The organism is Pleomorphovibrio marinus, assembly GCF_003347495.1.
Classification (GTDB): domain Bacteria; phylum Bacteroidota; class Bacteroidia; order Cytophagales; family Cyclobacteriaceae; genus Pleomorphovibrio; species Pleomorphovibrio marinus.
On sequence record NZ_QCXY01000007.1, the window covers coordinates 288,358 to 346,028 of the forward strand.

Annotated in this window: 45 protein-coding genes and 1 pseudogene (1 of these 46 running past the window's edge); 29 read left to right on the plus strand and 17 right to left on the minus strand. The window is 43.1% G+C overall.

Annotated elements, in window-relative coordinates:
• The first annotated feature begins 223 nt into the window (after nt 1-223).
• The 21 genes from DB520_RS17755 to DB520_RS17855 all read left to right on the plus strand — a co-directional run bounded on the left by DB520_RS17755 (nt 224) and on the right by DB520_RS17855 (nt 40,332).
• The gene (locus DB520_RS17755; RefSeq protein WP_157972154.1) at nt 224-1,258 is read left to right on the plus strand and encodes a hypothetical protein; all 1,035 of its coding nucleotides are present in this window, start codon (nt 224-226) and stop codon (nt 1,256-1,258) included.
• 32 nt (nt 1,259-1,290) lie between these two features.
• Nucleotides 1,291-3,177: an FAD-dependent oxidoreductase gene (locus DB520_RS17760; RefSeq protein ID WP_114751109.1), complete on the plus strand. Its 1,887-nt coding sequence runs from the start codon at nt 1,291-1,293 to the stop codon at nt 3,175-3,177.
• Between the two features lie 49 nt (nt 3,178-3,226).
• The gene (locus DB520_RS17765; RefSeq protein WP_317047769.1) at nt 3,227-4,366 is read left to right on the plus strand and encodes a glycoside hydrolase family 26 protein; all 1,140 of its coding nucleotides are present in this window, start codon (nt 3,227-3,229) and stop codon (nt 4,364-4,366) included.
• Nucleotides 4,367-4,942: 576 nt separating this feature from the next.
• Nucleotides 4,943-8,119, plus strand: a complete 3,177-nt coding sequence (locus tag DB520_RS17770; RefSeq protein WP_232835042.1) for a DUF1553 domain-containing protein — start codon at nt 4,943-4,945, stop codon at nt 8,117-8,119.
• A 5-nt stretch (nt 8,120-8,124) separates the two neighbouring features.
• Nucleotides 8,125-9,573 carry a DUF1501 domain-containing protein gene (locus DB520_RS17775; protein ID WP_114751111.1) on the plus strand — a complete coding sequence of 483 codons (1,449 nt, stop codon included), beginning with the start codon at nt 8,125-8,127 and terminating at the stop codon, nt 9,571-9,573.
• Between the two features lie 71 nt (nt 9,574-9,644).
• Complete coding sequence (locus tag DB520_RS17780) at nt 9,645-11,921, plus strand: TIM-barrel domain-containing protein (RefSeq protein ID WP_114751112.1); 2,277 nt, start codon at nt 9,645-9,647, stop codon at nt 11,919-11,921.
• A gap of 431 nt (nt 11,922-12,352) precedes the next feature.
• Entirely contained in the window at nt 12,353-15,136 is a 2,784-nt protein-coding gene (locus tag DB520_RS17785) for a hypothetical protein (protein ID WP_232835043.1), read from the plus strand.
• A gap of 543 nt (nt 15,137-15,679) precedes the next feature.
• Entirely contained in the window at nt 15,680-18,724 is a 3,045-nt protein-coding gene (locus DB520_RS17790) for a SusC/RagA family TonB-linked outer membrane protein (protein WP_114751114.1), read from the plus strand.
• A gap of 11 nt (nt 18,725-18,735) precedes the next feature.
• Nucleotides 18,736-20,457 carry a RagB/SusD family nutrient uptake outer membrane protein gene (locus tag DB520_RS17795; RefSeq protein WP_114751115.1) on the plus strand — a complete coding sequence of 574 codons (1,722 nt, stop codon included), beginning with the start codon at nt 18,736-18,738 and terminating at the stop codon, nt 20,455-20,457.
• Between the two features lie 26 nt (nt 20,458-20,483).
• Complete coding sequence (locus DB520_RS17800) at nt 20,484-23,360, plus strand: hypothetical protein (RefSeq protein ID WP_114751116.1); 2,877 nt, start codon at nt 20,484-20,486, stop codon at nt 23,358-23,360.
• Nucleotides 23,361-23,376: 16 nt separating this feature from the next.
• Nucleotides 23,377-24,186 carry a phytanoyl-CoA dioxygenase family protein gene (locus tag DB520_RS17805; protein ID WP_114751165.1) on the plus strand — a complete coding sequence of 270 codons (810 nt, stop codon included), beginning with the start codon at nt 23,377-23,379 and terminating at the stop codon, nt 24,184-24,186.
• A complete protein-coding gene (locus DB520_RS17810; RefSeq protein WP_114751117.1) occupies nt 24,183-27,008 on the plus strand; it encodes a glycoside hydrolase family 2 TIM barrel-domain containing protein in 2,826 nt (941 codons plus the stop codon). The genes DB520_RS17805 and DB520_RS17810 overlap by 4 nt, the downstream gene beginning before the upstream one ends.
• Complete coding sequence (locus tag DB520_RS17815; RefSeq protein ID WP_198675383.1) at nt 27,005-28,069, plus strand: hypothetical protein; 1,065 nt, start codon at nt 27,005-27,007, stop codon at nt 28,067-28,069. The genes DB520_RS17810 and DB520_RS17815 overlap by 4 nt, the downstream gene beginning before the upstream one ends.
• A 31-nt stretch (nt 28,070-28,100) precedes the next feature.
• Nucleotides 28,101-29,930: an FAD-dependent oxidoreductase gene (locus tag DB520_RS17820; protein ID WP_232835044.1), complete on the plus strand. Its 1,830-nt coding sequence runs from the start codon at nt 28,101-28,103 to the stop codon at nt 29,928-29,930.
• A 79-nt stretch (nt 29,931-30,009) separates the two neighbouring features.
• Nucleotides 30,010-31,464, plus strand: a complete 1,455-nt coding sequence (locus DB520_RS17825; RefSeq protein WP_114751119.1) for a sulfatase family protein — start codon at nt 30,010-30,012, stop codon at nt 31,462-31,464.
• Between the two features lie 90 nt (nt 31,465-31,554).
• Nucleotides 31,555-33,120 carry a sodium:solute symporter family protein gene (locus DB520_RS17830; RefSeq protein ID WP_232835045.1) on the plus strand — a complete coding sequence of 522 codons (1,566 nt, stop codon included), beginning with the start codon at nt 31,555-31,557 and terminating at the stop codon, nt 33,118-33,120.
• A gap of 22 nt (nt 33,121-33,142) precedes the next feature.
• Nucleotides 33,143-35,443 carry an FAD-dependent oxidoreductase gene (locus DB520_RS17835; protein WP_114751121.1) on the plus strand — a complete coding sequence of 767 codons (2,301 nt, stop codon included), beginning with the start codon at nt 33,143-33,145 and terminating at the stop codon, nt 35,441-35,443.
• Entirely contained in the window at nt 35,440-37,740 is a 2,301-nt protein-coding gene (locus tag DB520_RS17840) for a discoidin domain-containing protein (protein ID WP_114751122.1), read from the plus strand. The genes DB520_RS17835 and DB520_RS17840 overlap by 4 nt, the downstream gene beginning before the upstream one ends.
• 76 nt (nt 37,741-37,816) lie before the next feature.
• Complete coding sequence (locus DB520_RS17845; protein ID WP_114751123.1) at nt 37,817-38,824, plus strand: phosphotransferase family protein; 1,008 nt, start codon at nt 37,817-37,819, stop codon at nt 38,822-38,824.
• Nucleotides 38,790-40,094, plus strand: a complete 1,305-nt coding sequence (gene eno / locus DB520_RS17850) for a phosphopyruvate hydratase (protein ID WP_198675384.1) — start codon at nt 38,790-38,792, stop codon at nt 40,092-40,094. Before DB520_RS17845 ends, eno begins: the two co-directional genes overlap by 35 nt.
• The gene (locus DB520_RS17855) at nt 40,060-40,332 is read left to right on the plus strand and encodes a hypothetical protein (protein WP_114751124.1); all 273 of its coding nucleotides are present in this window, start codon (nt 40,060-40,062) and stop codon (nt 40,330-40,332) included. Before eno ends, DB520_RS17855 begins: the two co-directional genes overlap by 35 nt.
• A 16-nt stretch (nt 40,333-40,348) precedes the next feature.
• On the opposite strand, the gene DB520_RS17860 is transcribed toward DB520_RS17855, so the two are convergent.
• The gene (locus tag DB520_RS17860; RefSeq protein ID WP_114751125.1) at nt 40,349-40,600 is read right to left on the minus strand and encodes a P-loop NTPase family protein; all 252 of its coding nucleotides are present in this window, start codon (nt 40,598-40,600) and stop codon (nt 40,349-40,351) included.
• Between the two features lie 565 nt (nt 40,601-41,165).
• Nucleotides 41,166-41,324: pseudogene (locus DB520_RS27285) on the minus strand (ATP-binding cassette domain-containing protein); the annotation flags it as partial.
• A gap of 239 nt (nt 41,325-41,563) precedes the next feature.
• Between DB520_RS27285 and DB520_RS17870 the strand changes: the two are divergent.
• The 4 genes from DB520_RS17870 (at nt 41,564) to DB520_RS17885 (ending at nt 44,326) form a co-directional block, all read left to right on the plus strand.
• Nucleotides 41,564-42,223, plus strand: a complete 660-nt coding sequence (locus DB520_RS17870; protein ID WP_114751126.1) for a hypothetical protein — start codon at nt 41,564-41,566, stop codon at nt 42,221-42,223.
• A 215-nt stretch (nt 42,224-42,438) separates the two neighbouring features.
• A complete protein-coding gene (locus tag DB520_RS17875) occupies nt 42,439-42,666 on the plus strand; it encodes a hypothetical protein (RefSeq protein ID WP_114751168.1) in 228 nt (75 codons plus the stop codon).
• Nucleotides 42,663-42,968, plus strand: a complete 306-nt coding sequence (locus DB520_RS17880) for a type II toxin-antitoxin system RelE/ParE family toxin (protein WP_114751127.1) — start codon at nt 42,663-42,665, stop codon at nt 42,966-42,968. The genes DB520_RS17875 and DB520_RS17880 overlap by 4 nt, the downstream gene beginning before the upstream one ends.
• 116 nt (nt 42,969-43,084) lie before the next feature.
• On the plus strand, nt 43,085-44,326 hold the full coding sequence (locus DB520_RS17885) for an alginate lyase family protein (RefSeq protein ID WP_157972157.1): 1,242 nt from the start codon (nt 43,085-43,087) through the stop codon (nt 44,324-44,326).
• A gap of 192 nt (nt 44,327-44,518) precedes the next feature.
• On the opposite strand, the gene DB520_RS17890 is transcribed toward DB520_RS17885, so the two are convergent.
• The 15 genes from DB520_RS17890 to DB520_RS17955 form a co-directional block, all read right to left on the minus strand.
• Nucleotides 44,519-44,884 (minus strand): hypothetical protein, encoded by a 366-nt coding sequence (locus tag DB520_RS17890; RefSeq protein ID WP_114751129.1) that lies wholly within the window; start codon nt 44,882-44,884, stop codon nt 44,519-44,521.
• The gene (locus DB520_RS17895) at nt 44,881-45,180 is read right to left on the minus strand and encodes a type II toxin-antitoxin system RelE/ParE family toxin (RefSeq protein ID WP_114751130.1); all 300 of its coding nucleotides are present in this window, start codon (nt 45,178-45,180) and stop codon (nt 44,881-44,883) included. The genes DB520_RS17890 and DB520_RS17895 overlap by 4 nt, the downstream gene beginning before the upstream one ends.
• On the minus strand, nt 45,180-45,401 hold the full coding sequence (locus DB520_RS17900) for an addiction module protein (RefSeq protein WP_114751131.1): 222 nt from the start codon (nt 45,399-45,401) through the stop codon (nt 45,180-45,182). The genes DB520_RS17895 and DB520_RS17900 overlap by 1 nt, the downstream gene beginning before the upstream one ends.
• A gap of 76 nt (nt 45,402-45,477) precedes the next feature.
• Entirely contained in the window at nt 45,478-45,633 is a 156-nt protein-coding gene (locus DB520_RS26780) for a hypothetical protein (protein ID WP_157972158.1), read from the minus strand.
• Between the two features lie 183 nt (nt 45,634-45,816).
• A complete protein-coding gene (locus tag DB520_RS17905; protein ID WP_114751132.1) occupies nt 45,817-47,217 on the minus strand; it encodes a glycosyltransferase in 1,401 nt (466 codons plus the stop codon).
• Nucleotides 47,218-47,468: 251 nt separating this feature from the next.
• Nucleotides 47,469-48,170 carry an ABC transporter ATP-binding protein gene (locus tag DB520_RS17910; RefSeq protein WP_114751133.1) on the minus strand — a complete coding sequence of 234 codons (702 nt, stop codon included), beginning with the start codon at nt 48,168-48,170 and terminating at the stop codon, nt 47,469-47,471.
• Nucleotides 48,157-48,750, minus strand: a complete 594-nt coding sequence (locus DB520_RS17915) for a hypothetical protein (protein WP_157972159.1) — start codon at nt 48,748-48,750, stop codon at nt 48,157-48,159. The genes DB520_RS17910 and DB520_RS17915 overlap by 14 nt, the downstream gene beginning before the upstream one ends.
• A gap of 30 nt (nt 48,751-48,780) precedes the next feature.
• Nucleotides 48,781-49,518 (minus strand): hypothetical protein, encoded by a 738-nt coding sequence (locus DB520_RS17920; RefSeq protein WP_114751135.1) that lies wholly within the window; start codon nt 49,516-49,518, stop codon nt 48,781-48,783.
• Between the two features lie 366 nt (nt 49,519-49,884).
• The gene (locus DB520_RS17925; protein ID WP_114751136.1) at nt 49,885-50,088 is read right to left on the minus strand and encodes a hypothetical protein; all 204 of its coding nucleotides are present in this window, start codon (nt 50,086-50,088) and stop codon (nt 49,885-49,887) included.
• A gap of 10 nt (nt 50,089-50,098) precedes the next feature.
• Nucleotides 50,099-50,374: a hypothetical protein gene (locus tag DB520_RS17930; protein WP_157972160.1), complete on the minus strand. Its 276-nt coding sequence runs from the start codon at nt 50,372-50,374 to the stop codon at nt 50,099-50,101.
• A gap of 68 nt (nt 50,375-50,442) precedes the next feature.
• A complete protein-coding gene (locus DB520_RS17935; RefSeq protein ID WP_114751138.1) occupies nt 50,443-50,667 on the minus strand; it encodes a hypothetical protein in 225 nt (74 codons plus the stop codon).
• Between the two features lies 1 nt (nt 50,668).
• A complete protein-coding gene (locus DB520_RS17940; RefSeq protein ID WP_114751139.1) occupies nt 50,669-50,902 on the minus strand; it encodes an ABC transporter ATP-binding protein in 234 nt (77 codons plus the stop codon).
• Between the two features lie 30 nt (nt 50,903-50,932).
• The gene (locus DB520_RS17945; RefSeq protein ID WP_114751140.1) at nt 50,933-52,861 is read right to left on the minus strand and encodes a peptidase domain-containing ABC transporter; all 1,929 of its coding nucleotides are present in this window, start codon (nt 52,859-52,861) and stop codon (nt 50,933-50,935) included.
• The gene (locus tag DB520_RS17950) at nt 52,858-53,397 is read right to left on the minus strand and encodes a peroxiredoxin family protein (protein WP_114751141.1); all 540 of its coding nucleotides are present in this window, start codon (nt 53,395-53,397) and stop codon (nt 52,858-52,860) included. Before DB520_RS17950 ends, DB520_RS17945 begins: the two co-directional genes overlap by 4 nt.
• A 3-nt stretch (nt 53,398-53,400) precedes the next feature.
• On the minus strand, nt 53,401-54,030 hold the full coding sequence (locus DB520_RS17955; protein ID WP_114751142.1) for a hypothetical protein: 630 nt from the start codon (nt 54,028-54,030) through the stop codon (nt 53,401-53,403).
• A gap of 553 nt (nt 54,031-54,583) precedes the next feature.
• Here DB520_RS17955 and DB520_RS17960 point away from each other — a divergent pair.
• The 4 genes from DB520_RS17960 to DB520_RS27300 all read left to right on the plus strand — a co-directional run.
• Nucleotides 54,584-56,458, plus strand: a complete 1,875-nt coding sequence (locus DB520_RS17960) for an RHS repeat domain-containing protein (protein ID WP_114751143.1) — start codon at nt 54,584-54,586, stop codon at nt 56,456-56,458.
• Nucleotides 56,459-56,569: 111 nt separating this feature from the next.
• Nucleotides 56,570-56,839, plus strand: coding sequence for a hypothetical protein (locus tag DB520_RS27290; protein WP_232835047.1), 270 nt, complete (start codon nt 56,570-56,572; stop codon nt 56,837-56,839).
• Nucleotides 56,823-57,110, plus strand: coding sequence for a hypothetical protein (locus tag DB520_RS27295; protein ID WP_232835048.1), 288 nt, complete (start codon nt 56,823-56,825; stop codon nt 57,108-57,110). Before DB520_RS27290 ends, DB520_RS27295 begins: the two co-directional genes overlap by 17 nt.
• A 39-nt stretch (nt 57,111-57,149) precedes the next feature.
• Nucleotides 57,150-57,671 carry the beginning of an RHS repeat-associated core domain-containing protein gene (locus tag DB520_RS27300; RefSeq protein WP_232835049.1) on the plus strand. It continues 525 nt past the right edge of the window, so only the first 522 of its 1,047 coding nucleotides appear in the window; its start codon is at nt 57,150-57,152; the stop codon falls past the right edge of the window.

Sequence of the window (57,671 nt, forward strand, 5' to 3'; positions counted from 1 at the left end):
CATATTCAGTTTCGTTTCCCCAATTTCAAGGAAATAAAGTTATTGTCAATTTCTTATAAGAGTAGGATTGTTTTTGAGGATTTATTAAATGTAAACGTTTCCGTAAACGGTTGCGGTATAAAATTTCAATAAACATCCTTTGAAGGAGTTTATATTCCTTTTCTTATGGTAATTTTGGTTGTAAATACTAAGACTCTCCTAGAGTCCCATAAAGTAAGGCAGTATGAAAGTATTTATAAAGTCCATTTTACCGCTGTTGCTTTTTTTTAATATATCCTTTGCTCAAGAAAAAGGTAATGTTAAGTCAGAAATAGCCTTTGAGGCCAAGATAAACGACTCTACTGAGGTTGAAATCAAGGTACGCAGAAACCAAAGTGGTGAAATTCAAGACTATTTTTCACCTATCACGACCCCGGTATGCAAAGAAGGCCTATGCTATCAGATGATAATTGAGGTGTATTGGGATTTATTGGGGAATTTTTCGGACTATAAAGTTCCAGACCGGTTTCCACTAACCAAATTCGACCACGAGCCATTTTCCGAGGAGGACCATATTAAGCTTCGAAAGATACTTTCCAACAAGGATTCCTATCTCAAGTTTTACACCTTGGAAAATCTGGTAGATCCTTCAGCGCCCATAGAAAGCGAGGAGGTGGATGGAATTTCAGCCGCCACGCATCCTTCCATACAGCAGGAAGTTGTAAGCGGTGCAGTGTATAGTACCTTTGTCCTATGGCATATTGTAAATGGCTCCATTTCGGAAAAGTCAAAAACCTACACACTGAACCAAATTGAACGGGAGAATCTCTTAATGCGTTTTTTGTTGTCGGATAATCACCACTACCAATATTTTGCTTTGGAGCAGGTAGTGGAAGAAGAAAGGAATATGTACATCCCTCAGATTATCCGGTTGCTAGTGGAAGGAAGGGAATATGTCCCGTTTTTTGCCATTGAAAAGCTTTCACCTTCGGATTGGCAGAAAGAGGAAGTTCAAACCCAGGTGCTGCAGGAATTTGACCTCATGGGCTTTGAAATGAGGAATGAAATCCTAAATCGACTTAAAGGCATACGGATTCAGGACGACGCATTGGAACTACTGGCTAGCCACCTGGACAGATTATCTGAAAATCAGTTGATCAAAGTTTTGGAAATTTTATCCCAAAACGAAGGGCGGCTGGATAAATCAAGCATTGAACCTTTTCTTACCCATTCCCACCCTCAGGTGGCCGATATGGCAAGAAAGATCATCAACCCCTAACACTTTGAGTATAAACCCGAAATATCCTATCCATGCAGAGTAACAGAAGAAATTTTATAAAATCGGTGGGCCTAAGTTCAGGGGCCTTATTGTTTAATGTACCAAACTCCATGGCTAGTCAGGAGCCGGGAGATATTGAAGTATTCAAAAAGGTTTCCTATGAAACCGATGTGCTTATAGCCGGAGGGGGTATGTCTGGCCTGTGTGCAGCCATCGCAGCCGCAAGGAACGGTGCCAAGGTCATTCTGCTACAAAACCGGTCCAGGTTGGGGGGGAATGCCAGTAGTGAGATCCGCATGCATATTTCCGGTTCAAGCCAGTTAAAACAAGTATGGAGGGAAACAGGCATCCTTGAAGAGCTGGTGCTAACCGAGGCTGCTGAAAATCCACAGCGGTCCTACGAGATCTGGGATTTCATCCTTTACGACAAGGTGGTTTCTGAAGAAAACATCACACTGCTCTTGGATACAGCCCTCATAGATGCAAATGTTGAAAATGGTGAAATTTCCAGTATTACTGCTTTATGTTCCCCTACTGAAGAAATCTACGAGATCAAGGCTAAACTTTTTGCGGATTGTACTGGGGACGCCACCCTGGCAGCCAAGGCTGGGGCGACCTACATGTGGGGCAGGGAAGCAAAGGCAAAATGGAATGAATCACTTGCGGTGGACGAAGAGGATAACAAGACTATGGGTAACAGTTTGCTGTTCATGTCCCAAAAGCACGAAAAAGAAATGCCCTATACGCCACCTTCCTGGGCAAGGAAATACACGACGAAAGATTTTGTGCACAGAAAAATCACGCAGTGGGAATATGGGTATTGGTGGCTGGAGCTTGGGGGGATGGAGGACACCATAAAGGATGGACAGCAGAACCGCCACGATCTTTTGAGTGTGCTTTTTGGAGTCTGGGATTATATTAAAAATTCCGGTAACCACCCGGAGGCCAAAAATTGGGCGCTGTCCTGGGTAGGGATGATTCCTGGAAAAAGGGAAAGCAGAAGGGTACTTGGGGATTATATCATGAAACAGGAGGATATTCAAGCCCCAAAAATGTTTTCCGATCGGGTAGCTTATGGAGGCTGGCCTCTAGATGACCATCCCCCGGGTGGAATGAATACCACAGGGGTGGTCCCTTACATCTCTATTCCCCTAAAAGGCCCTTATTCCATTCCATTTAGGTCCTTGTACAGTAAGGATATTTCAAATTTACTGTTGGCAGGTAGAAACATCAGTGTTTCCCATGTGGCATTATCTTCCACCAGGGTGATGGCCACCTGTGCCACGATGGGGCAAGCCATCGGCACAGCTATGGCTTATGGCCTCCATCACCGGATCGGCATGCGGGAAATTGCACAGCAGGATAAACATATGTCCAGGTTGCAACAGCTTCTGCTCAGGCAGGACCAATCCCTATTGGGAGTGGTCAATACAGATGAAAATGACCTGGCCCGTAAGGCAAGCATCAAAGCTTCCCATGAAACGCAGGAGGGATCAGCAGCGGCGGTGATTGATGGGGTGAACAGAAATATAGGAGACGGAAAAACCCATCAGTGGCAGGCAGAATATTCAAATGGGGAACCATCCCTGACCTTAAGTTGGGACCAGCCCATCCGCCTGAACCTGATTCAGCTTACCTTCGACACGGGTTTACACAGGTTTCTCAGGATATCCCCGGAGGATTCGGTGTATCAAAACCAGGAAAGAGGCCCTCAACCCGAGACTGTTTCGGATTTTTCCTTAGAGGCACGGGTAGGAGGGGATTGGCAAAACCTTGCTGCTGTAAATGGGAATTTCTTACGCCTGGTAACAGCAACTTTCGATACCATCCGCACCAATGAGATACGCATTAAGATTAGTAAATCCCATAATGACACTTTGGCAAGGTTATTTGAAATTCGTTGTTACGAGGAAAAATAGTATATTAAGACTTCAGTTTGATTGTTAATTAATGATATAGGCATACGGAATGATGAAGCAATTAAACCTCCTATTGGCTATTTTCCTGATTCTGTTTTCCACCATGCTGCTAAGTTGTGCAAGTATAAAATATGGAAAGCCAATTGACCCAAACGCCACAGAGGAAACGGTCAATCTCTATCAGAACCTTGCCAGACTTTCTAAAAAGCATACCCTTTTCGGCCATCAACATGCCACAGAGTATGGACACGGCTGGACTGGCGATGAGGACAGGTCGGATGTCAAATCGGTAACCGGCTCCCATCCGGCAGTGATTGGAGTTGATTTCAGTGGTTTTTCAGGAAGGCCCCAGGACATCATCCAAAAAAATAAGGACAATCTCAGAAAAATTGTTTCAGATACCTATGACAGGGGAGGAGTAGTTACCGTGGCCTGGCATTTTTCAAATCCTGTATCCGGAGATGGGTTTTATTGGAAGGACTCGACTTCCAAGCCTGCAGTAAGGTATATCATTCCTGGTGGAGAGGCCCATGAGAACTATAAGGAGATTCTGGATGGTATTGCAGAATGGGCAAAATCGGTGCGTGGCTCAGATGGCAAATTGGTTCCGATGATTTTTAGGCCCTTCCATGAATTTGATGGGGATTGGTTTTGGTGGGGAAAATCCCATACAACTAGGGAAGAGTTTATCGACCTTTGGGAGTTCACTGTTTCTTACCTCAAGGATTCTTCTGATGTCCACAACTTTATATATGCTTTTTCACCCGATAACCGGTATTTGACTGAAGAGGAGTACCTGGAAAGGTATCCGGGTGATGAATGGGTAGATATGGTGGGTATGGACAATTACGGGGATTTGGGAAGAAACAATACCTCCATTGATACCGCTGCACTGAAATTGAAGATAATCTCGGATTATGCCAGGAAAAACAAAAAATTGGCTGCATTTACAGAGACGGGACTGGAATCCATTCCTGACACCACTTGGTGGACAGAAACTTTACTCAAAACCATGAATAGGGATAAAATGAGGCTGGCCTATGTATTGGTTTGGCGAAATGATGCCAAAAGCCCCACGCATTTTTATGCCCCTTTCCCGGGTCAGGTCAGTGTACCGGATTTTTTGAAATTTTATCGGGATCCTTATACACTCTTTGAGAATGATTTGGTGAACATTTATAGGAAATGAAATCGAGCCTGCCTGGCAGGCATGACGACATCAACACCCCTGGGGTGAATAAGGGGTGCTTGCTATTAGCATGGAAATTTAGTTTTCACATGTAATGCAGAACCACCCGGTGTCATTAGAAATCCTATGGGAATAGTAAAAATAGTTTTTAGGAGATACCCTTCCTATCAACTTGCAATCGTTGATCTTTAGCTGATTTGCGATTATTAAGATCTCAAAGATTTACCTGAATTGTTTAAGAATTTATAATTGCAAACGTTTCCGTTAACGGTTGCGATATAAAAAGGTAAAATAAATTTACAATAGGGTTTTTCGTTTTGTGAAATAAAAGTAAATTAGAATAAAATTTTAAACTCATATTAAAAACATATAATAAATCAGGAAAATGCATTGGCTGGTTTTTTTACTATTACCAACTTCTGGAATGTTGGCCTAAGTTGAGATGTTGAAATTTGTAATAAGATGGGTGCCAAATTACTTAAAGAGCGAGTAGGTATTTATAAAAATGAAGTAGGTCTATTTATGTTTTGCAAGGAATCTCTGTTAGTACTTACTTCAATTTTTACTGGGATAATAATGTCATGCGGTGTAGAAAAGCCTGCCGAAATATTGGAGGCGGAGACTTCCATACCTTCGGAAATTGATTACAATATTCATGTAAAGCCTATTTTGTCAGACCGTTGTTTTTCATGCCATGGTCCTGACCCCAACACCAGAGAGGCAGGTTTGCGCCTGGATATGGCAGAAGGGGCTTATGGGCCTTTAGCCGATAATAAAAACAAAGTGGCTGTATCGCCGGGAAATCTTCATCGAAGTGATGTCTACGAAAGGTTGGTTTCCGATGATCCGGAGAAAATGATGCCTCCTCCTCAATCCAACCTCACCCTTTCTTCCAGAGAAAAGGCTATCATTGTTCGTTGGATAGAGCAAGGCGCCACCTACAAGCCTCATTGGGCATACATCAAACCGGAAAAAAATATTTTACCAAAGGTTTCAGACCCGACCTGGCCCAACAATGAAATTGATTATTTTGTGATGAGCAAATTGGATCAAATCAATTTAAAGCCCAGTCCACCTGCGGAAAAGGAGAGGTTAATTAGAAGGGTTAGTTTGGATTTAACAGGTTTGCCTCCAGATTTGGATTTAGTAGACCGATTTTTAAATGATACATCTCCCAACGCCTATGAAAAGGTGGTAGATAATTTGTTGTCGACGGTCGCCTATGCAGAGAGAATGGCCTTGGATTGGTTAGATGTCGCAAGGTTTGCCGATTCTAATGGCTTGCATGCAGATGGTTATAGGATGATGTGGCCTTGGAGAGATTGGGTTATTGAGGCCTTTAACGAGAACATGCCCTATGATCGATTTATTGAATGGCAGGTGGCTGGTGATTTGATACCCAATCCGTCCAAAAAGCAAATTTTGGCAACTGCTTTTAACCGTAACAACCAGACCAATTCCGAGGCAGGCATTATCGATGAGGAATACCGTTTGGAATATGTACTTGATCGGTCAGAAACCATAGGGAAGGCTTTTTTGGGGTTGACGCTAGATTGTGCCAGGTGCCATGACCATAAATTCGACCCGCTTTCTCAAAAGGACTATTTTAGTATGGCAGCTTTTTTCAACAATATGGATGAGTTGGGTATGACGGGAAATGATGGGAATTCGGGGCCCTTGTTGTTGTATCTGGAAGATGATGAGGAAAGGGACCTGAATAGGTTAAAAGCCAAAATTCGTTCATTGGAAGAAGAAAAGGTCAAGGCACAACAAAAATTCTTGTCAGAAGTGAAAGAGGGCAGCTTAGCTCCACAATGGTTACCTGAAAAGACATTAAAATTGGGTTTGATGGCCCATTTTGATTTAGGGGAATATAGAAATGGCAGTATACTTGACCCATCCGGTAAGGTTATGGCAAAGGTTAAAGGCAGTCCGGAAATCATCCCTTCTCCCGGCGGCAAGGGTATGCGTTTTAAAAATGAATTGGACTTTCTGGAAATTCCCGAACAGGGCCTATTTGAAATGACTTCTGCCTTTTCATTTTCATTCTGGGCTAAACCGGAAAGCAGGGAACCTTATCGGTCTCTTTTAGCTAATTCCGGAAATAAAAACAATTTCTTCAGGGGATATGAAGTTTTTTTGGACAGCACCAATAGGGTACAGGTACGGATTATCAATGCTTTGCCCCATAATTGCATCCATATAATCACCAAGGATCCAATTAAAATGGAAGACTGGAGCCACATTGCGCTTACCTATGATGGTTCTGCGGTTGCTGATGGGACGGTAGTATACATCGATGGGAAACCAGCACCTTTGGAGACTCTGAGGGATAACCTATACAAAAGTATTTTGCCTGTCAATGATAGTAGGGGGATGCCTGTAAACAGGCCCTTAAGGCTCGCCAGAAGCTATAGGGCCTTCGGTGGGGATAATGGGATTTATACGGGAGGCTTGGATGACCTGTATATTTATGATAGGGTATTGACAGAACTTGAGGTAGCTGAACTGCATCATTACGGTACTACTTCCCAACTCAAAGAATATGAACTTTCTGAAATTGGTAGACACCTGGATTATCATACAAATAAGGAGGCCCGGAACAAGGATGAATCCTTGAAAATATTAAGACAGGAGCAGCTAAAAATGCTCGAAGGCAAGAAAGAAGTAATGGTCATGAAGGAAAGAGATCATCTTCGGAAAACCTACATTTTGGATAGGGGAGAATACGAGTTGCCTACCAAAGAAGTGCAGGCGGATGTTCCTTCTGTTTTACCCTCTTTAGAGAAAGAATGGCCCAGAAACAGACTGGGATTGGCAAAATGGCTTACCCATTCTGATCATCCACTGGTAAGTAGGGTATCGGTAAACAGGTATTGGAATCAATTTTTCGGTAGGGGAATAGTCCCTACGGTAGGCGATTTTGGAAGTCAGGGAGACTTGCCTTCCCATCCTCTACTATTGGATTGGTTGGCAGTGGATTTTATAGAATCAGGTTGGGATGTTAAAGCCCTGGTGAGGAAAATGGTTACTTCTGCCACTTACAGGCAGCAATCCTTGGCAACCAATGAATTGTTGGAGCTGGATCCGGACAATGTTTATTTAGCAAGAGGTCCGAGACATAGGCTTTTAGGGGAGTTTATCCGAGACAGTTATTTACATGCAAGCGGGCTCCTGGTGGAGGAGGTAGGGGGGCCAAGTGTTAAACCTTATCAACCGGTAGGATTGTGGGAAGAAAAAGGTGAGTTTTCCAATTTTTTACTCACCTATCGTCCCGACAAAGGGAAAGATCTATATCGCAAAAGTATGTACACCTTTATCAGAAGAACTTCACCTGCACCTGCAATGACCACCTTTGATGTGCCGGGAAGGGAGGATTGCACGGTGCAGAGACAGGAAACCAATACCCCTTTACAGCCTTTGGTCTTGATGAATGATCCGCAGATCATTGAGGCCTCCCGTGCCCTTGCAGAAAAAATGCAAAAAGAAGCGGGCAATCAGTTGGAAGATCAATTGGTATATGGATTTCGAAGGGTCATTGGAAGAAAACCCTCAGAAAAGGAAATGCAGCTGTTTCAAAAAATGTTTTCGATGGAACTGGATCGGTTTCGGACAAATAAAAAAGACAGGGAGGCATTGCTAAACGTAGGTGCGTCAAAGCTAGACAGGGATCTGCCCTTGGATAGAACAGCAGCCCTTACCATGGTAGCTAATTTAATGTTTAATCATTTCGATTTTTACACCAAACAATAAAGGTTATGTCAGAATTGTGTTCACTTGTGAACCATTATTCCAGGAGGGAATTCCTTACCAAGGCTGGGTTGGGAATTGGAGGAATGGCATTGGCCAGTTTGGCCAACCCCATTTCTTCCTATGCCCTAGCGAACCCCCAAAATGGAATTGTGGGAGGTACCCACTTTCCACCCAAGGCGAAGAGGGTCATTTATCTGTTTCAAAGCGGAGGCCCTTCCCAGTTTGAACTGTTTGATTTTAAACCGGAACTGATTAAGCGGACAGGGGAACAACTTCCGGATTCCGTAAGGCAGGGACAAAGATTGACGGGGATGTCGTCAGGGCAAAAATCCCTACCTATGATAGGTTCAAGATTTGGTTTCGAAAGGAGGGGTAAATCAGGGTTGTATATAAGTGAACTTTTGCCGCATATTGCTTCGATTTCTGACGAAATCTGTGTCATTAAATCCATGCACACGGAGGCCATTAACCATGATCCGGCCATTACCTTTTTCCAGACGGGTTCCCAACAGGCAGGAAGGCCATCTATTGGGTCATGGGTGAGTTATGGACTGGGAAGTGATAATGAGAATTTACCTGCATTTTGTGTTTTGGTCTCCAAGGGAAGGTCAGGTGCCCAACCTGTTTACGGAAGGCTCTGGGGAAATGGTTTTTTGCCTTCTCTGCATCAAGGCGTACAATTCCGGTCAGGAAAAGAACCTGTACTCTATTTAAATGATCCCCCGGGCATAGGTCGAGAAGACCGGTCCAAGTACATGGATCATTTGAAAGCCCTTTACGAACATACTTTTGAATCCAACCCAGATGAGGAAATCAATTCTAAAATAGCCCAATATGAAATGGCCTACCGGATGCAAACTTCGGTACCGGAAACCATGGATATTTCCGGAGAACCGGACCATGTACTGGAGATGTATGGGCCGGATGTGCATATTCCCGGAACCTATGCGGCCAATTGCCTTTTGGCAAGAAGATTGGCTGAAAAAAATGTCAAATTTATTCAATTGTACCATAAAGGATGGGATCAGCATGGAAATCTTCCCAATGATATCCAAACCATGGCCAAAAGTACAGACCAGCCCACTGCGGGGTTGATTCAGGATTTAAAACAGCGAGGTCTATTGGATGATACCTTGGTCATATGGGGAGGTGAATTTGGGCGAACCAGTTATTCTCAAGGTCAGATAACCAAGACAACTTATGGCAGGGATCATCATCCGAAATGCTTTTCCATGTGGATGGCTGGAGCCGGCGTGAAAAAAGGATTCTCCTACGGACAAACGGATGAACTAGGGTATAATATTATCAAGGATCCAGTGCATGTACATGATTTTCAGGCTACCCTACTGCATTTGATGGGTGTAGACCATGAACGGTTGAATTTTAAGCACCAAGGCCGGAGGTATCGCCTGACCGATGTTCATGGGGAGGTTGTAAAACCGCTTTTGATTTAAAATTCTCGAAAACTTGCATTTTCTTACCTTATATACCTATACGGGAATAATAAAATAAACAGGGGGTTAGTATGAAAAAATTAATGGTAGGCAGGAGAATCAGGGAGGGAAATGGAACATTCCTCATAAACCTGGTTTCTGTCTTTTTGCTCATTTTTGTCTTTTATTCCTGCAAAGAGGAAACAGGAAAGGTTCAGGATACTGGTAGTCAATTTACCATTGACATGGGGGCCTACCGTTTTTTACTGCATAAGGAAGGATTTCGTTTCAGTTTTCAGGATGCTAATGACATGGTGATGGTACCTCTCCATGAAGTGAGTGGTTTCCAAATGGGCGAATCACCGAATCAGGTGTCTGATGCCGTTTCGACGTACTATGAAGGTCGCGATGGACTTACCTATTATTTTTCTGTGGATACGGAAGACGGATCAAAATGCAGGGTGGAAATAACATTATCGGAACATAGCGCCCAATTTAAGGCGATACCGGAAACGGAAGGCATGTATTCCATTCTGTTCCGTGCGGGGGGCATTTCTCCCGGGTATGGTTTGGGAGATGATTTAATTCAACACATTATTCCGGGCTGGCATGATTCGGTTACCAAAGGTAAGGGTACGGAAATCACCGGGTTTGAAGACAATGATTTCAGGGCAAAAGGTGGGAGGGAACGGCTTATCAGCAATTTCGCAATCTATCCGGTTAATCGCTTTGCCTGGGTCAATATCTATCCTCACTCAAAAATTGTGCGTAGTACTGCCGAGGAAATAATTCAGGGGAGCAATACTGCTTCATCAATAGATCAACTTTATTTCTTTTTTGGTGAACCTAATCAAATCTACAATTCCTGGCTTCAACTCAGAAACGAGGCAGGTTATCCGGTGATGAAACCCGAATACGAACTGTTCGGCCTGGGCTGGGAAGCCTGGGGCGCCTTGGGTTGGAACACAAATCACAGATCGGTTCAGGAAGATGTAGATCATTACCTGGATTTGGGATATCCGCTGCAATGGATGATCATTGGTTCCGGGTTCTGGCCCCAACATGACAGCCTTTTTCATGCCACTACCAGTTTCGGCATGTGGGATCCGGAGAAATATCCGGATCCGAAAGGCCTGATTGACTATTTCCACAATAAGGATCTAAAAATCCTGCTGGGATTGCGAATCGCTTTTGTAATCGGAGGTCCCTTCAGTGAGGAAGGCGTAGAAAAGGGATATTTCCTGATGGAGGGTGAGGCGCCTAAGTTATTCAAAATAGGATTTCCGAAAAAGCCGATTTATATCCTGGACACACAGAATCCAGAAGCGGTAGCTTGGTATGTTGACCTTTGCGACCGATGGGGTGTTGATGGATTCAAGGAGGATATTTATGGCTACGGACGGTATTTGCTCCGCGACGACAAGCTCAATCCTGTTAATGAAGCGCTCATAAAAAAAGGATACCTGATCATGCTCAGGAACAATTACCTTGGATCTCCCGGTTCAATGCACCGCATCGAAGACTTTAATTACGACCAGGATCAGGATCGGGGAGCCATCAATACGCTCATCTATCCATATTGCGGTCTGCCTTTTTCCTATCCTGACCTAATTGGGGGCTTGTTTGGGGGCATGGATTTCGATGGTGATGTGTCCCCGCGGATAAAAAAATATATGATGCGCAATGCAATGTGGGCGTCTGTGCATCCAACAATGGCTATGGGCAAAGGGCCGTGGCACTTCAGGGATGCACAAGTTGACAGCGTGATGCTGAAAGCAGCGCACTTACATAATCGTTTGCATCCCTATATTTACAGTCAAGCGATCCGGTTTTATCATGATGGATTTCCATGGAGCATGGCTCCGTTACCGTTAGTTTTTCCAGATGATCCGGCTGTACATGGAAGAGAAAATAATAAAGATCGTGGCTATCAGTGGATGATCGGTGATGCCCTGCTGGCAACCCCTCTCTACGGCGAAGATTATAAAACCGCAACTACGAGGAATGTTTATCTGCCTGAAGGTAAATGGATAGATTACGAAACAGGAAAGGTATATAAAGGGCCGGTGATGCTGTCGGATTTTGAATTGCCACTGGAAAAGGTCCCCTTATTCGTGGGTGGCACTGGCGTGGTTATAGAAAAGGCTGGCGATGGTTTGAAAGCTAGAATATATCCCGTTTCCGAAAATGCGACAACGGTATTTTATGATAAGGATGGTGATACGGCCAGCACTATTGCGGTAGAGAGGCCGGATTGGCAGCATATTATTGTTACGGACAATACTAGGGAAGAGCAAGTGACAGGAAAATGGGTGCGGCACGCCTACGAATTTGACCTGAACGCAGGTCATAACTATACAGTAAAGTAAAACTTAAATAAGTAAATTAAAAATTAAGAAAAGTGATGTTAACTGGTTGTTTTCAAATCGTTACAAATAAAAATTCAACAAAAAACATCACTTTCAGGATGAATAAAACAAAGATAAAATTAATAGGCCAATAAAAAGTTGTAAGACATTCATTTACAGGAAGTAATATTACAAAGTATCCAGGTTAAAATACGGCAGCAAAATACATGAACAAGCAAGGCATCATTAAATCGAGCAGTAGTTATCCCGATGGCAGTCGCGACAAATTGGCCCCGATAAAATAAATTTTGTCTTATTGCCGGAATTAAAACTGACCCAAAAAAATCAATTTTGATTTTTAAGTATAAAACTAATACTCTCCAATTTAAATGTAAAATAAATCACCAATGAATTGTATTTCAAAAATCTGTGTCGTTCTTAGTCTTTATTTAATGGTTGGTTGTAATTCCAGTAACCAGGATAAAGTTTTTATAGAAGATAACCAGATAGTCATCCGCAAGAGCGATATCACGTATAAATTTCGACCTAGCTTTTCAATCATCTATAGTGAGGAGGATCCTAAAATGGCCATGAGGCCTGCAGGCATAGAGGGGGTACCCTATAATATCATCACTTGGACAGCCTACCAGGGAAAGGATGCGGATCTGGATGAAGTGAAAAGAAGTGAAAGTTCGGTAGGAGATGGGTTTGATGATGCTATTCTAGAAGGTGAGGCAGCCGAAAGAAGCTCAAATCCATTCAATGCAGGAACTGTCTTTTCTATCAGTGCATCGGACATGGAAATGAAAGAAGGTGCCATCCACCTTACTTTTGATGATCATGAGTGGTTTCAATTTTCAGCGGAAATCTCCGATTTGGAAGGAAGGAATCCCTCCATCGCTTTTAATATCTCACCCAAAATAGACGGCTTTTTCTCTGTAGGATATACCGGTGCGCCCGAATATTCGCTTTCCGCAGTAACAGAAATATGGCAACCACTGGTTTGGCAGGAAAAGCGGTTTCCCGAAAGACCAATTATGACCTTGGCTTTTCGCTGCCCGATTCCTACAGCACTGGTCCATGACGGTACCCATTCACTTGGAGTGATGGCAGCTTCAGCCGAATTTCCTTTTGATCCCTTGCCTTTGTCCACAAACAGTCGGTTTGGTGTTATGGTTAGAAATAAGGAAGGAAAAGCACAGCCTCAATTATTCGCTCCGGTGCCTGGAGGGCAAGGATCCCAGATGAAAACGGGGGAAACCTTTCAATTTAAATCCTATTTGGTGATTGAACCCGGAAAAATCCATGAAGCCTACGAAAATATTGCGAGAAGTGATTTTGGTTTCAGGAATTACAGGAAAAATGAGACGATATCACTGAACCGGACCTTTGAAAATATGGTGGACTATTCCATGTCTGATTATGCTTGGTTTATTGATTCATTAAAGGGTTTTGCCTATTCCACGGATGTACCGGGTGCGGTAAAGAATGTTTCCAGTTTGAATCCCTTGGAACTGGCTATTGTGATGGATGACCCGGCGATGTTCGAACAGCGGGCCTATCCCACCTTGGAGTACATGTTGTCCAGGGAAAAATTTCTTTTTTCGCTTGATCCCGAACAAAAAATCCAGCATCCATCTAGAAGCATGACCGGGCCTATAGCTCCAGTTTCTGAACTCACCTCGTTACATAACATACTTGGCCAATCCAATGAGTTTTTCTTGGAATTGGCTAAAATGGAATTTTCGGGGAGTCGCATCCGAAATTTGGATGTAGCTGAAAAGGGAGATTCTTGGGTAAATGCCATGCATTTGTACAAGGCCTCCAAGGATGAAAAACACCTTGAACTGGCCATTTCCGGTGCAGATGAATACCTCCAGAAAAGGATCGAAACCAAACAGACTGATTTTGCGGATCCGTATTCCCCGGGATCATTTTTCTGGAATGCGTTTACCCACAGGTGGGTGGATCTGACCGAATTATATGAAATCACACAAGACAATCGGTACTTAGAGGCAGCCCATGACGGTGCCAGGCGATATACCATGTTTACCTGGATGTCACCTGCCATACCGGATACGCAAGTTTTGGTAAACGAGGGCGGAAAAGCCCCGCTTTACTGGTACTTGAAATCAAAAGGCCACGAGCAAATGTATTTTCCGGAAGAAGAAGTGGAAGCATGGAGGCTTTCTGAAATTGGGCTGACTCCTGAATCGTCAGGTACCAGTCAAGGTCACCGCGCTATTTTTATGGCGAATTATGCGCCGTGGATGTTGCGGTTGGGATTTTACTCCGATGATCCATTTTTAAAGGAAGTGGCCAAATCGGCAATTATAGGCAGGTATCAAAATTTTCCGGGATACCATATTAATACCGCACGCACTACGGCTTATGAAAAGCCTGATTATCCCTTGCGGGAACATAAAGCCTTAAGCATTAATTCCTTCCATTATAACCATATCCTGCCCATGGCCAGTATGCTGTTGGATTATTTGGTCACAGATGCGTTTGTTAGGGCCGAGGGAAAGATCAATTTTCCATCAGAATACATAGAAGGATATGCCTATTTGCAAAATAAATTTTACGGTAGTAAACCGGGGGAATTTTATGAAGAGGATGGAGTGCACCTGTGGATGCCAAAAAATTTATTGACCGTTTCCCATCCGGAATTGAACTACCTATCGGGGTATAATCAAGGCGGACTTTTTTTAGCTTTTATGAACCAATTTGAAGAGGCCGTAACTTCCACTGTAAAAGTTAGTCCTGAATGGGCCATTGGCTCTATTAAAGGAATAGACGTTCTTTCAGACGAGGGAAAAGCCTCTAAAGTAAGTGTGTCCTCATTAGAGGTAGAGGTGCCTGGAAATGGTATTACAGCGGTCAGGGTGGAAGGACTTTCACCAAAGGTGGGATTTCAGCAAAAAATATTGTCGAAAGTGCCAGCCTCCAAAAATCACCTATTGGAATTTGATTTTGGTAATGGACGGGCCATGGTGATCAATCTGGGAGAATACGATCGGAGGGGGTATATTTATCTGCAGGAGGATGATGCTCGCTTTTCCAGCGTTACTTTGTTTTATGAGGATGAGCAAGGTAATGTCGAAAGCCTGAAGGAGGAAAATTACCCCTTTGAATTCACCATTCCGATAAAGGGAGCGGGAGAGGGGGTTTCATTTTGGTTTTCCGCCAAAAACCTAAATGGTAATGTGGAGACAAGTAAAAAATACCGACTTTGAGGCAGTATGTACTATGGCATCATTTTTAAAGGATGCCTAAGAGGGTTGTGAAATAAATGACATCAAATTTAAAGCGACCCAGTTGGACGTTTAGTCGGATTTTCATCTTTTTATCTTTGTTTTTCAGCCGTCATCCCGAGCTATAGGGAGATATCTCGTATAGCCCCGATAGCCCCGTAGCTATCGGGGATCCCACTGTGCGACGTTCTCGTAATGCCCTGACTGCCGTCAGGACAGGCTCGATTTCATCGCTCGTCTACTGCAAAATGGGATCCTATTTGTTTTAAACAACTTAATTCTTCAATTCATCGAGTTTTTTCGATGATTATCCCTTTGATTCTGCTAAGTCCCCATTTATTAGATTCTTAATAAGGATGCTAATTTGTTATTGAATTTTTAATTGTAAACGTTTTCGATAACGGTTACGGTAAATATTTTCAATTATTTCTTAATAAACACTTTATTGTTACGCTGAATGTAGATAAATTAGAATTAAATTTCGAATGTCGCATTATGACAATTTGTAACCAAAATAACTGATTTATGAGAACAACAATACTAACATGGTTGGCTATTACCTTACTTGGTTTTGTCAATTTATCATTTGGTCAATCCGAAACGGTAACAGGAACCGTTTTGGATGAAAATGAAACCCCGCTGCCAGGTGCCAGCATTTTGGTAAAGGGGAGCTCTAGTGGTACGGTGACCGATATGGATGGTCAGTATAGCATTAATGTAAACAGTCAAGACGACATATTGGTCTTTTCTTTTCTGGGTTACTTTACCCAGGAAATAAGAGTCGGTTCACAATCGACTATAGATGTGACTTTATCCCCAGATATGAGTGACCTTAGTGAGGTTGTGGTGGTGGGTTATGGAGACCAAAGAAGGATAAACATGACAGGCTCAGTGGAATCCATAGATGGGGCGGCAATCGCCAGGCAGCCTGTTTTTCAAGCCTCCCAGGCATTGGTGGGCATGACACCGGGCTTGACAGCCATACAATCCAGCAGTAGGCCGGGTGCGGATGGTGCTACTTTAAGGGTAAGGGGTGTTGGTTCTCTTGGAGCATCCAATGATCCTCTGGTGCTAATAGATGGGATTCAGGGTAACATAAATAATATAGACCCGGCAGACATCGAAAATATTTCTGTGTTAAAAGATGCGGCTGCTTCGGCCATTTACGGTTCCAGGGGTTCGAATGGGGTAATTCTAGTTACCACTAAACGAGGAAAAGAGGGAGTGATGACCGTTTCCTATAATACGAATGTGGGTTGGCAGCAACCCCAAACCCTACCTTCCTACTTGGGAGCCATTGACTTCCTGAGGGCAACCAACACCGATGAGGCCATTATCAATAATTACCAACAAAACATGGCCACTAATCCAGATCTATACCCAGACACTGACTGGATGAATTTACTGTTTGACGAAAGTGGTTTCCAACAGTACCATAATTTAAGTGTGAACGGAGGCACGGAAAACGTTCAGTTGATGGGTTCCATCTCCTACACCGATCAAGGTGCCAATGTGTCTAATTACAACTTCAAACGGTACAATGGTAGGTTCAATTCCGACATTAAGATCAATGACAAATTCACTATGGTCTTCGATCTGAATTTCAGCCAGGAACAGACCACAGAGCCAAATGCAGGACTAGGCCCTATTTTTCTGGATGCCTTTAGAATTGATCCTACCCAAGTGGCCATCCACTCTGATGGATCCTGGGGTGATGGATGGAGTGGACAAAATCCCATAGCGGCAGCAAAGGACGGTGGGTTGAACCGAAGACAAAACAACTATTTCAGGGGTTTGATGCGATTGAATTACTCGCCCATAGAGAATCTGAATATTAGTTTTACCTATTCCCCGGAATATAGGGATATTTTTGATAGGAATTTCAACCAGATGTACACCACCATTCTGGATTGGGATTCAAGGTCTACCCGGAATGTGCCAGATAGAAATTCTTTAAGTAACACCAATACCCGGATATTTGAGGATAACCTCATAGGTCTTGTTACCTATAATAAGATGATAAAAGATCATCAATTCACCATTCTGGGTGGGTATGAAATGATTAAGACCAACTGGGAACAGTTTGGAGCTTCCAGAACGGATTTTATTATTCAACGTTTTGACCAGTTGGACGCGGGTGCCGAAACCAATATGAGAAATAGTGGCAGTGCCACTCATTCGAGTTTGGTATCCTATTTCTCTCGGTTAAATTACTCCTTTCAAGACAAATACCTCTTTGAGGCAAATCTCAGAAGAGATGGATCATCCAGGTTTGCACCGGAAAATAGGGTATCCATATTCCCTTCCTTTTCAGCAGGATGGAGACTTACGGAGGAGGCATTTTTCAGTCCATTGGACTTCTTTACCGAATTTAAGCTAAGGGCTTCTTGGGGAAGGTTGGGAAATCAAAATATTGGAAGTCAAAACATTATGCAAATTGGGAATGACTTTCCTTATACTTCCAATATACTGTTAGGAGACAGCAACTTTCTCTTTGGGGATAGGGTAGCCACCGGGGCTGCACAGAATGTCCTTGCCAACAGGGGCATCATGTGGGAGACTACGGAAACCACAAATTTCGCATTGGATGCGGGACTGATTGATAATAAATTGACCTTTACCGTAGAATACTATATTCGTACCACAAAGGATATTTTGCTGGCCTTACCAGTTCCAAGGGTAATCGGCCTGTCTGCTCCTTTGCAGAATGCAGGTATGGTGGAGAATAGGGGAGTGGATGTGAACGTGAACTGGAGAGATGCCATTGGTCAATTGAATTACAGTATCAACGCCAACTTTTCCGATGTCAAGAATCGGGTGATGGATTTAGGTGGATTAGGCCAGATCATACAGGGTAATGCCATCACCACCGTGGGCAGTCCCATTAACAGTATATTCGGGTATCAGTCCATGGGATTTTTCCAAAACCAAGAGGAAATCGATAACGCTCCCAACCAATTTGGAACCGTATTTCCTGGGAATATCCGGTATAGGGATCAACCCACGGTAGATACCAGTGGAGATGGTGTACCTGATTCCCCGGATGGAGTCATCAATCCAGACGATAGGGTAATTATAGGAGATCCTTTTCCAAGGTATAGTTTTGCGTTAAATTTAACGGCTGACTATAAGGGCTTTGACTTTGCCATCATGTTTCAGGGTGTGGGAAGAAGGGACTTGTTGTTACAGGGTGATGCTATAATGCCGCTGTGGAATGCAGGCAAGGTGCAGGAATGGCATGTGGAAGAATCCTGGACACCGGAAAGACCCAATGCAAGAATTCCCGTTCTATTACCCACCAGTTCAGGTAGTAATGATGCAAGGGCCAGTGATGTATGGGTCTTCAATGCCTCTTACCTGGCCATCCGTAACCTTACGATAGGATATAATTTCCCAACCTTTAAGGAAACGTTAAACGCTAGAAATCTGAGAGTCTTTACTTCTGTCCAGAATTTAGCCAATTTCAATGGGCTTCCACCTGGCACCAACCCATTGACGCCAAATGGAAGCTCAGGGGCCTTCTTCCCCATTGCTCGTGTATTTACCCTTGGGGCAAGTTTAACCTTTTAATTGAAAAAGTCATGAAAACATATATATATGCATTCCTATTGCTGTTTGGTTTAACAGCTTGCGAGAACCTATTGGATCTCGAATCCCCCACCGAACCCACGGATGCCACCTTTTTTTCCAATGAGGCAGAATTGGACTTGGCTTTAACGGGGGTTTACAATTCCCTGGTATGGTTAGGCGGTTATACATTACCCGTTCAGGTGTCAATGGATAACGGGGCTACGGATATAGGTTTGGTCAGAGGAGGATTTACCGGCTTTGATGAGCTAGGAGCTGGTTCACATAGTGCGAACACAGGTGGTTTTCTTAGTATTTATACCCATATGTATAGGGGTATAGGAAGAGCCAATAACCTGATCAATAATCTAGACAGAGCAGCGGATGTGGTATCAGCAGAACGCTTAACCCAAATCAAGTATGAAGCTATGGTTTTAAGGGCTTATTACTATCATTACCTGGTTTTTTTATATGGTGATGTACCTTTTATTGATGAAATTATAACCAACCCAATGGAGGGGCTGCTGCCCAGAGTGGATAAAGAGGAAATTATAGATACCATTCTTGCAGATTTGGAGGAAGCGGCTCAGCATTTACCAACCACGGCGCCAGAAACCAATAGGGTATTCAGGGATGTGGCACTTACCCTGCATTCAAGAATAGCCCTATATGCAGGAAGGTACAATGAAGCGGCAACTTCATCCTTGGCTGTGATGGAAGGAGGAAACCTAAATCTTCATTCGGATTATGAACAGCTTTTCACCCCAGAGGGAGAAGGTAATAGTGAAGCTATCTTGGTCATGCCCTTTAGAGATGGGTTTACTTCTTTACCTCAATTTGCCACTGCTCAGGGTTCTAGAAACTTTGGCGCATTCAGTGTGGTGGTCCCCACCCAATCCATGATTGATAGTTATGAGGCTACCGATGGCCTGCCCATAGACCAATCGGCGGTATATGACCCCACCAGGCCTTTTGAGAACAGGGACCCTAGGCTTAAATCCTCAATCATTACCCCCCAAAGTGAATGGGGTGGTATCATTTTCGAAAGTCATCCGGATAGTTTAGTTGTGAGGAATGTGGATGGCTCTGTAAGGCAACAAAATACTGATTCCAGGATTGTGATCTGGCCTGCGGCTTTTTGCGGTTATTTATGGAAAAAATACACCAACGAGGCTTCTCAGATGATTAATAGAGGGTGGAGCGATACTGATTTCATGTTGATGCGCTATGCAGAGGTGTTATTGAATTATGCAGAGGCAAAAATCGAATTGAATGAAATTGATGCCTCTGTGCATGAAGCTTTAAACCGGGTAAGGGCACGGGCCTATGGGGTATCTCCTGGTGAAACAGAAAGTTATCCCGCGGTAACCTCCATGGATCAGTCTTTCCTTAGAACCTTGATCAAAAGGGAAAGAAAGGTGGAATTTGCCAATGAAGGTTTCCGGCTTTTCGACATCAGAAGATGGCAGATTGCGGACAAAGTATTGCCTGTAAGGCTATATGGAAGGATTCTGGACCCAGCAAACGCACAACATGTACCCCATATCGATGAGGATGGCTTTGTGTCTTATGCGGGAATTGAAGACCAGTATGATTTGAATACCGATGCACGCTTCCCAAATGCCATTCGGGTTTTCAACAACCCCAGGGATTACTTATTACCCATTCCCCAGGCCGAAATAGATACCTACAGGGCCAATGGAGCCTCATTGACGCAAAACCCAGGGGGTTATTAAAAATCTAAAGGATTAGTTCAATATTAATGGTTAACATACATTATTTAGTGTTCTTTTTGGCATTGCTGGCCCCTGGAAAGGGGCCAGCTTTCTATGATATGCCCACGCCTAAAGCAGGTAATGAAATCCTTTTAGAAAACCAATCCTACACCATATCTAAAAATCCTGAATTGGAATTGGGGGAGTGGATCATCCAAAGGAAGGATGATAAATCCACAGCAAGGAAGATTTCCAGCGAATTCACGGTATTTTATGCTGACCAAGACCCCTTATATGGTTTCGGGAAGAGGGCTACAGGTGGGTCTCCCGTAGCCAATTGGGGGGAGGGTGATGAAGTGAATGTTTGGAAAAGCGGACAAACCTTTGACCTATTCCCTACAAATTTTAAGATGGAAGGAAATTCCATCATGCTTAGTTTCACAGATAGTGAACTTTTCTCATTTTCGGCAACACTTTCATTACCTGATGGGGAAGGTGTACCCCAAATCTCCTGGAAAATGGATGCAAAAGCCGATGGATATTTCGCTGCTGTGTTCTCAGGAATATCAGAAAGGGCTCCCGACAAATTGGATTTTCTCTACCAACCTTTGATTTGGTCCTGGAAACGGTTTCCCGACCAGGCCGTTTTAACCCCAGAGTCCTATGCAACCACCCCATCCGTATTTACCACCGAAAATAAAGTAACGGAGGGATTAGCCATTCCTTCTGCAGAAATCCCCTATCGATTTGCCACGGCAAGCAACTCGAGGTTTGGTGTGATGTTGCGCACTAACAAGGGTACGGCCAAACCCATGGTAATGGCTCCTATCATGGGAGGAGAGGAGTCTTTCCTAAAGAAGGGTAACAGCCATGAATTTTCCATTCAGTATTACTTAGCATCGGGGAATTGGATGGAAGGCGTAGATTATTTGTACCAAAAAGTGATGCAATACCCCCTTGAACGGCAAAATGCCATGGTTTCACTCAACGAAACCTTTCATAATATCATCGACTTGTCCATGGACGACTACTATTCCGGTTGGTTGGAGGAATATAAGGGGTATGATTATAAATTCGATGTTCCGAATACCGTAAAAAACGTATCAGCCATCCACCCACTAAGTATAGCCTTCACCACCGACAGCAAGCAAATATACGACCGCAGGGGTTTGCCCATGTTGGAGTACCTGATGTCTAGGGAAAAATACCTTTATGCCATCAATGCATTTCCTGAAAAGCAGACTCAAAACCCCTCACACTTCCTTAAGGGTCCGGCCATGGAACTCTGGGAAATGGCCAGCATACACCAACTTTTGGGTGAAAACAACACCGCTCTTCCGAAAGAGATGGAACGGCTATTCGGCAAAAGCAGGCAATTGAACCTACAGACCGAAGTAAGTGGCGCAAGTTGGAAAGACTATCTTGCCAGGTATCTGGTGAACCATGGCCAAGAGTATTTAGACACGGCAATTCTTTTGGCAGATGAGTACCTGGATTTGACCTTTCATCAATATCCTACTGATTTTTCTACCAATGCCGGGCTTAGGGATGCCCAGGCCACATTCGTGAATGATTATTCCTCTACTTGGCAAGAGTTGCTGGAATTATATGAGCTTACGCAAGACCAAAAATACCTGGATGCTGCATATGAAGGAGCAAAACAGCTTTCCCTTTGGACCAGATCGACCCCATTTGCTCCGGACAACGCCATCACCGTAAACGAAGGTGGAAAGGTGGAGGGTATATTTCCAGGGAGAAGGTTTAAACCGGACAGTTATGAGTGGCAAGAGTTTGACATGACCACTCGAATCCAAGAACAAGTTGTCCCTGCCTGGCATACTTCCCTGGTAGGGTTGCTCCCGGAGCAGCCGGGAACCTATGTATATGGCCCCATCATGCTTTTTCATCAAGCGGGAGCCATGTTGAGGTTAGCTCACTTAAAGAACGATAAAACCCTTAGAAATATCGCCTACAATGGGATTTTGGGCAGATACAATAACTTTCCGGGGTATTATTTCACCTCCTTTTTCACCAATGTTTACCAGCAAACCAACTATCCCTTACACCCCTATCTGGACATTAGGTACAATGCAGTTTTTTATAATCATCTTTGGCCACATGTGGCTTTGATCCAGGATTTCTTGGTCAGTGATGCCTATTACAGGTCAGGGGGGAAAATAGATTTTCCTTCGTTGTTTTCACCCGGGTATGCTTTCCTTTCGAATAAGGTATATGGACATGCACCGGGAAATATCCATGATCATGAGAACGTCAGCTTATGGCTGCCCAAAAACCCATTTAGAACAAAAGAAAAGGCATTTAACCATTTACTTGGGAGGGATGGAGAAAACACGTTTATCGTTTTTATGAACACGTCTCCTACTACGATTAGTGATACGATTCACCTTAACAAGGAAGTGTTTAAGTGGGATGTTGAAAAAGAATATGCCTATGAGATTTTAGAGGGTAATGTGAAAGGTGGGGCATTAAAACTGAAAAATGGAAACCTGCCGATTCAAATTGCCCCGATGGGGATTACCGTTGTCAAGATAAAGGGGTTATCCCAACTACCGGATTTTCCGGGCAATTTGGATAGAGAGGAAGTGGCAGCATCAGGAAAGGAAAGGTATTATAGAAAGGAGTATCCTTCTCCGGCTCTGGGCACCCTCACAGGGATGAGTTTCGTAAGCAATAAGAATCTTAGGGATTTCTATATCTATAGTACTTCCACCGGTAAAAGTGTTTCCAAGGTACAATTAGCCTATCAGATTGGAGACGAAGAATGGCAAGAAGAGGTAGACAATACGTACCCCTTTGAATTCAGTTTGAGGGTGGAAAAAAGCGATTCACCCATAAAATTCAAATGGAATGCCATTGACCGGGACGGGGAACTACACGAATCTGAAATTATTGAATTGCAATAACTATAACTACAAAAAAATGAAGGTATTATCATCCACTCAGATTGAGGAGTTTAATAAAGACGGTTACCTTGTCTTAAGGGGATTTCTTTCTCCAAAGGAGGTGGAATTCCTGTATAATGCTTCCGCCCAAGATTCCCACTTGACAGCACATACCTATGCGGTGTTGGATGCCAACGGAAATGAATCGAGACTGGCATTGTGGAATGATCCCGGGGAGGACCCTTTTGGTATGCTTTCCAGAGACGAGAGGGTAGTCGGTGCCATAGGTCAACTCATAGGTGGCCCTGTTGCACATTTTCATTCAAAGGTAATGCAGAAGTCGCCCAAGGTAGGGGGAGCCTGGGAGTGGCATCAGGACTATGGGTACTGGTACAAAAATGGTTTTCTGTTCCCCGACGAGATGGTAAGCATCATGTTTGCGCTTACACCGGCGAACAAAGAGAATGGCTGTCTAATGGTATTGCCTAAATCCCATAAAATGGGAAGGATTGAGCATGGAAAGGTGGGGGAGCAGGTAGGTGCGGAACTGGATAGGGTTCAAAGGTATGAAGAGCAATCGGAGCGTGTATATTGTGAATTGGCGCCTGGTGACGCATTGATTTTCCATAGCAACCTGCTTCACGCTTCGAATCCCAACACCTCAGATCATCCAAGGTGGTCCATCATTTCTTGCTACAACTCCCTACACAACACCCCATATAAGGAACCTTCCTCCTGTTTCAAGGAAGTGCAGACCGTCCCAACCGGATCAATATTGAAGGATTCCAAAAAAGGTTTTGATGGCATCTCATTTAATCAAAAGAAAGGTGACGTTTCGCTGAAATGAAAGGGGTAAACCAAAACATATCATTAATTGTTTGCTGCCTATTTCTGGTTGTAGGTGCTGGTACCATTGCCTTTGCGCAGTCGGAGGAGGAATACTCCTTAAATGGTGTTTGGCAATTCGCAACGGACCCCAATAGTGTGGGCGAATCGGAGGAGTGGTTCCAAGAAGGTATGAATACCGAAGGTTGGGATGAAATTGGGGTACCTGGAAACTGGGATTTGCTTAATGAATATTCCCACTATGTGGGTAAAGGATGGTATTCCAAAAAATTCACATTGCCTTCAGATTGGGAAGCTAAAGATGTAATTCTTGATTTCGAGGCTGTTTATCATGACTGTACGGTTTGGCTTAATGGAGAGAAGCTAGGAGAAAACGATTCTGGGTTTTTGCCTTTTGAGTTTGAGGTAACAGAACTGCTTCACCCTACCCAAGAAAATACCCTTGTTGTCTGTGCGGATAATACCTTTAAGAGGGGTGCCATTTGGAATTGGGGCGGGATCAGGAGACCTGTGAAGCTTAAAGCTTATGATGGGCTGAGAATTACTCGTCAACATATTACCCCCTCGGTGGATTTGGAGAATAACGAAGCTAAAGTTAGCATCAGGTTGTATTTGGAAAACTTCAAAAGGGGATCTGAGAAGGCAGAAGGAAACGTGGTGCTCACTGCCAATAACGGATACCGGCAAGTTTTGCCTTTTTCCACTTCAATTCCCGCAGAAGCCCATCAGGAAATCGTGCTCGATACCCAAATCCGAAAGAAGGATGTACACCTTTGGCATTTTGATGACCCATTTCTTTATCATTCCACTGTAAACTTGAAAGGGCATGAAACCCCTGTATTAAAAGATGCTTTTGGACTTAGAAAAATCGAAATTGACGAAGAAAACAAAAGGTTTCTTCTCAATGGAGAGTCAGTAAGGTTAATGGGACTAAACCTGGTGCCGGATTCAAGAACCACGGGTAATGTTTTGCCTTTATGGCAAATCCAAAGAGATGTTGACCTGCTGAAAAGTTTGAATGGCAATTTCGCCAGATTGTCACACTTGCCTTTACCGGAGGAAATGTTGAATTACTTGGACCAAAGGGGAATACTCATCATTTCCGAAATACCGCTTTGGGGATATGATCCGTTAGCAGACCCCGATAATGATGTACCCTTCGATTGGTTAAAAAGATTGGTAACCCTACAATACAACCACCCCTCGGTAGTTGGCTGGAGTACAGGTAATGAAATTGGCTACTTTCCCAGTGCCAAGCAATATGTGGAAAAAAGCATTGATTTTGTCCGGAGCTTAGATAGTACCCGATTGGTCAGTAACGTAACCTATACCGCTCAATTTGACGATGATTATATCCGGTTCACGGACATAGGACTGCTCAATAAATATGGCAAAAACCTAGCCCCCATCACTCGTCTACAACATGAAAAGCATCCGGATAAGGTGATGTTCTACAGTGAATATGGGATTGGACAGTTTGGAGAAGGCCTGGATGCTACCCTTGATATCAAACCCTTATTGGACTCATTGAGAGATTTTCCTTATCTAGTGGGTGCATCCATTTGGACCTATAACGACTACAGGAGCAGCTATGTAGGTACCCAAGAATTGTCCGAAAACCGCCCCTGGGGGGTGGTGGATACCTATAGGAGGAAAAAGCAGGCTTTTTTTGACCTTCAAAAAGAACATGCCCCTATAAGAGCCTTGAACGTAAACGTTGAGGGAAGCAAAGCGGAAATTTCCCTGCGTCCAAGGACCGCACTTGACTTACCCGCACATCCCATGCGCGGGTACAAAATAGTATACCAACTAATGGATGCAGATGAAAAAGTTATGGATGGCGGTTTTTTTAACTTACCCGATATACAGCCTGGAGATCAATTATTGAACCTCTCGGCCGAATGGAAAACAGAGCAAGCGCATGCGTTGGAAATAGCTTTGGTAACTCCAGAAATGGATATAGTTTTGGATACCGCCATTTATTTCCAAAAACCGGTCAAACCTATATTATTCCACGCTTTTGGTGGAAGGACCCAGCAAAATAATGTCCCACAAAATTCGGGAGGAGTTAGGGTGTTTTACGAACCATCCCCACATTCCACCACCTATAAATTGAAATACGGAAAGGATAAGTTAGATCAGGAAACCCCGGCCACTAGGGAAAGTTATATAGATATTCAGAACCTAGAACTTGACCAAAACTATAATATGCAGTTGGTGGCCATCAACTCAATGGGGGAATCTATTTCAGACCCAAAGGAAGTGAAAGTGGACCAACGCAACTTTCTCCCTCCTGCTGTGCGTTATGTAGAACCTAGCCACGAAGGTTTTTTCGTGGCATATGCGTCAGAGGAAACCGACTTTGTTTACAGAGTTAGGTATCGTGGGGAGAATGGTGAGGAAAAAATCCTCCAATCCCGAACTCCGGGACTTACGGCAGTCCGGGGTCTCGAAAATGGTAAACCCTATTCCTTTGAAGTTCAAAGGGTCACGGACAACAATTCCTATAGCCTTTGGAGTAAGACCTTTACCGTTATTCCAGATGGAGACCAAGTACCACCTATACCTAGGATGAAAGGTGTTCTCAAGAAAGGTAAAGAGGCACTCGTTACCTTTCTCCCGGTTCCAAAGGCTATAGGATATGAGATACAATACAGGGAATCGGGAAGGGATGGAGACAATTGGAATACTATTACCTTAAACCGATCAGAGGTGTCCTTTTGCCAAGTAAGTCAGCTCAAGCCTAACCGGTCCTATGAATTCAGAATGGCCGCTATTAATTCAAATGGAAAATCCGCTTATTCCCAGGTAATAAAGTTATGAGTTCATTGTATAAATACATATCATTGGCCTTTTTCGGCATGATTGCTTCAAACTTTTTGATGCCTAAGACGCATTTTCCATCAAATCTGGTGGATCCTAAAAGAGAGCTGGTAAAGCAGGTGGAAACCGATTCCATCCAATATGAATTATGGTTGTTGTATGACAATAATGATCAACCCGATCAATTTATGGCCGAAATTTTTACCCCTGTTTGTTATTCCAATAAATGCTACCCGGTATATATAGATTTTTACTGGGATCTTCTTGGGAATTACCAGTATTATAAAGTGCCCAAAGGCGAAAGGCTAACCAAAAATGACCATGAACCTTTTAATAAGGATGATTATGAGCACCTGCAAAGAATTTTGCAGAATGAATCCTCATTGCTAGGGGAGTATGCAGCTGAAGACTTGGTGTCCAGCACAGAGAGTGAATCACCCACCGGGGTAGATGCTGTAACAGGAGCCACTTCCAAGACCATACAAAACGAAGTGATTTCAGGAGCAGTTTATTCCTGCTATACCCTTTGGCACATTGCTCATGGAGAAATTAACGAAAGCATTTTGTCTCATACAGAATCCATATACAAAGAGGATGATATAGTGAGATTCTTGGAGAGTGAAAATCACAAGTACCAATATTGGGCCTTGGACAAGGTCTTCAAAGGGGATTTATTGGATAAAGAGAAATACGCAAGCCCAGTGCTCAACATCCTTAGGGGCAAAAACATCTTTATCTCCCAATACCTTGTTGAAAAACTGCCAATAGAAATGTTTACCGGGAAAGAAAGGCAACAATGGCTTTGGGAAACCTATTTGATCAGCCCATACCGATTGCAGCTTTCATTGCTGGATAAAATGAAGTTGATTGAACTTGAAAGAGAGGTGGAGTTACTGCTTATCGGACAATTGGAAAACTCCAACAAAATCCAAAAGGAGAAGATTCTTGCCATATTGAATGAACAAAAGTTGGCAGATGAAGCCAAGTCGGCCCTTTCGGCCCTTTTAGAAAAAAATGAGGACAATGAGAAGATCCTTGAAATCCTTAACAACCAAAAATAAATTAAGCAATAGCAATAAAACCAATATAAACATGAATCAAAGTAAACATCTATTATGGGTAATGTTGGCCGTAATGCCCTTATTGGGATTTGGCCAGGACAAATTATTTGTGGAAGCGGAATCCTTCGAGGATATAGGGGGCTGGGTGATTGACCAGCAGTCCTTTGATGTGCTCTATTCTTCCTACCTAATGGCACATGGAATGGGTAAACCGGTTGAATCCGCCTCCACCAGCCTTGAATTTCCTGCCACAGGTACTTACCACGTATGGGTTAGAACAAAGGACTGGGCACCCTTTCCTAAAGGGCCCGGTGAATTCAAACTTCTCTTTAATGATCAACCTATTGGGGATACCTTTGGGGTAAGTGGATCAGATGAATGGGATTGGTACTATGGGGGTGAGGTCAAAGTTGAAAATAAGCGAGAAAACACATTGACGGCTGAGGACTTAACCGGCTTTAACGGCAGGTTTGATGCTGTATATTTTTCCACCTCCAAGCAGGATATGCCCCCCAATGACCACAAGGAACTCCTGACATTTAGAAAAAAGATGCTGAACCTTACCGACGGGCCAGAGGATGTGGGAGATTTTGATTTGGTTGTTGTGGGTGGTGGTATTGCAGGCACCACTGCTGCTATTTCTGCTGCCAGAATGGGGCTGAAGGTTGCCTTGATCCAAAATAGACCCGTACTTGGAGGAAACAACAGCTCCGAAATCAGGGTGCATTTGATGGGTAGGGTGGATTTAAACCACTATCCCAAACTGGGAAGAATTGTCCGTGAATTGGATAATGGAGACCCGGGTAACGGAAACCCCGATGCGGCAAGATATGGCGATGACAGAAAATTAGCAGTTGTTCAGGCAGAACCAAATATTTCCCTTCACCTCAACACGCATGCCTATCAGGTAGAAATGGAAGGGAACAAGATCAGGGCAGTAATTGCAAGAGACATTGCCACCAATCATGAATACAGGTTTAAAGGCACTTATTTTTCAGATTGCACGGGGGATGGTACCTTGGGCTTTTTGGCAGGTGCCGAATACAGGTGGGGTAGAGAGAGCAGAGAAGAAACAGGAGAGTCCATGGCGCCCGAACAAGCTGATGACTTTACCCTTGGAACCTCAAATCTATGGGCATCATTGCCAAAAGAGGAGCCTTCCGATTTCCCAGAGACACCATGGGCCTTGCAGTTTTCCGATGAATACCATATCGATGACCATAAGGCAGATTGGCAATGGGAGACCGGGTTTGGCAATTTTAACACGGTATATGAAGCCGAGCAAATCAGGGATCATAATTTAAGGGCCATATTTGGCAACTGGTCTTACCTGAAAAACCAAAAGGCAGACCAATATGCCAATCATGAGTTGGCTTGGGTGGCCTATATTGGTGGCAAAAGAGAATCACGTAGGCTGATGGGGGATCATGTACTTACCCAGATGGACATACAAGATGGGGTGATGTACCCGGATGGATGTGTGACGGCTACTTGGACCATTGACCTTCATTTTCCTGACGCAAAAAACTCCAAATATTTTCCCGGAGAAGAATTTTTTGCGGCCACCACACACATCAAAGTGGCCCCCTATACCATTCCCTATAGAAGTTTGTATTCTAAGAACATTGACAACCTCTTTATGGCAGGCAGGAATATCAGTACTACCCATGTGGCCTTCGGCAGTACCCGGGTGATGCGTACATGTGGAATGATGGGCGAAGCAGTGGGGTATGCCGCTTTTGTTGCGAATATCAACGGGAGTACTCCCCGTGGGGTTTATACCGATCACCTGGACGAATTTATGGGCATCATAGAATCCCCCTTAAATATTCACCCATACCCCACCTTGCCAAAAAATTAAAATTTACAGCCTGTATTGTCGGGAAACTATGGTAACGGCAATACAGGTTTACCTTTTTGCTCACTAATAATTTTTCATAATGACCATCCATAAATGGATATGTATAGTATTATGGTTTCTATTAAAGGGACACTTTTGCCCTGCACAGCAACCTGGTGCGCCTAATTTTGTTTTTATCATCACAGATGATATTTCTGCAGAGGACCTTCCGGTTTATGGACACCCGGTTATTGAAATGCCAAACTTGCTAAGCCTTTCAGAGGATGCTTTGGTTTTTGATAATGCGGTATTAACTACCAGTTCTTGTTCTCCTAGTCGAAACTCAATTATTACAGGAAGATATCCCCACAATACTGGTGCACCGGAAATACATGTAGAACTACCCGACAACCAAATCACCTTTGTGCAAGAATTGAAAAATGCCGGATACCACACGGTGTTGTCAGGAAAAAACCATATGGCACCCCCTGAACAACTTGGTTTTATTGAGATTTCGAACAGCCATCCAGCAGGAAGTGAGAATTGGGCAAAACACCTCAGGAAACGTCCTAAAGATAAACCATTTTTTTGTTGGTTTGCCTCATATGATGCTCATAGGGATTGGCAAATAAACGAAAAAGCAAGGACCTATAGTCCAGAAGAAGTGGTAGTTCCCCCATACCTGTTTGACGGGCCTATGACACGGGAGGATCTTACAGGATATTATCATGAGGTGAGTAGAATTGATTATTATCTAGGTGAAGTCTTGGACGAACTTGAAGCTCAAGGAGTATTAGAAAACACCTATATTTTTTATTTATCCGATAATGGACGTCCTTTTCCGAGAAGTAAGACTTACCTCTACCAGGTCGGTATTCGAACTCCTTTGATAGTGGCAGGCCCCAAAATAAAAGGGGGTAGGACGAATTCGTTGGTAAGCTCTATTGATCTTGCGCCTACTATTTTGGAATTGGCTAATATCAATATTCCAGCAACTGTTCAAGGGGTTAGTTTCTTAGAATTATTTCAAAACCATAAAAGCGTAACAAGAGAGCTTGCTTTTGCAGAGAGAAACTGGCACCGCTACAGTATGCACGAGAGAATGGTTCGAATGGGAGATTGGCTTTACATACGAAACAATTGGCCGAATAAGAGAAATTTATCTGGGGAATCGGATCCCCATGCATTTCCCGCTGCTCAGGAACTATGGAAGGCTTTTGAGAAAGGAAATCTTAGCGTGCAGCAGCAACAAATCATGCAGATGCCGCAACCTGCTGAAGAATTATATAATGTGGCTACTGATCATGACAACTTGATAAATTTGGTACATGAAAAGAATAATAGGGATACCCTTCACCTGATGCGTTTTTTACTCACTAAATGGATGAATGAAACAGGGGACAATATCCCAGATAACCCCACTCCTCACAAGGCAGAAATGGATGGTACCCCATTGGAGTGGTACAGGGGTGAGATGCCTGGTGAGGCTACCGGGGCGGCAGAAATCAATTCTTCAGGACCAGTGAATTTATCGGATAGCAACCTTATTCCTTAGGAAATGCAACACCTGGACTACATTTCAATTCTCGTCTTTACGTTCATCATTATGATCGCAGGTCTTTCTTTTGGAAACAGGGGAGGGGATATGAAGTCATTTTTCGCAGCTGGTGGTGCGGTGCCTTGGTCCATTAGTGGATTGTCCCTGTTTATGAGCTTTTTTTCGGCCGGAACCTTTGTGGTCTGGGGGTCTATTGCCTACGAATGGGGGCTGGTGGCTATCACTATTCAGATGGCCATGTGTGCAAGTGGATTCATTATCGGGAAATGGATAGCCCCAAATTGGAAAAAGGCAAATGTGCTCACTGTGGCCGAATACCTTACCAAAAGGTTTGGAAAGTCCATACAGCAATATTACACCTACATATTCCTTTTGCTATCCCTGGGATACACCGGTGCATTTCTTTACCCTGTAGCAAAAATACTCAACGTGGTCACGGGCATGGATATTTATATTGCCATATGGATACTTGGAGGACTGATCATGGTCTATACAGCTGTGGGAGGGCTTTGGGCCGTGGTGGTTACCGATGTGTTGCAATTTGTGATATTGACAGCAGCAGTGTTGATCGTTTTACCATTGGCCTTTACCAAAATTGGGGGGGTGGGCAACTTTGTTTCAGCAGCTCCGGATAGCTTTTTCCAATTATTCAATGGAGAATATACCCCTCTATTTGTCTTTTCTTTTATCCTTTACAATACCATTTTCATCGGGGGTAACTGGGCATATGTGCAGCGTTATACCTCTGTCGCCACTACATCATCGGCAAAGAAGGTGGGGTATTTGTTTGGAGGCTTATATTTCATCAGTCCTTTTATCTGGATGCTTCCCCCTATGATTTACAGGGTTTTGGATGGGAATTTGCACGGACTGGAATCCGAGGGGGCCTATTTGCGGATGTGCATGGAGGTACTCCCGGTAGGGATGCTGGGATTGATGATAGGGGGGATGGTGTTTGCCACGGCAAGTTCGGTAAATACTTCCATCAACCTGGCAGCGGCTGTTCTTACCAATGATGTCTATAAACCCTTATTCCCTGGAATCACAGATAGGAAATTAATGAAAATTGCCCGAATTGCCACCCTGGTATTTGGACTGTGTACCATAGGCGTGGCTTGCTTGGTACCTTTGGCAGGCGGAATTGTGGAAGTGGTGTTGAGTATTGGTGCCGTGACAGGGGGAGCTTTATACGCTCCTGCTATATGGTCGCTTTTTTCACCTTATCAAACCGGGAGATCTATATTAGGGGTTACGGGCATCAGTCTGGCCATCAACGTGGGGTTTAAATTTGGGTGGTTAGGCATACTCTTAAGCCGAAGTGAGGAAATGCTCTTAGGGATGCTTTTGCCATTGACACTGTTAGCCTTCTATGAGGTTTATGCCAGAAGGTTAACTATGAATACCTATCATCCACCGGGAAAATCCCCTACAAAGCCCTTATCAGGGATCAAAGAAAATACACAAAATCAATACGGGTTATCTGTGATTGGTTTTGCACTTATGGCCATTGCCCTGATGTTTGTAAGCCTCGCACTATGGACAAAGGAGGAGGGGACATGGCTGATGGGAATAATGGGTGTCATCATTATGGTAATTGGTCTTTTACTGGTGCTGAAAGTTAAAAAAGGAAAGAAAGAACATAATGCTGTTTAGCTTCAACGATAACAACTGAAACATGATAAAGGCGGAATTTAGCTCCCATACAAGGGAATTGAAAATAGAGGAGATCACATCTGATTTGGTAATTGTGGGCGGTGGTATGGCCGGGACTTGCTGCGCCATCTTGGCGGCCAGAAAGGGTCTAAAAGTCACTTTGGTACAGGATAGACCGGTGCTTGGGGGAAATGCCTCCTCTGAAATTAGGCTTTGGATTCTTGGTGCCACCTCCCATATGGGAAACAACAATAGATGGGCCAGGGAAGGCGGAGTCATTGATGAGATTCTGGTGGAAAACCTGTACCGTAATCCTGAGGGCAACCCCCTTATTTTAGACACCATTTTGATCGAAAAGGTAACGGCAGAACCCAATATCAGGTTGCTGTTAAATACTGCTGCCTATGAGGCTGAAAAGTCGGGCGACCACACCATTAAGTTGGTATGGGCCTTTTGCAGTCAAAACAGCACCAGATATAAACTTATCTCCCCGCTCTTCGCAGATGGTACTGGAGATGGAGTGCTGGGTTTTCTTTCCGGAGCCTCCTTCCGGATAGGAGCAGAATCCAAGGATGAGTTTGACGAACAATTTGCCCCAGACCATCAATTCGGGGAGTTACTTGGACATTCTCTCTATTTTTACAGCAAGGATACCGGAAAACCAGTGCGGTTTGTGGCACCCTCCTATACCCTGAAAACACTGGATCAATTGCCCCGCTTCAAATCCTTCAACTTAAAGCAACATGGGTGTTGGCTGTGGTGGGTGGAATACGGTGGCAGGATGGATACCATCCATGAGAGTGAAAAGATCAAATGGGAGCTATGGAAAGTAATTTATGGCATCTGGCATCATATCAAAAATTCAGGAGAATTTCCCGACATGGAAACCCACACCTTGGAATGGGTAGGGACCATACCTGGAAAGCGGGAGAGCAGAAGGTTTGAGGGAGATTTCATGCTTTCTCAGCGTGATGTTGTGGAACAGAGAGAACATTACGATGCCATCTCCTATGGAGGGTGGGCTTTGGACCTGCACCCTGCTGAAGGCGTGTATGGGGAGAAACCAGGCTGTACCCAGTGGCACAGCAAAGGGGTCTATCAAATCCCTTATAGAACCATGTACAGCAAAAACATCAGTAACCTCTTTTTTCTGGGACGGATCATCAGTGCCAGTCACGTGGCCTTTGGCTCCTCCAGGGTGATGGCGACCTGCGCCCATAATGCACAAGCTGTGGCCATGGCAGCGGTGATGTGCAAAATTAAAGGACTGCTGCCAAAAGAATTAGCCAAACCGGAATGGATAAAGGTGTTACAACAAAAACTGCTTGCTGAGGGACATTATATTCCCAAGATAGGCCTGAAAGATCCTGAGGAGTTGGCCGCAAAAGCCGAAATCAGGGTTTCCTCCACTTTGTCCTTAAAGGATCTTCCTTTTGACGGACCTTGGAAAAAGTTGGAATTCCAGATGGCCCAATTGCTGCCCGTCCCCAAAGGAAAGGTTCCCAGGATAAAGGTACAAGTAAAGGCAAAAGCTGCTACAGAGCTGCACGCAAAGTTGATGGTGGCCATTAAGCGGGAGAATTTTACACCCGAAGTGGTATTGGCCGAACAAAAAATTTCCCTACAGGCAGGCACGCAATTCTGTGAAATGGATTTTAACGCTGAACAGCAAGAGGACTCTTATCTGTTTGCGGCATTTATGGCCAATGAGGATATAGAGCTAAAATACTCCAACACCAGAATAACCGGGCTGCTTAGCTTACATCAAAAATTCAATAAGTCCGTAGCGGTAAGCAGCAGACAAGAACCACCAAAAGGGATAGGTATAGACAGTTTTGATTTTTGGCTGCCCGAAAGAAGGCCGCAAGGTCATAACCTGGCATTTTCATTGAGCCATCCCCTTCAGGTTTATGAAAAAGACGCTTTGACAAACGGTGTTTTCAGACCTACATTACAGCCAAATGCCTGGGTGGCCGATCCATCGCATAACCAGAATTGGGTTGAATTAAAGTGGGATAAAAAACAGAAAATAAGTAGGTTAAGATTATTTTTTGATACTGATTTTGATCATGCACTGGAATCCACTTTGTTGGGGCACCCTGAGTCAGAAATCCCCTTTTGCGTGAAAAGATTTAAAGTGTGCGATGGCAAGGGTAATAGCATTACAGAAGTGGAAGATAACCACCAAACCATTCACACCATAGATTTTCCAGAACCCCTGGAAACCGATTCCTTGAAAATTAGGATAAATCACCCCCACTCAAATATACCAGCTGCCCTATTTGGGATCACCTGTCATTCATCCAATGGCGAATCACTATGAAAAATTATAAATATACATTATCCTGTATTACGTTTTCATTGCTGTTGTTTTGTAGCAGCAGCCTTATTGCCCAACAGAATCTTTCTTTTTCGGGCACTGCTACTGCCAGTTCGGCAAGGTCGGCAAATCCCGCTGCTAATGCCTTGGATAATGAAGGGAAGACTAGCTGGAAGAGTGATGAAGGAGATGAACAGGCATGGCTGATGGTAAGGCTTCCAGGTGCCACGGAAGTAAAGAGTCTGGCCCTCAAACCTGGAGCAGAAAACCAATCCCTCCATGCACAATTCCAATATCTGCTAAATGGAGAATGGCGGAAGATTATGGATTTGGAACTGGCAGGTGAAGAAATCCTGGAGCTTGACCTTGAAAAACCCCTACTCACCGATAGGATAAGGCTGCAATCCATGGATGGCAAAGTTTTGGATCTGGCCATTCTTAATTTGATAGGTCAGTCCTACGAAGATGCATCAGTAGGTGAGGTAAAGAAAGTGCTTGTCAACCAAAGCGGGTATAACCTCCATCGACCCAAAGGATTTACCGCACCCGGGGTGGGGGATAAAACTTCTTTTACCATACATCCGTCAGGACAACCTGAAGAGCTGGTTTACGAAGGGGAGATAATGGGAGAAAAAGGGTATTTTCATGATTTCAACCCCAATAGCAAAGAAGAATTTGTGCTTAGTGTAGGAGAGGAGCAATCCTTTCCCTTTCGGATAGGCCCTTACTGGCTTGAAAGAATAAGCTATAGGCCAATGCTGGATTTTATGATGGGTGCCAGGCATTATGTGGGCAACATAAAAGAGAAGAGGCCCTTATCCTATGCCTGGAGGGATGGGGATTTTTTCAATTGGGCCATGCAAAGCCTGGTAGCCATGTACTTCTCAAATCCCAAAGCTTATGAGCGTATGGAGGTTACCGGAGTATACGTATCCAATGCCGATTTCCCCGAAGAAACAAAAGGGAAATGGGGGAAGTTGGACCCCTTTCCGGAACACACCCCCGATATAGTGCAGTTGATGCATTGGGACGCTGATGTAAAGGTCTCCCAACAATTGGATCATGAGATGCAAAAGGCAGAGTTGGCGCATTTTCTATATGCCTGGCCCAATCTATCGGAATGGCTTCCCCGGCAGAACTTTGATCAGGTGTACAAATTTGCCAGGGAGGTCTGGGAAAAAAGCAGCGTGTCCGATCACGCAACCTCACAATATGACACTAGTCCGGAACACAATCTTTTAGCCCTAAAAACCCAGTTGGGTACCACAAAAGGTGAAATGCCTCCCGGTTTCTCTATTATTCCCAATCTGATGATGTATGAGGTGGGTAAAAGGGAAGGTGATACCTGGGCAGAGAAATATTTCGATGCCGCATATAGGCAAATGGAATGGATAATCACCAATCTTGATTGGCAAGATCCCATGACTACTAAGGGCCAACGTATGTCTGAACATATCACCATGAGGGCATTTGCCTATTTTTATCACCAATTTCCAGACAGACACCCAGAAGGTCTAAAAGAAAAAGTAGAAAACTGGGCAAGTCTCATGGTCGCCAGGTCGGACAATCTGTGGGATTTCAGAAAATACGATGAAGACGAATGGACCCCACCCGGATGGAATGAAACAGGTAATATTTTGGGATTTCCCGCCGCTGTATTTTCAGCACTTTCGATAGTATCAAAAGACGACCCAAACCGGGATAGGTTGGAAACCATTGCATGGGCTCATTTTGAAAATGCTTTTGGTAGAAACCCCACTGGCAGGCAGTTTTCCTATAAGGGCCCTGAAGAAGTAGAAGGGGTGGACCTGGGCTGGTACAGCCGGCATAGAGGAGGGATAGGGTTACTGGATGAGCTACCCTTTGTCTTCGATGGCTCCCCAAAGAATTTCCATTATCCCAACCACCCCGAGGTGGGCAACCTGGGCTGGACAGAGGGCTGGGTACAGTTTAACACGGCCTATAATACCAGCATGGCCTATTTGGCCAACTATTATACCTCTTTGCGTATGGAGCAGCATGGAAATCAGCTTAGGATATCCATAGAGGTGCCATTGAATTTTGAATACAGGGATGAGGATAGCCTAGAACTTAACCTGGTGCATGAGAATGGAGACCTTCTTCCGGTAAGATTACATCAAAAAGACCCTTTTTCATTAGGATACGAGGCAGTTCTTGAAATCGACAACAACACACTCAGGTCAAATGGCCAACACCTAAAATGGCAAAAAGGGGAGGAGATTTCACTTGGTTATGGCTTTGGATTTATGCAGAAAACCGCTAACATCAAAAGAGAATAAATAGAAGCAATTTGTGTTAAGTTTGTTGGAGAGACTTCACCGGACATTCCGCTGATAGAGATTCGATAGTTCCCCAATGGAAAGGCAGCAGATCATAGAACAACTCATAGCCCAAGGTTTGCTCAAGGATATTAAGTCCATCCGCCAAAAACCCCTGGAAGGGGACGTATCTTCCGATATATTTTTAGTGTCCGACGGTACCACCCAACTCATCGTAAAACAAGCCTTGGAAAAACTAAAGGTGAAGGACGATTGGTATGCCGATACGGACCGGAACAGGGTAGAATATACCTTTATGAGGTATGTGCAAGCGTTTATGCCGGAGTCAGTTCCTAAGTTAATAGCTGCTAATGAAGAAGATGGCTATTTTGTGATGGAATACCTGGATGATTCGTATCGAAATTGGAAACAGGCACTTTTGGCAGGTATTTTTGATGGTGAAATAACCAGTAAAGCGGCAGGATGCTTGGCCCAGTTACATTCCCAAGCATTTAAAGACAGGAAGCTTAAAGAACTATTCCCGAAAAACGATTTTTTTTATAAGCTTCGGATTGAGCCCTACCTCATTACTACGGGAACCCGTCACCCAAAGCTGATTGACTATTTTTTTGAGGAGGCTGAGCGTCTGCAACAGCGGGAAATCACCTTGATTCACGGCGATTTCAGTCCCAAAAATATCATGATAGGGAAAAATCGTATTGTACTGCTGGATCATGAGGTGGCCTGCATTGGAGACCCTGTATTCGATATCGCCTTTCTGCTTAGCCACCTATTATTGAAAAAGCTTTACCTGGGAGCAAAAATGGGAGTATTACCAGATATTTCCAGGATTTTCCTGGCGCAATATGAGGCCAATTCCTCCCTTGAAAAGCTTGGGGTATCAGGGACGGGTATTGGTCGGTTGCTATTGTTGTTATTGCTCGCCAGGGTGGATGGCAAATCCCCCGTGGAGTACCTTGACGAAAATAAGCAAAATTTTGTGCGAACATTTGTTGCTAATAACTTACAAAAGGATAATGTTGCGTTTTCGAGTATAAATGATGAATGGAATGATGAAATCCAAAAACGGTTCAAACAAAATTAAGAGCATTGACGCATTTCAGGTGTTTGATTCCAGGGGAAACCCCACATTAGAAGCTGAGGTATTTCTGGAGAACGGGATTTCAGGAAGGGCAATCGTTCCCTCAGGAGCATCTACAGGGCAGTTCGAAAAGTTGGAATTACGGGATGGAGAGGTAAAACGTTTTAGGGGGAAATCTGTATTTCGCGCAATCGAGAATGTTCAAAACATCATTGCACCGGCAATGAAAGGGCTCAAGGTAGATGAGCAGGAAAGTCTGGATCAGCTTATGTGCAGGCTAGATGGCACCGCAAACAAACAGCACCTGGGGGCAAATGCCATTTTGGGTGTTTCCATGGCGATTGCCCGGGCCAATGCAAATGATCAGGGTATTCCGCTTTTTGAGTCCCTGACCGGGGGTGAGGGGAGCTTGCTACCGCTTCCGGAGATCCAGATTATCGGCGGCGGGGCACATAGCGGGGGACGCATTGATATACAGGATTTTATGATCATTTGTACGAGTGCCCAAACCTACTCCGATTGCCTGGAAATGACGTTCAATGTTTACCATACCTGTGGGGAATTGTTGGCCAGCAAGGGGCTGCTTTCTGGATTGGCCGATGAAGGGGGCTATTGGCCCAATTTTGAGAAAAATGAGGATGTATTTGACATTCTTCTTGCATCCATTGAGAAGGCAGGTTATCTCCCTGGAAAGGACATACACCTTTCCCTGGATATTGCTGCCTCCGAACTTTACAAAAGTGGCAGGTATCATCTGCAACTTGAAGACCGCTCCCTCAGTCCTGAGGAATTTTACCAATTAATAGCAGGCTGGTGCCGGGCTTACCCGATCATTTCCATAGAAGACCCTTTTGAGGAAAGCGACACGGATAATTGGAATAGAATCACCACGGAATTTGGGCATGCAGTACAGATAGTGGGGGATGACCTGTTTACTACTGATATTGAGCGTGTTCAAAGTGGGTATAACCATCAACTGGCCAACAGTGTGCTTATCAAGCTGAACCAAATCGGGACGGTTTCCGAAACCCTTGCCTGTATCCGGCAAACCCAGGAATACGGTTGGAGCCCTATTGTTTCTGCACGCTCGGGCGAAACGGAAGATGCATTTATTGCGCATTTGGCGGTGGCATCGAATGCCGGGCAGTTAAAAGTGGGGTCCTTTGCCCGGTCCGAACGCATGGTAAAATGGAATGAGGTAATACGTATTGAGCGGGAACTGGGCTCAGCCGGGAACTTTGTCGGCGTTAAAACTTTTCCTTTTCATCGGTAGAGGTTTTCGTATTTATGGGGAAGAAGGGATCGAGCAGGGAAAGATAGAGTTGATATTAAATGGGTTTAAAAAAGGCCTTAGTGATGATTTTATTTCCAAAATTATAAATTTTAAACCGGAAGGTTCACCCATCACAAAAGAAGAACTGGCAGCCAGGGCGGAAAGCTCGGAAAAGGACATCAGGGAAGGCCGTGTAAAAACCTCAAATCAGGTAAGGGAAGAAATGAAGAACTGGTAGTCCAAGGAAGTAAGATTTACGGAGTGGGCAGAAAATTGCCTGAAAGAGGTTTACAACCATTGGCAGGACCATGAGCATGGACCTGAAGAACCCGTACGCATCTCCCATGGTATTGATAGGAAACGAGTAAGACCCCGGTACCTTCTTTCACAAGATGGCGGATCATCCCACCTGCCTTTAAGACGCTCTCCTCATCCATACCATCAAAAGTCTCATCTAAAATCAAGTATGCTGGTTTGTTATGCAGGATTGTACATACCTCCACCATAAACAAAACTCAATTTTAGAGGGGTTATAATATGCTAGGAACGTATGCCAACATTGTTCGGAATATCCACCCATTGGGTAAATTTATTCACTTTTACCTTTGTGGATAAATTTTTGATATATAATTAATGTAAAAATTAAAAATAAACTCACTGCAAAAAATATCCTAACTTTCATGCTTGTTTGATAACTTTCAGTTAATGAGAAATAAATCCCGGTTGAGCAAAAAATAAAAATAAATATAAATATAATTTTCTTCATTTTTTTATAATTCAATACCTATAGGATCACTGTATTTTTCAATGATCGTAGTAAAAGATTAAGATTGGCTAATAGAATATCCAATACAACCTGCAGTAATTACTCCTCCTGCTATACCACCTGCCCATCCAACAGGGTTACAAAAATTGGCAGCAACACCCGCCCCATAAACTAGTGCAGCAGCCCCAAATTCTGTGCAAAATTCATTTATATAAATCTTCCACAAAAATTTTCTTCTAATTTATATAATTCTAGAACTTCATTTCATTAAAAATTAACAAGGTTTTCCGTATTGATTAATTATTTTAATCCCAAGGGTTGCTACCGCTAAGCCAGAAACAAACCCTATTCCATTCGAAATCCATGGCTGAGGTGACTTCGTCCAGAATCAGGATTTTAGATTTCCTGACAATGGCTCTAGCCAATTCTACTACCTGATGCTGACCTCCTGATAAATTTCTACCCTCCTCTCCACATAGGGTTAAAACCCCTTACTGCAAAGCTTCAAAAATAATCCACCACCCCATTTCCTGAAGTTGTTTGGCAGTTGATTCTATTAGCCATGACCAATGGAATGTTCATAGAAACACATCAGCAATCATCCTATTTCAAATATACTTTAGTTTTCGACAAATTGCCTTGTTATTATAAATCAAATCCTTTACTTTAAAAAAAAAGAATATATGAAATCGAGCCTGCCTGGATGGCAGTCAGGCATGAGGCGAACCTCACACGGAGGGATGGTTATCAATGCGAGATTCCCCGAAGCAAGTTCCCCGAAGCGAGTTCGGGGCAGGCAGGGGCAGGGTCCCCGACTTACAGTGCGGGACAAGTTCCCGAAACAAGTTCGGGACAGGTAATGAACGCTGAAAAAAAATATAAACACATGAAACTTTCCTACGTCCGATACTTATTAGTTAGACTGCTTCTCAGCAGTAGTATTTTTTTGGCATCCACTTTTTTCTGCTACTCCCAATCGCTATCCCCCACGGACTTCATCATCATGGAAGGGGAGAGGTTGCTTACAATAAAGTCCAAGTTACAGGAAGTAAATAAGGATAAAAGGGATTCGGCACTTAGTATTTTGATCGAACAAGCAGAGGAACAATTAAAATCAGGGCCATATACGGTGGTCAACAAAAAGCAGGTGCCCCCAAGCGGAAGTAAAAATGACTATATCAGCATGGGTCCCTATTGGTGGCCAGATCCGAATAAGGAGGATGGGCTTCCCTATAATAAGAAGGGATGGGGAGGTAAATCCAAAAATAAGCAAGCCTCCTATCAGTACCAGGAGACTTGCTACATTGAAAAAGTAACTTCTAGTTTTGAATTAAATACTGGACGGAAGGCTCGAGAAGTGTGAAAACGGCGAAAATGATATATTATAGGGTAACATGGACAAAATAAACATTAAAAATTGTTCACTTTAAGTTCAAATATATGTCAATATGAATTTAGAAACAGAAAAGAGTCATTGATCAAGCAGGTTGAACAGCTAAGCGGCGGTAAAACAACACCATTTGCTGGGGTGACAAGAAACTTTAACAAGCAAATAAAATGTTTACCTTTATGATTACTATGAAAGCAACAGACATAAAACAGGAATTAAGGACGCTGATTGAGAAGGAAAATGACCTTCATGTGTTAGAGGCCATTAAAACCTTACTTGTTAAGTCCAGTTTAGATCAGGTCCTTAAAGAAAAACTCACCTCTAGGGCCAAAAGAGCTGAAGAAGATATCCGGGCAGGCAACTTATATTCAAGGGAAGAGTTAGAGAAGAAGATGGACGACAAGCTGGGTCTATGAGGGTAGTTTATACTGAGCAATCCTTTGAAAGCCTGGAGGAATCCATACAGTTTTTGCTGAAGGTCCAAAAAGTTCCTTTAGAAAAAGTAGTAAAGATCAGAAACCAATTACTGGACAGGGCAGATGGTCTGATCACTAATCCCCACATAGGCCAATATGAGGAATATCTGATGCATTTGGGAAAAGGGCATAGAAGGGTAGTGGAAGGCTATTTTAAGATCATTTACCGGATAGAGAGTGGATGCGTCTACATAACAGATTTTTTTGATTCACGGCAGGATCCGGAAAAGATGAAAGGATAATCATCAGTACGAATCCACCCCGAGACCTGCGCAAGCCACCCGGCCCCCCGACCTGGGATGCCCCCCGAGCTATCGGGGCCATTGGGATGACCTTTAAAAAAACAAAATATAAAAAGATGACACCTTCCTCCTTTCAATTTCTACTTTATATACTGCTTCTCAGCAGTAGTATTTTTTTGGCATCCACTTTTTTCTGCTACTCCCAATCGTTATCCCCCACGGACTTCATCATCATGGAAGGGGAGAGGTTGCTTACAATAAAGTCCAGGTTACAGGAAGTAAATAAGGATAAAAGGGATTCGGCACTGAGTATTTTGATAGAACAGGCAGAGGAACAATTAAAATCAGGGCCATATACGGTGGTCAACAAAAAGCAGGTGCCCCCAAGCGGAAGTAAAAATGACTATATCAGCATGGGTCCCTATTGGTGGCCAGATCCGAATAAGGAGGATGGGCTTCCCTATATCAGAAGGGATGGGGAGGTAAACCCAGAATATTATGACTATACGGATACGGAGCAGCTTGAAAAGCTTATGGAAGCGTTAAAGATACTGTCTGTAGCCTACTTTTACACCGAGGAGGAAAAATACGCTTCACACGCCATTTCGCTGTTTAGAACCTGGTTTATAGCCCCTGAAACCAAGATGAACCCACACCTCAAATTTGGGCAGCGAATTCCCGGAATTACGGAAGGACGTCGCTCGGGTATCATTGATACCCGAAGTTTTGTACTTCTTCCCGATTACGTCAGGTTATTGAGTACTTCCACTCATTGGGATACTGGTGAGGAAGAAGTATTCAAGGAGTGGATGGCGGATTTTGTCCACTGGCTTGTCAATAGCGTACACGGAAAGGAAGAAGCCGTCCATGGAAACAACCATTCTACCTGGTATTTCACCCAAATTTTACCGATGGCACTTTATCTGGGTCAGGGGGAAAGAGCGGATAGTTTGGCAACCGCTGGATTTCCCATCATTATGGAAGAAATGATAGAAGAGGACGGAACCCAGCCAAAAGAACTTGGCAGGACCCGCACCTGGGACTATAGTACCATGAACCTATTGGCCATGTTTTATTATGCAAGGGCAAATGAGCATCTAGACAAGGACCTGTGGAATTACACCAATCAAAAAGGAGGGACTCTTAAGGCTGCCTTGGATTATCTGGTACCCTATGCGGATGGTAAAAAAGAATGGCCTCACAAGCAAATCACCCCTTTCGAAAATGAAATTGCCAAAATTTGTCTAAACATCGGTACACTGAAATTCGAAAATAAATCCTATTTTGAGGTGTCCCAGGCCATCAATTCTCCGGAACATGATTTTCACTATTTGGATGTGCTTTATCTGCTTCCATAGGTTCGGAACTTTGGGATAGCTCATCCTATTGGTCAGATTAGCAGTAACTTAGGAAGTTTATATCCATTCTGGGTAATAGAGGGCTTGTCAGACTTTTTTGAGCAAATTGGCAACATTCACGGTCACACTACCAGTTGACTTTCGTATTTGGAGCATGGTCAATGCAGTCAAGTTGTTGCATAAAATTTAGCATCAGTAGGCAATGAGTCTGGAATCCCTGCTTTTTTCAAGGTTTAGCTTACCAACACTTTTTTGAAACTGTAGTCGGGAGCCTTGTTTGATCTCACCTGATACGCTTTCCAGGTAGCTGTACACCTGTATTTCACTGTTTTCAGCATTTAATTGAAGGTTATTTAAACCTTGAAGCCTGGCATTGGCTCCTTCTGATGCAGTTAGTTCCAACTGGTCTACCTTGAACAATTTATGGCTTGTTTCCAATTGGCCTGCATAAAGAAAGACTTTCAAACTGTCTTGTGCGAAATCATCTATTTTTATTTTATTGCTGCTTTCTACAATCACCGTTTCGATGTTTCTAACCTTCAATACGGCATGATTCATTCCCTTTCTTTCCAAACATCCGGGTCACGATGGGTACTCAGTATAGCCGATACAATGACCAGCTTTTGTTCATCATCTACAATAAAGTGAATCATATAAGGAAAAGTGTCCAGAAGGGATGTGCGAGTGTCTTTGTAGCGGATGGCAAAGGCTTTAGGGTTTTGCCGGATGAAGTGTACTTTTTTTCGTACATGCTGGGTGAAACGTTTGCCAAGCCCAAGCTTTCGATCATTGTACCATTTAGCACCTTCCTTGATGTCCTGCTTGGCCTGGGGAAGGATGATAGACTTGTACATCAAAGATCCTTCTCAATCTCATCCATAGCCTGGTCAAAATCCACCGCCTGATCAGGGTTCTTTTTGTAGTCCTTTATACGCTGATCGATAATCTCCTTGTGCCAGTCTGGAATCTCCAGGTCTATGTCTTTATATCTGGACTTTATATTGTTCCATTCCTGGATCGGGATGAATACCCCGGTGGTCTGACCTTTATCGTCTGTGATGTATTGTAAGCTCATGATCTCATATTCTCGTCCTTGATGACAAATGAAATGTAACCGTTGAGATATTCCAAAGAGAAGCCCCTTGCTCCTGCTATCTTTTTTCCATCTCCACCGATGGGGTCATTTTATTAGGTTCATACTTGGCGGTTATGGCTGTAGATGTACCCCCAATCTTGCCTAAGTCGTTGCTGTTAACCTCTTTTAAATTTCTCAACTCTACTACTTTATTGTCAAAATCCATACTCATAAGTGAAGGATTTGACAAAGGATTTTCTTTATTAACAAAATTACGACATCAAAAAGTTAAAAACAACCCCTACTAGCGCAAGTCCCTGCCTTTCTTGTGGCCAGGTGTGATTTACCTGAGGAAAAGGTTTATTATATCTTGATGGGTAAGGGTTTGTTGCAAAAGTTAAGTACACCTCTTAATCTACGAAGTCGCATTTTTTAATTCGGAAATTTTATCTGATATAATTTTTAATTGATTTTCTTTGCTTTGGCCTATTTTCTCTTTCATTTTATGAATATTATTTCTATAAATGGCATTTTTTTCGACCAAAATTTTTAATTTTTTTCCAAGTTTATAAGCTCCATCGGATTTTATACTTCCGGCTTCCCCAATTTGATGGTACACACATCTTGCTGCATTTCCAGGCTGATCCCATCGATCCGTCAATGGACAGATCAGCATGGGAACACATTCATCGATGCATTCTTTTATTGAGTTTAATCCTCCATGGGTAATCATTACTGTACAATGTTTCAAAACATATAGCTGTGGGACTTTCTTAAATAAAGAAACATTATTAGTTAACGAAGGTAAAAAATTAGACTCAATATGTTCTCCAATGTTTAGGATGAATTGATAACTTTTATAGATAGAAGCCAGTTTTATCATTTTTTTAAGGAATATTTTACATCTTTTTTCAAAGTTAGAACTAACGGTACCTAATGAGCAATAAATTATCGGTATATTTTTTTTAGTGCCAAATTTTAGTACACTTTCCAATCTCTTTTCAATAGTAGAGTATATATTTAATTTTGGTAATTCTTCAAAATAAAAATAGGAATTTTGTTTTGGATCACCTTTAAAATCAAATGCTCTAGGATATAGGGCAATTATAGGTAGTTCAACAATACCAATTCCGAGACATCGAGATTCATTCATGGAATATTTACTTTTTGAATAAAGTTTGTTTGTAAACTTTCTATTAGTGTTGCCAATGCAAGAAATCTTGGTGCCCAATCTTGAAAAATATTTTTTTATACCTAAATATTCCCACAGAAAATTACAATAAACCTTAGACCATAGATTTGGTTTAGGAATAAAACTGAATTGAAAAGGTGGAATGTTATGTCGTCTTTCTGGACTAATCATTGTCGTGGCCAGCAATATGGGGAGTTTAAATTGTTCATAAAAAAATGCTTTAGACGCATAATGGTCATCTAGAATGATTACATCTGGACATATCTGATCTACAATCTTTTTATACATTAACGTACAAGCTTCAAATCGTTTTTGTAAAGAGATATGACGGTTCTCGTATAGACAACTTAAAAAAAAATGAAGTATCCCTTTCTCAACTAATTCAGCTTTTTCAGGGATAAAAATAATAGATGGCACTTCCAAAAATTCAAATCCTTCGCTTTCGCATAACCTTTTAAAAGTTGTTTCGCCCAAGAATACTACCCTATACTTCATCTTATTCCTTAGCCAAACAGCAAAATTCATCATTCCATTAAAATGTCCTGAAGCTGGGTAAGGATCTATGATATAAGTAAATGCATGAGAAGCTTGATTTTTAGTGGTTAAATTTTTTTGCTTGGTCATTTTTTCTTGTAAATATTTATACTTTTATATATTAAAAATATATAAAATTTATTTTTTGGAATAAAAAATTCACTAGCAAGTAGTAAAATCAACAATAATCTTTCTAATTTACACTTCTCTTAAATAGGGTTTGATATTGAAAAACTCTAGAACCTCGAACTTCTTTTTACCTAAAATTAATGGGTTGGAAGTAGCCTGGATTATATCTTACAGATTTAACAGATAATATGTGGAAAATCCAGTTGTGTGGCTTATTCACCCAATAAATGATCCCGAAGCAACAGTTCCTGTGCCAGTTGCCAAGATTGAACGGACTGTACGTTCATGATTTTACCTTCTTCCAACTTTGCGACCTTTTCGGCAAGCTTTTGGATCAAATGGTTTTGATGGGAAACGAGTAAGACCCCGGTACCTTCTTTCACAAGATGGCGGATCATCCCACCTGCCTTGAAGACGCTTTCTTCATCCATACCATCAAAAGGCTCATCTAAAATCAAGTATGCTGGTTTGTGAACCAGTGCTCCCGCAAGCGAAACCTTTTTTTTCATGCCCTTGGAATAGTCGGCGATTTTTTTTCGATCGGTGGGTAAGTCAAAGAATTTAACCAGCTCCATAGCTCTGTGTTGACTGGCCTTTTTTTCCAATCCATACAGCATCCCCACAAAATTAAGGTAGTTGAGCGCACTGAAGCCCTCTACAAAAATCGGCTGGTCAAACACAAACCCTACCCTCCTTAACACAGCATGGTACCGGGTGCCAATGGGCACTTCGTCGATCAGTACCGAACCGGCATCTATTGGAATTAAGCCTGCAATCGCCTGCACGAGGGTGCTCTTTCCACAGCCGTTTTTACCTATCAATGCCGTGATTTCACCCGGCAAAATCTGAAGGCTGACTCCTCTTAATACGGCTTGCCTCCTAAAGCTCTTATGAATCTCTCTAATATGGATCATTTGGAATATAATTTTTGTTCATATAGCCTGCCACTTTCATGGGAAGGAAATACCAAAGTCCCAACAGCATAAACCAAGCTAACAATGACCAAGTAAAATGTTCAAATCCGACCACTATCCAAGCCAAAGCTCCCAAGACCACCACAAAAACAGTTGACAGCAGCACCCACCCACTGCCGAGAAGCCTCGGTTGTCCGCTGTAAAAACTGTAGACCGCCATTGTCTGGGTATAGATCAGAGACCAAACTAGTACCCCATTGAAGTATACTATTTGGGAAAATACTAGCTCGAGGGAAATTCCAGGCTTTCCTATATGGAGCACAGCAAGGGCAATAAAATTAATGCCATTAAGTACCATGAAAATAAAAGTATCTAGTTGCCGTAGGATTGACAAAAAATCACTTCCATAGGATCTATAGATCACATAAATGCCATGTGTAGGAAGATAGGCCTCTAATATCGCTCTTACCATAAACCCTAGCATCACAAGGACTGGAACAAAGGGGTTGAGAAAGTAAAAGGGCAAAGCCACCAAGCCGATCAATAATGCCTTTAGCAGAAACCCCTCCGAAATACTCATGCCTGATAGTAACCTGAACATCATCCGCTGCTAGAAGAATCGGTTAAAATCATTGAACTCCACAATAAATGGCTTTTGTTGTCGACCTACATTGTCTTTGGTAAGAAAGAGTAAAAGACTGCCCATGAAAACAATTAAAGTAACCAACATACCCAGGCTCCAATTAGCTTGGTACCAGAGATGCCATCGGGCCTGAAGATCAACCTGATTGCCACTTTCGAGAATTCTAAATAGGAAAAACCTGGTATTTGCCATACAAAAAGTCAAAATCAAAAGATACACATATTTATAAATGACTCTTATCACTTTTTTCCTAAGACTTTGCTCCAATAGAGCGATGTCCAGTGAAGTAAATCCGGCATAAAAGACAAAGAGGACCGCCAAATCCACTAGTGGCATCGGAGAATTGAAAACCAAGATAATCCCAAACCCAACAAAAAGTGTCAGCTTAAGGCCGAGCAGATCACACAAAAAAACAAATACTCTCTTTTTAACACTATCTATACTCCATGGAAACAGGTGTATGGGATCCAAATAGGCGGAAGAATGGAATTTAGCCTGACTATATAAAATCAAACAAATCAATAAAGCAGAATAAAAGTAGAAATATCCAAAATGTTGCGTAAGCTCATATATAAAAAAAGAAGCAATAAAAAAGAAAGGAATAATGAATGGCACCACCCAGCCAAAAAGGATCAGTTTTGTAGGAATGCAAAGCTGGACCTTTAACACCTGAATAGCAAGATTACAAATTAGTCGGTTCTTCATATAAAAATTATATTAAAAGGATATTAATTATTTAATTACCATAGTTGAAATCAACTTCCATGAAAATAAAAGTTAACAAATAAAATTCTTGTTTTAATTATTTGAGCGGGATATCCATCCATTTGGTAAACTTATTCACTTTTACCTTTGTGGCTAAATTTTTGATATATAATTAATGTGAAAATTAAAAATAAACTCACTGCAAAAAATATCCTAACTTTCATGCTTGTTTGAAAACTTTCTGTTAATGAGAAATAAATCCCGGTTGAGCAAAAAATAAAAATCAATATAAATATAATTTTCTTCATTTTTTTATAATTCAATATCTATATGATCACTGTATTTTTCAATGTTCGTAGTAAAAGATTAAGATTGGCTAAGTGAATATCCAATGCAACCTGCAGTAATTACTCCACCTGCTATACCACCTGCCCATCCAACAGGGTTCCAGAAATTGGCTGCTACACCCGCCCCATAAACCAAGGCTGCAGCCCCAAATCCTGCGCAAAATCCATTTATAAATCCTCCAGCAGATTTTTCTTCTAATCTATTTATTTCTAGAGCTTTCATATCATTAAATTTAACAAGGTTTTCCGTATTGATTAATTATATAACCCCCAAGGGTTCCCACCGCTAAACCAGCAACGAAACCTATTCCACCACCGAATATTGTTCCAGCTGTTGTTGCTCCAGCCATAAAACCAAGCCCATTACTAGCGCAAAATGGTAGCGCACCCCCACTCACTATTTCTATTTTTTCAATACTTAACTCTTCCATAATGAATTCAAAATATTTGATTGAAAATTTATTTAACTTGATCAAATTTAAACCTATGTCGGTGAAATAATCTTTCACCCAATTAACTTTTTTTAAGAATGCATAACTTTTTTCGGTCTTGCGTTGAAATATATCTTTTTTTACCGCTAATCTCTACTCTTACATTCCAATTCGGTAAAAATATAACTTTTGCTACTTTTGCAATAACAAATATCCCTTTCAAGGGCTAATCTCAAATCATCCAAAATTAAAAATATCATTCTTTTTGATACCCCAATTTTTTTAGATAACTCTCCGGGACTTCCGGTCTTTTTCTTTTCAATCAATTCAATTAACAACTTGGTACGTTCATAATACTTCAAACCTGCCATATCACTTCCTGTTAAGTTCAAAAACATTCTGACAAAACTTACTCAATAAGTTATTTTCTTGAAGAAGAACTGTCGGACTTCCAATACTAGAAATTTTACCTTGATCCAAAATCATAACTTCATCCATACCTACTGCCAAAGTTGGCTGATGGGTAATCAATAGGAGTGAAGAAAGATGATGGTTCAAATATTCCTTCACCAATTTAAATACCCTATCTTCTGTCTCGAAATCCATGGCTGAAGTAGCTTCGTCCAGAATCAGGATTTAAGGTTTCCTGACCATGGCTCTAGCCAATCCTACCATCTGACGCTGTCCTGCTGATAAATTTCTACCCTCCTCTCCACATAGGGTTAAAATCCCTTGCGGTAAAGCTTCAAAAAAGAACCACCACCCCATATCCTGAAGTTGTTTGGCAGTGGCTTCTATTTCTTCATTAATATTGCTTAAAGCGATGTTGTCCAAAATTGTACTGTTGAATATTTTTTCTCTTTGATTGACAACACCAATTTGGGCTCTCCATGTATTTATATCCCACTCCTTTTCCATCAAAAAAGGCATCTCAATACTTCCTTGTTCAGGTGAATAAAATCTTTGGATTAAATCTACAAGGGTACTTTTTCCGCTACCTACAGGCGCAAATAATGCCAAGCTTTTCCTTTCTCTCAAATGAAAACTGATATCGTTGATAATGGCTTTTCTTCCTGGATAACGAAACACAACATTTTTTACCGCCAATAAACAATTTTTATCAGCTTCATTTTGATGTAAAGCAGTAAAATATTCTTCATTTTGGTTTATCCCGGCAATTTCATGCATGCGATCAAATGCGACTTTGGCTTCCTGAAATTGAATGTTGGCGACCACTAACCCGGCTGTCGCAGGAATAATAGAACTTCCTACCTGAATTACTGCCATCAATTCTCCCAATTGCAATTGCTTTTGAAAAATTAGAATGACTCCTATTCCAAACAACAGACTAGTGAAAACTGCTACAATTACCTGTGTGAAAAAGGAAAATTTATTTCTTAAAACACTCAAATCATAGTCTTTCTCTTGATAATGGGTATAAACCTGATTAATCCTATGCTGAAAAACCTGCTCCTTCCCATAAGACTTCATCACTTGAATTCCTGTAAGGCTGTCAATATATTGATTTTCATTGAGTGCATGGGCTGACATCACTTCTTTGTGCTTATCAATAATAGGCTGATGATACTTCCATCCTACATAAAGAAATACGGTAATTCCGGCAATACAAATCCCCCCAATGATCAGGGATTGGTAAAAAACAAAAACCAATGAGACCACGAGAACCAGGAAGTTAATAATAACAGTTCCGGTGATTAATGAAACAGTATTTTTAATGCGCAATGAATCATTCATTCTGGCAATGAGATCTCCGGTGCTGAAGCCCTGAAAATATCTCATGGGCAAATTCAATATTTTACCAATAAAAGAAGATACGATCCTGATGTTCAAATCTCTACCTTGCATCGCCATAAAGATCCCCTGAAAATATCCTATTAGGGATCTGAACACCAACAGTAAGCCTAAAAAAATCACCCCTAAAACCGCTTTATCAAAGGCTTGGTTGGGGAGAAAATCATCAATTAACTTCTGGGAAAAAATCGCAGTGGATAGTCCTGTAATGGCCATAACAGTGCCCAAAACAGCAGCTACTATTAAAATTGGTATATCCTTAGAAATAATAGAATTGAACCACTCCATTTTGGAATTAGATTCATTTTTATCCGTCCGAAAATTTTCGGTAGGTGTCATTTGAAGCAAAATTCGTGACTTCCATACATCACTTAAAACATTTTCCTCCATAGAGATAATCCCAAATCCAGGATCACTCAACCAAAATCGAGATCCATCATATCCAAAACAAACCATATAGTGTTCTCTTACATTATCAAGAACTACATGTAGAATTACAGGCCTTTCTTGCTTCTTCAGGTGCGGGATTTCTGCTTCAAACCCTTTCCCTTCAATACCAATTTCTTTAGCTGCTTGAATCAATCCAAGCAATGTGGTACCTGAAAAAGTAGTTCCACTAATTGCCATCAACTTTTCCTGCTTAGCCTCGCCTCCATAAAATTTAGAAATGGTACTCAAACAAGCCAATCCGCAAGCAAATTCTCCGATTTGGTTAACGTAGAACCTTTTCAACGTGGATGGTTTCACCTTCATGGTTTCTCCTCCTTTCCGTTAAGTAGTTTCCCCAGAAGAATATCCATTTTCACGGGGCCTTGGTGAATAGATATCAAATCAGCATTTTCACCATAGCAAAAATTAGTAGGAACCGACTTTATCCCTAAAAATTCCGAAAGTCGCATTTCATCATCCCAAGCTACTTGGAAATTCAATTCTGATACGAAGGGAAAATCTTTATAAATATCCTCTAGTTCTGAAAGCTCTTGTGAACTGGCCAACAAGACTTTAACTTTCTTAAATTCACTTATTCGCTCATTTATAGCATTTAATTCAATCCTGCATATTTCACAGGTAGAGTTAAAATACACAATCAAAAATGGGCTTCCTTCCGCATAGTTTGTAAGCGAAATAACTTCCCCACCAATTGTTTTCAAGATCAAATCAGGAATGGTTTGAACCTGTTCTTTTATTATGGCTATTTTTTTTGCTTTTTCCTGGTACTTTCTAGCTAATAAGCCAATCAATCCCAAAAAAATAAATGCTATAGCCAATAGGATTATCTTTTTTGCCATCGATCAAGTAAAATTTAAGGTTAAAAACATTATCAATATCAGCCAAAATGTAATTGAAAACAGGTATGATCCCAAAACCACTTTTGAACTATTGGCTTTTCCTATTTCTACCTCTTGGTTAAAAAAATAAACCAATAATAGACAGTAAAAAACCTCAAATAGATTTAGAAGCTGCAACGGATAATACCATATAGATTGGATGCTTTTAAAGTCCATTAAACTCAGGACAGAAAGGGGATAAAATAATGAAAACTCACTGTATGTAAAATTGTAAAATGCTCCAAAAATAATTTTGACAATTCCTGCTACGATTAAAATGCTTTCTGCCATTACTGCTACATGAAACAAAGTCCACAATTTGACACCTTGATGCAGGTTAGCAAAGAAGAGTCCGCTATAAAGCACAAGTGCTATCAAGAAACATTTTATGGACAATAGCAAAAATGTAAAAAGAATAGAAAATTTGTTCCAATACTTAAAGTCCTCAATCAACGCAATAAGAACATTTTCAGGAATTTCAAACTCTACCTGATTTACCATATCCCTTAACAGCATGGCCTCCATGTCCAATGCCAATAAAGCGGCTAAAAAAAGCTCAAATGAATAAAACAGTAGCAGAAGAAAAACCTTCATAAAGGTTCAGTTTAAAGTTAAAAGATTACTTCTAAAAAGTTTATGACTGGAACAATAGGTGTGTTAAAGTAAAAAAAATAAAATTAAAATTCAAATTTTTAAAGACCTAGAATATATAAATGCGTTCCATTATTCAACAAAATAACCAAATAAAATATCAAATAACTGGCCCATAACCAAAGCCGTAACACAATTTTATGAGAAACATCAGATTTTGCAGTATAAAATACTTTTTTTTTATTTTAAAAAAAATAAATTACAAGTTAGACTTTAGCATAAGAAACTGATCTACAACTAGTTTGGTGCTTTTCTATCAACCTCAAATTCCATAAATCTGGAAAACTGTTTTTTTTTCGTCGCTGATAATAAATCCTTTCTGCTTGTCTTTTATCAGGGTTTGGTAATTCTCCTATTCAATTTGCAATAACCTGGACGGTATGAGGAGTTACTTTTTCCAGGTAGCCACTGAATATGACGGTAGTTATTGCTATATAATTTTTTTTAATTTTCTTTACAGCAGATTTTTGAGGTGCATCTTTTTTATATTAAATATATGCAATCCTATTACGACCGTTGGGACAGGCCGGTGCTCTCCCAGGACGGCGAACAGCGGCTTGGCAACCAGTGGGCGTATGTGAAATACGACATCCACAACAGGCCGGTGATCACAGGGGTGATCACCACCGCCACTTCAAGGGAAGGCCTCACGTCGGCGGTGGCCAATTCCAGCACCAGGGATGAGATAAGAAACGGCTCCTCCACGGGCTACACCATGAACAGGACCTACCCCGTCTCGCCGGGGGAAGCCAGTATTTTAACCATCACCTATTATGACAATTACACGTTCAGGACAAACACTGGCTGGTCCAACAACAACGGCGTTTATGCCTTTTCGCCCGAACCCGGTTACCCGGACCAGCCCGACCTAAACGGCGTGAAGGGGCTGGTCACCGGCCATAAAAGCAGGAACTTCGGCCCTGGGTCGCCCCAGTGGATCTACAGCGTGACCTACTACGACCAGGAGTACCGCCCCTTACAGCAGGTGACCCGGCACCCCATCGGAGGTACCACGCGCAGCACCTACAAGGTATCCTATGCCGGGGAAACGGAAAAGACCCTGGACAGGTACACCTATACCTGGGGCACCACCCTGGTGGAGAAGCGATTCACCTATGACCACGCAGGAAGGCCTCTAAGGGTGTACCACAGGGTGGACTCCGAACCCGAGGTGCTTCTGGCCCACTACGCCTACAACGAACTGGGCCAGGTGATGGAGGTGACGCACCACAGCCGGAACGAGGGTGGCACATGGCTTTATAGGGCTCTGCCCTCCCATACCATACAAGGCTGGACGGATGAGATCCGCTACCTATACGCCAACAACAACCAGGTCTTCCGGCAAAAGCTCGACTACAACAAGAACAGCGGCACCTCCAACGACACCCGAGTGGACGGGCTTATCACGGCCAACCAATGGAAGCACTACGGTTCGGAGCCGGAACGGGCCTACAACTATGACTACGACACGCCAAAGAGGCTGACCGCAGCCACCTACCGGCAGAAAAGCGGCTCTTTGTGGACGGAAAACAACCTCTACACCGAGAACAACATCGGCTACAGTGCCAACGGCAACATTCAGACCCTGAACAGGTACAGGGAAAAGGCTGGCTCGGCCGCCAGGATAGACCAGTTGGCCTATAACTATACTGGCAACCACCTCTTTTCCGTGACCGACAACGCACCCTCTGCCCACAAGGCCGATGGGTTCTTGGATGGGAACCCCTCGGGTGACGACTATGCCTACAACGCCAACGGTTTCCTGACCATGGACCTGAACAAAGGGATCACAGGGGTGAGCTACAACCTGCTTGACCTACCGGAGGAGGTCAACCTGTCGGACGACCGCGAGCTCAGGTACTTTTACGGCCCTTCGGGCAACCTGCTGATCGCCCAGTACCTGGTGCCCGGTGAGGACACCAGGGTACGTCGGTACGTGGGAGACCTGGTGTTTGAGGGCAACGAACTCACCGAGATCCGCCATGGCTGGGGGCGTGTGCTTACGGAGGGTCAGCACCGGTACCAGTACAACCTGACCGACCATCCCGAAACGAGTTCGGGACAGGCTCTAGGCAGCACCAGGGTGGTGCTTCAGGAAGACCCTGCCAACTTCGCCGTCATGGCCACCTTCGAGCCGGAGGGCCTGGAGGAAGAGTCCATACAGTTTATGGACTACGATAGCGGTACCAGGATCGCCTCGGAACTGTTTGACCATACCGGCACGGGTGAGACGGGCTATGCCCTTAGGCTCTCCGACGGCATGACCGGCCCGGCGCGATCAGTGAGCGTATTACCTGGCGATACCGTAAGAATAGGGCCGAGCGTGAAGAAACAGTCCGGTAGGACGGAGCGTAAAGAATTAGTCCCTTAGGACTAATTTAGCGACGGGCCGGATTGCAGGGATGATTTTAGCGAGGAGCCGGGCTGCGGGGAGCATGGCAAATACCTTGATCTGCGGGAGGCCAAGGTGAACCCCGCCCTGATGGCCATAGCCCTTTCCCTGGCTGGGGTAAGCCCGGGCAGCCTCGGGGTGGACGGTAACCTGTCCACGGCGGCAGGCAGTTGGGGAACTGCGGACCAGGGTCTGACAGGACTGCTGGTGGGCAAGGAAAAGCGTGGGTATGCCCCGCCCGCCTACCTGAACTACCTGTTTTTCGACAAGGAGATGAACTATAAGTACGGCGGCTATACCCAAATGACGGAGGAAGCGTATGAGGACGGCACCAACCGGGAGCATGAAAGATTATATTAGGACCGAGCGTGAAGAAACAGTCCGTTGGGACTGTTTTAGCGAGGGGCCAGGTTGCGGGGGGCTGGCAGAAGAACCGGGATATTTCTATATTTACTTGTCCAACGATGGAGTCGAAGGAGGAGAAGCTTTTTTCGATGACTTTACTGTACTTAACCTGGAGAGCTACATCGTCCAGCAGACTGATTACTATCCCTACGGGTTAATAGCCAGGAACTTTGTGAGGGAGGGGGAGAAGGAGACCTTGGATCTTTTCCAAGAGGATCGAGCGTGAAGAAACAGTCCGTTGGGACTGTTTTAGCGAGAGGCCGGGTTGCAGGGTGGGTATGAGGAGCTGACGGGATGGTATGACTTCCATGCCCGGCAGTACGATGCTGCGCTGGGGAGATGGTTTGGGGTGGATCCGCAGGACCAGTTTGCCAGCCCTTATCTGGCGATGGGGAACAACCCAGTGATGATGGTGGACCCGGATGGGGAACTGGCGTGGTTTGTTATTCCTGTAATAGTTGGCGCAGTAACGGGAGGAATAAATGTGGCCACAAACTGGAGTGCCATTCAGGCAGCAGGAGGGGGATGGGGTTCATTTGGTACTGCCGCAGCCAGTTTTGGAGTTGGTTTCGCAGCAGGAGCTGGTGCCACACTAGGAGCCGGAGCGGCTGCTCCAGCATTGACGGCTGCAATGGGAACAGGTGCAGCTTCCGGGGCTGCTTTGGGAGCCATTGGAGGTGGAATTAGCGGCTTTACCCTAGGGGCAGGCAACACTTGGATGAATGGGGGAGGTTTTTACAATGGACTTGGTGCAGGGATGGCCGGTGCTGGTATTGGAGCTTTGGCA

What these genes read in the sequence shown, in the direction of transcription:
- DB520_RS17755 (WP_157972154.1), top strand. Translation starts at nt 224, where the DNA reads ATGAAAGTATTTATAAAGTCCATTTTACCGCTGTTGCTTTTTTTTAAT.
- DB520_RS17760 (WP_114751109.1), top strand. Translation starts at nt 1,291, where the DNA reads ATGCAGAGTAACAGAAGAAATTTTATAAAATCGGTGGGCCTAAGTTCA.
- DB520_RS17765 (WP_317047769.1), top strand. Translation starts at nt 3,227, where the DNA reads ATGATGAAGCAATTAAACCTCCTATTGGCTATTTTCCTGATTCTGTTT.
- DB520_RS17770 (WP_232835042.1), top strand. Translation starts at nt 4,943, where the DNA reads ATGTCATGCGGTGTAGAAAAGCCTGCCGAAATATTGGAGGCGGAGACT.
- DB520_RS17775 (WP_114751111.1), top strand. Translation starts at nt 8,125, where the DNA reads ATGTCAGAATTGTGTTCACTTGTGAACCATTATTCCAGGAGGGAATTC.
- DB520_RS17780 (WP_114751112.1), top strand. Translation starts at nt 9,645, where the DNA reads ATGAAAAAATTAATGGTAGGCAGGAGAATCAGGGAGGGAAATGGAACA.
- DB520_RS17785 (WP_232835043.1), top strand. Translation starts at nt 12,353, where the DNA reads ATGGTTGGTTGTAATTCCAGTAACCAGGATAAAGTTTTTATAGAAGAT.
- DB520_RS17790 (WP_114751114.1), top strand. Translation starts at nt 15,680, where the DNA reads ATGAGAACAACAATACTAACATGGTTGGCTATTACCTTACTTGGTTTT.
- DB520_RS17795 (WP_114751115.1), top strand. Translation starts at nt 18,736, where the DNA reads ATGAAAACATATATATATGCATTCCTATTGCTGTTTGGTTTAACAGCT.
- DB520_RS17800 (WP_114751116.1), top strand. Translation starts at nt 20,484, where the DNA reads ATGGTTAACATACATTATTTAGTGTTCTTTTTGGCATTGCTGGCCCCT.
- DB520_RS17805 (WP_114751165.1), top strand. Translation starts at nt 23,377, where the DNA reads ATGAAGGTATTATCATCCACTCAGATTGAGGAGTTTAATAAAGACGGT.
- DB520_RS17810 (WP_114751117.1), top strand. Translation starts at nt 24,183, where the DNA reads ATGAAAGGGGTAAACCAAAACATATCATTAATTGTTTGCTGCCTATTT.
- DB520_RS17815 (WP_198675383.1), top strand. Translation starts at nt 27,005, where the DNA reads ATGAGTTCATTGTATAAATACATATCATTGGCCTTTTTCGGCATGATT.
- DB520_RS17820 (WP_232835044.1), top strand. Translation starts at nt 28,101, where the DNA reads ATGAATCAAAGTAAACATCTATTATGGGTAATGTTGGCCGTAATGCCC.
- DB520_RS17825 (WP_114751119.1), top strand. Translation starts at nt 30,010, where the DNA reads ATGACCATCCATAAATGGATATGTATAGTATTATGGTTTCTATTAAAG.
- DB520_RS17830 (WP_232835045.1), top strand. Translation starts at nt 31,555, where the DNA reads ATGAAGTCATTTTTCGCAGCTGGTGGTGCGGTGCCTTGGTCCATTAGT.
- DB520_RS17835 (WP_114751121.1), top strand. Translation starts at nt 33,143, where the DNA reads ATGATAAAGGCGGAATTTAGCTCCCATACAAGGGAATTGAAAATAGAG.
- DB520_RS17840 (WP_114751122.1), top strand. Translation starts at nt 35,440, where the DNA reads ATGAAAAATTATAAATATACATTATCCTGTATTACGTTTTCATTGCTG.
- DB520_RS17845 (WP_114751123.1), top strand. Translation starts at nt 37,817, where the DNA reads ATGGAAAGGCAGCAGATCATAGAACAACTCATAGCCCAAGGTTTGCTC.
- eno (WP_198675384.1), top strand. Translation starts at nt 38,790, where the DNA reads ATGATGAAATCCAAAAACGGTTCAAACAAAATTAAGAGCATTGACGCA.
- DB520_RS17860 (WP_114751125.1), bottom strand. Translation starts at nt 40,600, where the DNA reads ATGGTGGAGGTATGTACAATCCTGCATAACAAACCAGCATACTTGATT.
- DB520_RS17870 (WP_114751126.1), top strand. Translation starts at nt 41,564, where the DNA reads ATGGCAGTCAGGCATGAGGCGAACCTCACACGGAGGGATGGTTATCAA.
- DB520_RS17875 (WP_114751168.1), top strand. Translation starts at nt 42,439, where the DNA reads ATGAAAGCAACAGACATAAAACAGGAATTAAGGACGCTGATTGAGAAG.
- DB520_RS17880 (WP_114751127.1), top strand. Translation starts at nt 42,663, where the DNA reads ATGAGGGTAGTTTATACTGAGCAATCCTTTGAAAGCCTGGAGGAATCC.
- DB520_RS17885 (WP_157972157.1), top strand. Translation starts at nt 43,085, where the DNA reads ATGACACCTTCCTCCTTTCAATTTCTACTTTATATACTGCTTCTCAGC.
- DB520_RS17890 (WP_114751129.1), bottom strand. Translation starts at nt 44,884, where the DNA reads ATGAATCATGCCGTATTGAAGGTTAGAAACATCGAAACGGTGATTGTA.
- DB520_RS17895 (WP_114751130.1), bottom strand. Translation starts at nt 45,180, where the DNA reads ATGTACAAGTCTATCATCCTTCCCCAGGCCAAGCAGGACATCAAGGAA.
- DB520_RS17900 (WP_114751131.1), bottom strand. Translation starts at nt 45,401, where the DNA reads ATGAGCTTACAATACATCACAGACGATAAAGGTCAGACCACCGGGGTA.
- DB520_RS26780 (WP_157972158.1), bottom strand. Translation starts at nt 45,633, where the DNA reads ATGAGTATGGATTTTGACAATAAAGTAGTAGAGTTGAGAAATTTAAAA.
- DB520_RS17905 (WP_114751132.1), bottom strand. Translation starts at nt 47,217, where the DNA reads ATGACCAAGCAAAAAAATTTAACCACTAAAAATCAAGCTTCTCATGCA.
- DB520_RS17910 (WP_114751133.1), bottom strand. Translation starts at nt 48,170, where the DNA reads ATGATCCATATTAGAGAGATTCATAAGAGCTTTAGGAGGCAAGCCGTA.
- DB520_RS17915 (WP_157972159.1), bottom strand. Translation starts at nt 48,750, where the DNA reads ATGAGTATTTCGGAGGGGTTTCTGCTAAAGGCATTATTGATCGGCTTG.
- DB520_RS17920 (WP_114751135.1), bottom strand. Translation starts at nt 49,518, where the DNA reads ATGAAGAACCGACTAATTTGTAATCTTGCTATTCAGGTGTTAAAGGTC.
- DB520_RS17925 (WP_114751136.1), bottom strand. Translation starts at nt 50,088, where the DNA reads ATGAAAGCTCTAGAAATAAATAGATTAGAAGAAAAATCTGCTGGAGGA.
- DB520_RS17935 (WP_114751138.1), bottom strand. Translation starts at nt 50,667, where the DNA reads ATGGCAGGTTTGAAGTATTATGAACGTACCAAGTTGTTAATTGAATTG.
- DB520_RS17940 (WP_114751139.1), bottom strand. Translation starts at nt 50,902, where the DNA reads ATGGATTTCGAGACAGAAGATAGGGTATTTAAATTGGTGAAGGAATAT.
- DB520_RS17945 (WP_114751140.1), bottom strand. Translation starts at nt 52,861, where the DNA reads ATGAAGGTGAAACCATCCACGTTGAAAAGGTTCTACGTTAACCAAATC.
- DB520_RS17950 (WP_114751141.1), bottom strand. Translation starts at nt 53,397, where the DNA reads ATGGCAAAAAAGATAATCCTATTGGCTATAGCATTTATTTTTTTGGGA.
- DB520_RS17955 (WP_114751142.1), bottom strand. Translation starts at nt 54,030, where the DNA reads ATGAAGGTTTTTCTTCTGCTACTGTTTTATTCATTTGAGCTTTTTTTA.
- DB520_RS17960 (WP_114751143.1), top strand. Translation starts at nt 54,584, where the DNA reads ATGCAATCCTATTACGACCGTTGGGACAGGCCGGTGCTCTCCCAGGAC.
- DB520_RS27290 (WP_232835047.1), top strand. Translation starts at nt 56,570, where the DNA reads ATGGCCATAGCCCTTTCCCTGGCTGGGGTAAGCCCGGGCAGCCTCGGG.
- DB520_RS27295 (WP_232835048.1), top strand. Translation starts at nt 56,823, where the DNA reads ATGAAAGATTATATTAGGACCGAGCGTGAAGAAACAGTCCGTTGGGAC.